Source organism: Aquabacter sediminis (assembly GCF_028863665.1).
In the GTDB taxonomy this organism is placed as follows: domain Bacteria; phylum Pseudomonadota; class Alphaproteobacteria; order Rhizobiales; family Xanthobacteraceae; genus L1I39.
In genome coordinates, this window is sequence record NZ_JARBFX010000001.1 from 453,258 (window position 1) to 507,714 (window position 54,457).

57 protein-coding genes and 1 tRNA gene (1 of these 58 running past the window's edge) are annotated in these 54,457 nt (G+C 67.6%); 33 read left to right on the forward strand and 25 right to left on the reverse strand.

Annotated features, from left to right (window positions below):
* Positions 1-253: 253 nt before the first annotated feature.
* The 9 genes from PV781_RS02055 (at position 254) to PV781_RS02095 (ending at position 8,632) form a co-directional block, all read left to right on the forward strand.
* Positions 254-1,165 carry a CDP-diacylglycerol diphosphatase gene (locus tag PV781_RS02055; protein WP_274773960.1) on the forward strand — a complete coding sequence of 304 codons (912 nt, stop codon included), beginning with the start codon at positions 254-256 and terminating at the stop codon, positions 1,163-1,165.
* A 123-nt stretch (positions 1,166-1,288) separates the two neighbouring features.
* Positions 1,289-1,771 (forward strand): 5-(carboxyamino)imidazole ribonucleotide mutase, encoded by a 483-nt coding sequence (gene purE / locus PV781_RS02060; protein ID WP_274773961.1) that lies wholly within the window; start codon positions 1,289-1,291, stop codon positions 1,769-1,771.
* Positions 1,772-1,776: 5 nt separating this feature from the next.
* Positions 1,777-2,871 (forward strand): 5-(carboxyamino)imidazole ribonucleotide synthase, encoded by a 1,095-nt coding sequence (locus PV781_RS02065; RefSeq protein WP_274773962.1) that lies wholly within the window; start codon positions 1,777-1,779, stop codon positions 2,869-2,871.
* Between the two features lie 271 nt (positions 2,872-3,142).
* Entirely contained in the window at positions 3,143-4,078 is a 936-nt protein-coding gene (locus PV781_RS02070) for a sialic acid TRAP transporter substrate-binding protein SiaP (protein WP_425532350.1), read from the forward strand.
* 114 nt (positions 4,079-4,192) lie between these two features.
* Complete coding sequence (locus tag PV781_RS02075) at positions 4,193-4,777, forward strand: TRAP transporter small permease (RefSeq protein ID WP_274773964.1); 585 nt, start codon at positions 4,193-4,195, stop codon at positions 4,775-4,777.
* A 1-nt stretch (position 4,778) separates the two neighbouring features.
* The gene (locus tag PV781_RS02080; RefSeq protein ID WP_274773965.1) at positions 4,779-6,185 is read left to right on the forward strand and encodes a TRAP transporter large permease; all 1,407 of its coding nucleotides are present in this window, start codon (positions 4,779-4,781) and stop codon (positions 6,183-6,185) included.
* Between the two features lie 177 nt (positions 6,186-6,362).
* Positions 6,363-6,779 carry a DUF5330 domain-containing protein gene (locus PV781_RS02085; protein WP_274773966.1) on the forward strand — a complete coding sequence of 139 codons (417 nt, stop codon included), beginning with the start codon at positions 6,363-6,365 and terminating at the stop codon, positions 6,777-6,779.
* Between the two features lie 104 nt (positions 6,780-6,883).
* Positions 6,884-7,303, forward strand: coding sequence for a SufE family protein (locus PV781_RS02090; protein ID WP_274773967.1), 420 nt, complete (start codon positions 6,884-6,886; stop codon positions 7,301-7,303).
* Positions 7,304-7,615: 312 nt separating this feature from the next.
* Entirely contained in the window at positions 7,616-8,632 is a 1,017-nt protein-coding gene (locus PV781_RS02095; protein ID WP_342455435.1) for an NAD-dependent epimerase/dehydratase family protein, read from the forward strand.
* 4 nt (positions 8,633-8,636) lie between these two features.
* On the opposite strand, the gene pdxR is transcribed toward PV781_RS02095, so the two are convergent.
* The gene (pdxR, locus tag PV781_RS02100) at positions 8,637-10,061 is read right to left on the reverse strand and encodes a MocR-like pyridoxine biosynthesis transcription factor PdxR (protein WP_274773968.1); all 1,425 of its coding nucleotides are present in this window, start codon (positions 10,059-10,061) and stop codon (positions 8,637-8,639) included.
* 90 nt (positions 10,062-10,151) lie between these two features.
* Between pdxR and PV781_RS02105 the strand changes: the two genes are divergently transcribed.
* The 4 genes from PV781_RS02105 to ku (PV781_RS02120) all read left to right on the forward strand — a co-directional run bounded on the left by PV781_RS02105 (position 10,152) and on the right by ku (PV781_RS02120) (position 13,251).
* Positions 10,152-10,856 carry a glutamine amidotransferase gene (locus tag PV781_RS02105; RefSeq protein WP_274773969.1) on the forward strand — a complete coding sequence of 235 codons (705 nt, stop codon included), beginning with the start codon at positions 10,152-10,154 and terminating at the stop codon, positions 10,854-10,856.
* Complete coding sequence (locus PV781_RS02110; RefSeq protein WP_274773970.1) at positions 10,853-11,554, forward strand: MOSC domain-containing protein; 702 nt, start codon at positions 10,853-10,855, stop codon at positions 11,552-11,554. Before PV781_RS02105 ends, PV781_RS02110 begins: the two co-directional genes overlap by 4 nt.
* Before the next feature lie 105 nt (positions 11,555-11,659).
* The gene (locus PV781_RS02115) at positions 11,660-12,373 is read left to right on the forward strand and encodes a GntR family transcriptional regulator (RefSeq protein ID WP_274773971.1); all 714 of its coding nucleotides are present in this window, start codon (positions 11,660-11,662) and stop codon (positions 12,371-12,373) included.
* Positions 12,374-12,435: 62 nt separating this feature from the next.
* Positions 12,436-13,251, forward strand: a complete 816-nt coding sequence (gene ku / locus PV781_RS02120) for a non-homologous end joining protein Ku (protein WP_274773972.1) — start codon at positions 12,436-12,438, stop codon at positions 13,249-13,251.
* Between the two features lie 6 nt (positions 13,252-13,257).
* Here the strand turns inward: ku (PV781_RS02120) and ligD are convergent, their stop codons facing one another.
* Complete coding sequence (gene ligD, locus PV781_RS02125; protein WP_274773973.1) at positions 13,258-15,807, reverse strand: DNA ligase D; 2,550 nt, start codon at positions 15,805-15,807, stop codon at positions 13,258-13,260.
* 18 nt (positions 15,808-15,825) lie between these two features.
* Complete coding sequence (gene ku / locus PV781_RS02130; RefSeq protein WP_274773974.1) at positions 15,826-16,761, reverse strand: non-homologous end joining protein Ku; 936 nt, start codon at positions 16,759-16,761, stop codon at positions 15,826-15,828.
* A 147-nt stretch (positions 16,762-16,908) separates the two neighbouring features.
* Here ku (PV781_RS02130) and PV781_RS02135 point away from each other — a divergent pair, with 147 nt between their 5' ends.
* From PV781_RS02135 to PV781_RS02165, 7 genes are all read left to right on the forward strand, one after another.
* The gene (locus tag PV781_RS02135; protein ID WP_274773975.1) at positions 16,909-17,244 is read left to right on the forward strand and encodes a hypothetical protein; all 336 of its coding nucleotides are present in this window, start codon (positions 16,909-16,911) and stop codon (positions 17,242-17,244) included.
* Between the two features lie 193 nt (positions 17,245-17,437).
* Entirely contained in the window at positions 17,438-17,680 is a 243-nt protein-coding gene (locus PV781_RS02140) for a hypothetical protein (protein WP_274773976.1), read from the forward strand.
* A gap of 124 nt (positions 17,681-17,804) precedes the next feature.
* On the forward strand, positions 17,805-18,686 hold the full coding sequence (locus PV781_RS02145; RefSeq protein WP_274773977.1) for a DMT family transporter: 882 nt from the start codon (positions 17,805-17,807) through the stop codon (positions 18,684-18,686).
* 89 nt (positions 18,687-18,775) lie between these two features.
* Positions 18,776-19,888, forward strand: a complete 1,113-nt coding sequence (locus PV781_RS02150; RefSeq protein ID WP_274773978.1) for an S-(hydroxymethyl)glutathione dehydrogenase/class III alcohol dehydrogenase — start codon at positions 18,776-18,778, stop codon at positions 19,886-19,888.
* An 8-nt stretch (positions 19,889-19,896) separates the two neighbouring features.
* Positions 19,897-20,733, forward strand: a complete 837-nt coding sequence (gene fghA / locus PV781_RS02155; RefSeq protein ID WP_274773979.1) for an S-formylglutathione hydrolase — start codon at positions 19,897-19,899, stop codon at positions 20,731-20,733.
* 106 nt (positions 20,734-20,839) lie between these two features.
* Entirely contained in the window at positions 20,840-21,427 is a 588-nt protein-coding gene (locus tag PV781_RS02160) for a TetR/AcrR family transcriptional regulator (RefSeq protein ID WP_274773980.1), read from the forward strand.
* A gap of 11 nt (positions 21,428-21,438) precedes the next feature.
* The gene (locus PV781_RS02165) at positions 21,439-21,723 is read left to right on the forward strand and encodes a YciI family protein (protein WP_274773981.1); all 285 of its coding nucleotides are present in this window, start codon (positions 21,439-21,441) and stop codon (positions 21,721-21,723) included.
* 3 nt (positions 21,724-21,726) lie between these two features.
* On the opposite strand, the gene PV781_RS02170 is transcribed toward PV781_RS02165, so the two are convergent.
* Positions 21,727-22,587, reverse strand: coding sequence for a LysR substrate-binding domain-containing protein (locus PV781_RS02170; RefSeq protein ID WP_274773982.1), 861 nt, complete (start codon positions 22,585-22,587; stop codon positions 21,727-21,729).
* Positions 22,588-22,703: 116 nt separating this feature from the next.
* Here PV781_RS02170 and PV781_RS02175 point away from each other — a divergent pair, with 116 nt between their 5' ends.
* A complete protein-coding gene (locus PV781_RS02175; RefSeq protein WP_274773983.1) occupies positions 22,704-23,177 on the forward strand; it encodes a cupin domain-containing protein in 474 nt (157 codons plus the stop codon).
* A complete protein-coding gene (locus PV781_RS02180) occupies positions 23,171-23,584 on the forward strand; it encodes a nuclear transport factor 2 family protein (protein WP_274773984.1) in 414 nt (137 codons plus the stop codon). The genes PV781_RS02175 and PV781_RS02180 overlap by 7 nt, the downstream gene beginning before the upstream one ends.
* Before the next feature lie 38 nt (positions 23,585-23,622).
* On the opposite strand, the gene PV781_RS02185 is transcribed toward PV781_RS02180, so the two are convergent.
* Complete coding sequence (locus PV781_RS02185) at positions 23,623-23,997, reverse strand: tautomerase family protein (protein WP_274773985.1); 375 nt, start codon at positions 23,995-23,997, stop codon at positions 23,623-23,625.
* 93 nt (positions 23,998-24,090) lie between these two features.
* Here PV781_RS02185 and PV781_RS02190 point away from each other — a divergent pair, with 93 nt between their 5' ends.
* Positions 24,091-24,945, forward strand: coding sequence for a LysR family transcriptional regulator (locus tag PV781_RS02190; protein ID WP_274773986.1), 855 nt, complete (start codon positions 24,091-24,093; stop codon positions 24,943-24,945).
* A 5-nt stretch (positions 24,946-24,950) separates the two neighbouring features.
* Here PV781_RS02190 and PV781_RS02195 read toward each other — a convergent pair whose 3' ends face one another.
* Complete coding sequence (locus PV781_RS02195; RefSeq protein ID WP_274773987.1) at positions 24,951-25,637, reverse strand: L,D-transpeptidase; 687 nt, start codon at positions 25,635-25,637, stop codon at positions 24,951-24,953.
* 247 nt (positions 25,638-25,884) lie between these two features.
* On the opposite strand from PV781_RS02195, the gene PV781_RS02200 reads away from it, so the two are divergent.
* From PV781_RS02200 to PV781_RS02210, 3 genes are all read left to right on the forward strand, one after another.
* Entirely contained in the window at positions 25,885-26,547 is a 663-nt protein-coding gene (locus tag PV781_RS02200; protein ID WP_274773988.1) for a response regulator transcription factor, read from the forward strand.
* Positions 26,544-27,866: an ATP-binding protein gene (locus PV781_RS02205; protein WP_274773989.1), complete on the forward strand. Its 1,323-nt coding sequence runs from the start codon at positions 26,544-26,546 to the stop codon at positions 27,864-27,866. The genes PV781_RS02200 and PV781_RS02205 overlap by 4 nt, the downstream gene beginning before the upstream one ends.
* A 74-nt stretch (positions 27,867-27,940) precedes the next feature.
* The gene (locus PV781_RS02210; RefSeq protein WP_274773990.1) at positions 27,941-28,864 is read left to right on the forward strand and encodes an NAD(P)-dependent oxidoreductase; all 924 of its coding nucleotides are present in this window, start codon (positions 27,941-27,943) and stop codon (positions 28,862-28,864) included.
* Between the two features lie 27 nt (positions 28,865-28,891).
* On the opposite strand, the gene PV781_RS02215 is transcribed toward PV781_RS02210, so the two are convergent.
* From PV781_RS02215 to PV781_RS02235, 5 genes are all read right to left on the reverse strand, one after another.
* A tRNA-Arg gene (locus tag PV781_RS02215) sits at positions 28,892-28,968 on the reverse strand.
* 253 nt (positions 28,969-29,221) lie between these two features.
* Entirely contained in the window at positions 29,222-29,527 is a 306-nt protein-coding gene (locus tag PV781_RS02220) for an ETC complex I subunit (protein ID WP_274774153.1), read from the reverse strand.
* Positions 29,528-29,683: 156 nt separating this feature from the next.
* Entirely contained in the window at positions 29,684-30,100 is a 417-nt protein-coding gene (gene dksA, locus PV781_RS02225) for an RNA polymerase-binding protein DksA (RefSeq protein ID WP_274773991.1), read from the reverse strand.
* Positions 30,101-30,400: 300 nt separating this feature from the next.
* Positions 30,401-31,267, reverse strand: coding sequence for a MipA/OmpV family protein (locus tag PV781_RS02230; RefSeq protein ID WP_274773992.1), 867 nt, complete (start codon positions 31,265-31,267; stop codon positions 30,401-30,403).
* A 99-nt stretch (positions 31,268-31,366) separates the two neighbouring features.
* A complete protein-coding gene (locus tag PV781_RS02235) occupies positions 31,367-32,683 on the reverse strand; it encodes an FAD-dependent oxidoreductase (RefSeq protein ID WP_274773993.1) in 1,317 nt (438 codons plus the stop codon).
* A 243-nt stretch (positions 32,684-32,926) separates the two neighbouring features.
* Between PV781_RS02235 and PV781_RS02240 the strand changes: the two genes are divergently transcribed.
* From PV781_RS02240 to PV781_RS02250, 3 genes are read left to right on the forward strand one after another with little or no spacing between them, the layout of a single operon-like run.
* A complete protein-coding gene (locus tag PV781_RS02240; protein ID WP_274773994.1) occupies positions 32,927-33,448 on the forward strand; it encodes a SixA phosphatase family protein in 522 nt (173 codons plus the stop codon).
* A gap of 4 nt (positions 33,449-33,452) precedes the next feature.
* Positions 33,453-34,910 (forward strand): YcjX family GTP-binding protein, encoded by a 1,458-nt coding sequence (locus tag PV781_RS02245; protein WP_274773995.1) that lies wholly within the window; start codon positions 33,453-33,455, stop codon positions 34,908-34,910.
* 24 nt (positions 34,911-34,934) lie between these two features.
* On the forward strand, positions 34,935-35,972 hold the full coding sequence (locus PV781_RS02250) for a YcjF family protein (protein WP_274773996.1): 1,038 nt from the start codon (positions 34,935-34,937) through the stop codon (positions 35,970-35,972).
* On the opposite strand, the gene PV781_RS02255 is transcribed toward PV781_RS02250, so the two are convergent.
* Positions 35,930-36,520 carry a hypothetical protein gene (locus PV781_RS02255; RefSeq protein WP_274773997.1) on the reverse strand — a complete coding sequence of 197 codons (591 nt, stop codon included), beginning with the start codon at positions 36,518-36,520 and terminating at the stop codon, positions 35,930-35,932. The genes PV781_RS02250 and PV781_RS02255 overlap by 43 nt on opposite strands.
* Before the next feature lie 75 nt (positions 36,521-36,595).
* Entirely contained in the window at positions 36,596-37,081 is a 486-nt protein-coding gene (locus PV781_RS02260; protein WP_274773998.1) for an SAM-dependent methyltransferase, read from the reverse strand.
* Between the two features lie 85 nt (positions 37,082-37,166).
* Here PV781_RS02260 and mazG point away from each other — a divergent pair, with 85 nt between their 5' ends.
* On the forward strand, positions 37,167-37,994 hold the full coding sequence (gene mazG, locus PV781_RS02265; RefSeq protein WP_274773999.1) for a nucleoside triphosphate pyrophosphohydrolase: 828 nt from the start codon (positions 37,167-37,169) through the stop codon (positions 37,992-37,994).
* A gap of 101 nt (positions 37,995-38,095) precedes the next feature.
* The gene (locus PV781_RS02270) at positions 38,096-38,518 is read left to right on the forward strand and encodes a YciI family protein (RefSeq protein WP_274774000.1); all 423 of its coding nucleotides are present in this window, start codon (positions 38,096-38,098) and stop codon (positions 38,516-38,518) included.
* Positions 38,519-38,557: 39 nt separating this feature from the next.
* On the opposite strand, the gene hflX is transcribed toward PV781_RS02270, so the two are convergent.
* From hflX to dusB, 10 genes are all read right to left on the reverse strand, one after another.
* Complete coding sequence (hflX, locus tag PV781_RS02275) at positions 38,558-39,934, reverse strand: GTPase HflX (protein ID WP_274774001.1); 1,377 nt, start codon at positions 39,932-39,934, stop codon at positions 38,558-38,560.
* Positions 39,935-39,940: 6 nt separating this feature from the next.
* A complete protein-coding gene (hfq, locus tag PV781_RS02280) occupies positions 39,941-40,192 on the reverse strand; it encodes an RNA chaperone Hfq (protein WP_209105373.1) in 252 nt (83 codons plus the stop codon).
* A 147-nt stretch (positions 40,193-40,339) separates the two neighbouring features.
* Complete coding sequence (locus PV781_RS02285) at positions 40,340-41,200, reverse strand: D-amino-acid transaminase (protein WP_274774002.1); 861 nt, start codon at positions 41,198-41,200, stop codon at positions 40,340-40,342.
* A gap of 11 nt (positions 41,201-41,211) precedes the next feature.
* Complete coding sequence (locus PV781_RS02290; protein ID WP_274774003.1) at positions 41,212-42,630, reverse strand: hypothetical protein; 1,419 nt, start codon at positions 42,628-42,630, stop codon at positions 41,212-41,214.
* A gap of 12 nt (positions 42,631-42,642) precedes the next feature.
* A complete protein-coding gene (trkA, locus tag PV781_RS02295; protein ID WP_274774004.1) occupies positions 42,643-44,019 on the reverse strand; it encodes a Trk system potassium transporter TrkA in 1,377 nt (458 codons plus the stop codon).
* Between the two features lie 102 nt (positions 44,020-44,121).
* The gene (gene ntrX, locus PV781_RS02300) at positions 44,122-45,486 is read right to left on the reverse strand and encodes a nitrogen assimilation response regulator NtrX (RefSeq protein WP_274774005.1); all 1,365 of its coding nucleotides are present in this window, start codon (positions 45,484-45,486) and stop codon (positions 44,122-44,124) included.
* A gap of 3 nt (positions 45,487-45,489) precedes the next feature.
* Entirely contained in the window at positions 45,490-47,925 is a 2,436-nt protein-coding gene (locus PV781_RS02305; RefSeq protein WP_425532341.1) for a sensor histidine kinase NtrY-like, read from the reverse strand.
* A 270-nt stretch (positions 47,926-48,195) separates the two neighbouring features.
* Entirely contained in the window at positions 48,196-49,638 is a 1,443-nt protein-coding gene (gene ntrC / locus PV781_RS02310) for a nitrogen regulation protein NR(I) (RefSeq protein WP_274774006.1), read from the reverse strand.
* A 7-nt stretch (positions 49,639-49,645) separates the two neighbouring features.
* Positions 49,646-50,773, reverse strand: a complete 1,128-nt coding sequence (locus tag PV781_RS02315; RefSeq protein ID WP_274774007.1) for a two-component system sensor histidine kinase NtrB — start codon at positions 50,771-50,773, stop codon at positions 49,646-49,648.
* Complete coding sequence (gene dusB, locus PV781_RS02320) at positions 50,770-51,771, reverse strand: tRNA dihydrouridine synthase DusB (protein ID WP_274774008.1); 1,002 nt, start codon at positions 51,769-51,771, stop codon at positions 50,770-50,772. Before dusB ends, PV781_RS02315 begins: the two co-directional genes overlap by 4 nt.
* Before the next feature lie 229 nt (positions 51,772-52,000).
* Here dusB and PV781_RS02325 point away from each other — a divergent pair, with 229 nt between their 5' ends.
* A complete protein-coding gene (locus PV781_RS02325; RefSeq protein WP_274774009.1) occupies positions 52,001-53,170 on the forward strand; it encodes a bifunctional 2-C-methyl-D-erythritol 4-phosphate cytidylyltransferase/2-C-methyl-D-erythritol 2,4-cyclodiphosphate synthase in 1,170 nt (389 codons plus the stop codon).
* Positions 53,167-53,658, forward strand: a complete 492-nt coding sequence (locus PV781_RS02330; RefSeq protein WP_274774010.1) for a CinA family protein — start codon at positions 53,167-53,169, stop codon at positions 53,656-53,658. Before PV781_RS02325 ends, PV781_RS02330 begins: the two co-directional genes overlap by 4 nt.
* Positions 53,659-53,662: 4 nt before the next feature.
* On the opposite strand, the gene PV781_RS02335 is transcribed toward PV781_RS02330, so the two are convergent.
* Positions 53,663-54,376: a GntR family transcriptional regulator gene (locus tag PV781_RS02335; protein ID WP_274774011.1), complete on the reverse strand. Its 714-nt coding sequence runs from the start codon at positions 54,374-54,376 to the stop codon at positions 53,663-53,665.
* A 74-nt stretch (positions 54,377-54,450) separates the two neighbouring features.
* On the reverse strand, positions 54,451-54,457 hold the final stretch of the coding sequence (gene hpxZ, locus PV781_RS02340; RefSeq protein ID WP_274774012.1) for an oxalurate catabolism protein HpxZ. Its footprint extends 380 nt past the window's final position; the window shows 7 of its 387 coding nt (coding positions 381-387); its start codon lies beyond the right edge, outside the window; the stop codon is at positions 54,451-54,453.

The window sequence follows — 54,457 nt, forward strand, 5'->3', positions numbered from 1 at the left end:
GTGATGCCGGGGCAGCGGCGCCGGTCAAAGACCGCTTCGGCGGTCAAATCGCGCCCTGCGCCGCGCTCTCCCGTGGCGATGAGAATCCAGGTACGGTGGTGCCGCGCCACTGACGCTCGTCTGGCATCTTGGGCCTGAAGCGAGGAGAAGCGGCCGCTTGTGCGAAGACGCCGCTTTCGAGGGGAGCATGACTGTGCAGCGCGCTGGACTGCGACAAAGGCCCCGTCTCCGGGACGCTCTAAGGCACCTGCCGATGCGCACCCTGGCAAGTGTGCTTCTCCTCGTCATGGCGACCCCGGTCCTGGCGCAACAGAGCCGCACGCAGGAGACGGGCGAGCGTTCGCAGGCAATTTTGTGTCCGGCCAACCCCGCAGGCCAGCCAGGCGCCGAACATTGGGCCTCCCCTGCCCAGGCCAATGCCCACGACAAGGCGCCCGAGCCCTGCCGTTCCTGCGACGACCCGCGCAACGCGAGCGCGGACACGTGCAAGGTCCGTCGTTTCATCACCTCCCCTGCCTGCGCGGGCGGCCGCTGCGCTGATGGCCAGGGCGCCTTCATGGCCAATCGGCGGCCAGAGGGAGGCTTTGTGCTCCAGTACGATACCCGCTTCCAGAGCCCCGACACGTATCCCAGTGCGAGGGGGGAGAATTGCCGGTTCATTCTCTGGGCCCTGGCTCCCGTGATTGGGATCGAGGACACCACTGGCCTTTCGGTGCGCAATTACTGGTCAGACGCCTATTTCGCCTCCCAGTCCCTTGTGACGCCGGCCTTTGGACGGGACGGGCTGGCATTCCTTGCCCAGTCCGCGCGGAACCGCAGCCAGCATCAGCTGCATATTCATATCGGCACCCTGACGCCGCCTTATCGGGCCGCGCTCGCGCGGCTGGACCGGGGAGCGGGTGACGTCGTCGCGCAGTTTCATGTCAATGGCTATGACGCCCGCGCCCGCATATTCCCGGTTGCGTCCGGGAGCGATCCCTTCGCCGGCCGGGACGTTGGCGCCATCGCCCGAGCCATGCTGCCGCAGGGGGCTGCAGATCTCACCACCCATGGCGTGCTCGCGGCCCTAGTGGACGATGGAAACATGCTGGTCATCCTCGTGGCGCCTCAGCTCGACCGGGTCGAACTGAACTACAAGGCGCCTCATGCCTGCCGGTTGCGCTGAAGCTGGCACCGAGGTCCTCGAGCAGACGGCTCAAAAGGAAGTTGCCCCGCGGGCCTTGCCGCACTTGCTCCTCCCGTCCCTTTCCGATAAAGCCGCGCTTTCCGTTTTTCAGGGATGGAAGCGATGAGTTCGCGGCCCGTGGCCGTCATCATGGGCAGCCAGTCCGATTGGGACACCATGCGCCATGCGGTCGAGACGCTGGAGGCACTGGGCATCGGCTGCGATCCGCGCATCGTCTCGGCCCACCGCACGCCTGATCGCATGGTCGCCTTCGCCAAGTCCGCCCGCGCGGAAGGCTTCAAGGTGATCATCGCCGGGGCCGGTGGCGCGGCGCACCTGCCGGGCATGGTTGCGGCGATGACCACCCTCCCGGTGTTCGGCGTGCCGGTGGAATCGCGCACCATGTCGGGCCTCGACAGCCTCTATTCCATCGTCCAGATGCCGGCGGGCATTCCGGTGGGCACGCTTGCCATCGGCAAGGCCGGCGCCACCAATGCGGCCCTGCTGGCCGCCTCCGTCCTTGCCTTGTCTGATCCCGAGCTCGCCACCCGCCTTGAGGCTTGGCGCGCCGCACGCACCGAGGCCGTGGCCGAACGGCCGGTTTGATCTTCATGCTGAAACCCGGTTCCACCATCGGCATTCTCGGCGGCGGCCAGCTCGGGCGCATGATCGCCCTGAAAGCTGCCCAGCTTGGCCTGCGCACGCAGATCCTGTGTCCCGACCCGGACAGCCCCGCCTTCCGCGTGGCGGACGGCCATATCTGCGCGGATTATGAGGACGAGGCGGCACTGGCCGAACTCGCGACCCGTTGCGACGTGGTGACCTACGAGTTCGAGAATGTGCCCCTTGAAACCGCCGAGTTCCTGGCGGCGCGGGTGCCGCTGCGCCCCGGGGCGCGGGCGCTCGCGGTGACGCAGGACCGACTGGCGGAAAAGAGCTTCGTGCGCGACCTCGGCATCGAGACCGCGCCCTTCGCCCCCGTCGAGAACCTTGCGGACCTGCAAGCGGCGGTCGCCGCCATCGGCCTGCCTGCGGTGCTGAAAACCCGCCGCTTCGGCTATGACGGCAAGGGCCAGGTCACCATCCGCCCCGGCGACGACCTAGCGGCCGCCTGGACCGCCATCGGCGCCCAGAGCGCCATCCTGGAAGGCTTCATCGCCTTTTCCCGCGAGGTGTCGGTCATCGGCGCCCGCTGCTCGGATGATGCGTTCGCCGCCTTCGACGTGACGGAGAACGAGCACCGCAACCACATTCTGCACCGGTCCACCGTGCCGGCGCGGATCGGCGCCGAGGCGGCCAAGCAGGCGCGCGGCATTGCCTGCCGCATTTCCAGCGCCCTGGACTATGTGGGGGTGTTTGCGGTGGAGCTGTTCGTGTCCGGCGAAGGCCCCAGCGAGCGGGTGATCGTCAATGAGATCGCGCCGCGCGTGCACAATTCCGGCCACTGGACCATGGACGGTGCCGTCACCTGCCAGTTCGAGCAGCATGTGCGCGCCATTGCCGGCTGGCCCCTGGGCGACCCCGCCCGCCTCGGCCATGCGGAGATGATCAACCTTATCGGCGATGATGTGGATGCCTGGTCGCACATTCTGGCCGAGCCGGGCGCGCACCTGCACCTCTACGGCAAGGACGAGGCGCGGCCAGGCCGAAAGATGGGACACGTCAACCGCCTGCGCCTGGACGGTCCGGTCGAGGGTGGCTGCTGAGCCGCCGCAGTAGGGCCCCGCTATCAAAATACCGTCGATTGGCACGCCGGGCCGACCGGATGGACCGTGCGGGTGCGCCCGCGCGATCGCCCCTTGCCGCGGCGGGCTTCCATAGTACCATGGCAGCGAGATGAGGACGGGGACAACAGATCCGCGACTCAAATCGATTTAACCGGCACGCCAAACCTCAAAGCCGGGCCATTGGTGGAGGAAACAGATGTCCGTTCTTCGTTGCGGGCTCACGGCCGCGCTTGCCCTCGGGTCCGCCCTCATGCTTGCCGGGCCGGCCAGCGCCCAGACCAAGCTGAAATGGGCCCATGTCTATGAGACCTCGGAGCCCTTCCACACCACCTCTGTCTGGGCGGCGGAGGAGATCAACAAGCGCACCAACGGGCGCTATGTGATTGAGGTCTATCCGGCCTCCCAGCTCGGCAAGGAAAGCGACATCAACCAGGGCCTGACGCTGGGCACCGTGGACATGATCATTTCCGGCTCGTCCTTCGCCGGAAAGGCCTATCCGCCCATCGGCGTGACCTATTATCCCTACACCTTCCGCGACGCGGATCACCTCATCGCCTATTCCAAGAGCGACGTCTTCAAGGAACTCGCCAAGGGCTATGAGGACAAGACCGGCAACCACATTGTGGCGGTCACCTATTATGGCGTCCGGCAGGCCACCTCCAACAAGCCGTTCAAGACCTGCGCCGAGATGAAGGGCCTGAAGATCCGCGTGCCGGACGCCCCCGCCTACCTCGCCATGCCCAAGGCGTGCGGCGCCAACATCGCGCCGATCGCCTTCGCCGAGGTCTATCTCGCCCTCCAGAACGGCACCGTGGATGCGCAGGAAAACCCGCTGACCACCATCGAGGCGAAGAAATTCTACGAGGTGCAGAAGAGCATCATCCTCACCGGGCACATCGTGGACCACCTCAACACCATCGTCTCCAAGGGGCTGTGGGCGAAGCTGAGCCCTGAGGACCAGAAGATCTTTACCGAGGTGACACAAGAGGCCGCCGCGAAGGCCTCCAAGCAGGTGCAGGCCCGCGAGAAGGAACTGCTTGAGGTGTTCAAGCAGAAGGGCCTGACCATCGTCGAGGTGGATACGAACGACTTCCGCGACCAGGTGATGAAAACCATCACCTTCGAGAGCTTCGGCTATCGCAAGGCCGACTGGGACCGCATCCAGGCCATCAAGTCCGGCTCGTGAGCACCCTGCCGGGCGCCAACCGCGCCCGGCCCGCCTCTCCCTCGCATGATCGCCGCTCCGGCGGGCCTGTGCCGCCTGCCGGATGCCCTCCCTTTTGCGTCGCCCGGAATCGCCATGGCAGAACAGGCTTTCACCCGCGAGGTCCACACGCAGGTCACCGGCGAAGAGCTGGCCCACACCTTCGAGGAAACCGCGCCCGTCGACCTCTCCCCCTACGCACCGGAGGACTGGATCACCCTGATTGTCTTCTGGGGCATGGCGGGCCTGGTCTTCACGCAGTTCTTCACGCGCTATGTGCTGAATGACAGCTTCGCCTGGACCGAGGAATTGGCCACCTATTGCCTGGTGGCCGTGGTGTTCCTGGGGGCGGCCATGTGCGTGCGGCTCTCGCGGCACATCCAGGTGGACCTGCTCTACCGCTTCCTGCCCGCGCCAGTGGGGCGGGCGATGGCCATTGCGGTGGACCTCTTTCGCACCGGTTTCTTCGCTTATGCCTGCTGGCTGATGGTGCGCTACATCGATCTTGTGGGCGACGAGCCCATGGTGATGGTGAACGCGCCGAAGAGCGTCGTCTATTACGCGGTGCTGGCGGGCTTCGCCCTGATGCTGGTGCGCTCGGTGCAGGTGATGGTCGCCAATGTCCGGCGTGGCTATTCCATCCTGGAGCGCCCCGAGGCCTTCGACGGAACGGAGGCCTGACATGTGGATCCTGATCGGTGCCTTTCTCGGCCTCATGATCTGCGGCGTGCCGGTGGCCCTTGCCATGGCCGGCTCGTCTTTGCTCTACATCCTCGTTTCCGGCACCGTTCCGGACGTGGTGATCGCCCAGCGCATGATTGCGGGGGTGGAAAGCTTTCCCCTCCTCGCCGTGCCCTTCTTCATCCTGGCCGGCAACCTCATGAACATCGCCGGGGTGACCGGGCGGATCTACAGCTTCGCGGTGGCCCTGGTGGGCTGGATGCGGGGCGGCCTGGGCCAGGTGAACATCATCGGCTCGGTGGTGTTTTCCGGCATGTCGGGCACCGCCATCGCGGATGCCGCCGGCCTCGGCACCATCGAGATCAAGGCCATGAAGGACCATGGCTATTCCACGGAGTTCGCAGTCGGCGTGACGGCTGCCTCGGCGACGCTCGGCCCGATCATCCCGCCCTCCCTGCCGTTCGTGATCTACGGCATGATGGCCAATGTCTCCATCGGTGCGCTGTTCCTGGGCGGCATCCTGCCGGGCCTGTTCATGACGGTGCTGATGATGGTGACGGTGGCCTATTTCGCCCACCGCAACGGCTGGGGAAGCGACGCCAAATTCTCCCTGCGGCGCCTTGCCAGCGCGGGCCTCGAAGTGGTGGTGGTCGCCTGCTTTCCGCTTGGCGTCTACATCCTCATGGCGTTGGGGCTGACCACCAATCAGGCGGTCCTCATCGCGCTCGCCATTCTGCTGGCCGCCGACTGGTATTTCGACTTTTCCGCCGTGATGGCCCTCATGGCGCCAGTCATTCTCATCGGCGGTATGACGCTCGGCTGGTTCACGCCCACGGAGGCTGCCGTGGCGGCGGTGATCTGGTCCCTGTTCCTGGGCCTGGTGCGCTATCGCACCATGACCTTCAAGACGCTGGCCAAGGCCACCTTTGACACCATCGAAACCACGGCCTCCGTGCTGTTCATTGTCACCGCCGCCTCGATCTTCGCCTGGCTGCTCACCGCGAGCCAGGCCGCGCAGACCCTGTCGGACGCCATATTGGGCTTCACCCAGAACAAATGGGTGTTCCTGCTGCTGGCGAACCTCCTGATCCTGTTCGTGGGCTGCTTCATCGACACCATCGCGGCCATCACCATCCTGGTGCCGATCCTCTTGCCCATCGTCCTGAAGCTCGGCATCGACCCCGTCCATTTCGGACTGGTGATGACGCTGAACCTGATGATCGGCCTGCTGCATCCCCCGCTGGGCATGGTGCTGTTCGTGCTGGCGCGGGTGGCCAAGCTTTCGGTGGAGCGTACGACGGTCGCGATCCTGCCTTGGCTGGTGCCGCTTCTGATCGCGCTCATCGCCATCACCTACATCCCCGACCTGACGCTCTGGCTGCCGCGCACCATGGGGCTCGGCAAATAGGCCCAGGGCGGCGCCCCCGCCTTCGCGCGGGGGCGCGAAGCCCTTGGCGGGGCTCATTGCGTAACAGCGTTAACGATGTCTTGCGATGGGCAAGGCCGACCGGCTGCCCTCGCCCCTCCCCTTTGCTAGGATGAGGACACCTGGCATGGGACGCTCGCCAGGCGTGTCGAGGCGTCGATGTTCTTCCTGTTGCGCATGGCCTTCTGGCTGGCCCTCATTCTTCTGATCCTGCCCATCGGCACGTCCAGCGACGGCGGGCGGCAGATCGGGGCATGGCAGGCGCTCAGTGCCGCCCAGTCGGTGCTGGCGGATGCGCGCGGCTTCTGCCAGCGCCAGCCGGATGCGTGTGAGGTGGGCGGCGAAATGGTCTCCCACATCCTCGACAAGGCGCAGATGAGCGCCAAGTGGCTCTATGAGAATTTCGGCTCCCATACGGGCACCGAGGCGCCCCGTGCGCCCGACGCGGCCCATGGGGGCAATACGCTGACCCCGCAGGATCTGCTGCCGAACTGGGGCGGCGAGCCCGCCCCCGCCGGGGCGGCGCCCCAGGCGCCCAGCTTCAGCGTCCCCTTGCCCCAGCGCCGGCCGGCCTGAGCGCTTTCCCTTCGCACGCCCGGCTTCTATATGCTGGAAGCGGCCCGCATGGTGCGGCGCCGCAGGACCGTCCGCCGCGTGCGGGCGCGGCAGGGACAGGCGACATGGACGCGGAAGACCTCGTTGCGGACTTCGAGGTGCTGGACACCTGGGAAGACCGCTATCGCTATGTGATCGAGCTCGGCCGCAATCTTCCTCCCTTTCCGGAAGCTGAACGCACCGAAGCCAACAAGGTGCAGGGTTGCGCCAGCCAGGTCTGGCTGGTGAGCCACACGGAGGCGGGACCGAACGGCCCGATCCTGCGCTTCGAGGGCGATTCCGACGCCCATATCGTGCGCGGCCTGGTGGCGGTGCTGCTGACCCTTCTGTCCGGGCGCTCGGCGCAGGACATCCTCGACACCGATCCGCTGGCCGTGTTCCGCCGCATCGGCCTGGAGGGCCATCTCACGCCGCAGCGCTCCAACGGCTTGCGCTCCATGGTGGAACGCATCCGCCAGCACGCCCGAAGCGCCGTCGCGGCCTGAGCGGCGGCGGCAGCTTTCCAGGCAATGCGCGCTATAATACCTCCCGTTGCATAATCTTACACAGGCGATGGCGGCACTGGCTTACGACCGCCTTGAACGGGCCGCACAGCCGTGCTTGGGAAGCATCGGGGGCAAGACCCGTTCGCCGGTGGTTCAGTGACTGCCGGTGGAGGACCATAGAATAAGCGACCCGGCGCTCGGCCCGGCCAATTCTCTCACCCGCCGGCCGGAGCGGGCAGAGGGGATAGCCGGAGAACAGCCACCCGCAGCCATGCGGGACATGCGGCGCGCGCCGGGCGCCCTGAGGAGTGAATGATGGTGCGCGTTCTGGTGACCGGCACGGCGGGGTTCATTGGCTGTGCCGTTGCGCAGCGCCTGTTGCGGGACGGCGCCACGGTGCTGGGCATCGATTGCCTCACACCCTATTATGATCTCGGCCTCAAGGAGGAGCGGGTCAAGCTCCTGCGCGGCTCGCCCGCCTTCGCGGAGCGGCGTATCGACCTTGCGGACGGTCCGGCCACGCTCGCGGCGGTGCGGGACTTCCTGCCGGACGTGGTGGTTCACCTCGCGGCCCAGGCCGGCATCCGCTATTCGCTGGACGATCCCAGGAGCTACACCCACTCCAACGTGGAAGGCACGCTGTCGGTGCTGGAAGCGTGCCGGGCGGTGCCCGTGAAGCACCTCATCTATGCCTCCTCCTCGTCGGTCTATGGCGCCAATACACGCGTGCCGTTCCGCGAGACCGACCGCGTGGATGCGCCCGTCTCGCTTTATGCCGCCACCAAGCGCGCCAATGAGCTGATGGTCCAGACCTACAGCCACCTCTTCCGCATCCCCGCCTCGGGGCTGCGCTTCTTTACCGTCTATGGCCCGCTGGGGCGGCCGGACATGGCCTATTTCAAGTTCACCAAGGCCATTTTCGAGGGCGAGGAGATCGACGTCTACAATCACGGCCGGATGAAGCGTGACTTCACCTATATCGACGAGGTGGTGGAAGCCATCGAGCGGTTGATGCTGCTGCCGCCGGTGGATCGTCTCGCCGAGGGCGACATCGAGCCGGGCCGCATCCTGCCGGACGTGCCGCACCGCCTGTTCAATGTGGGCAACCATACCCCCATCCCGCTCGAGCGCTTCATCGACGTGCTCGAGGAGATTATCGGCCGCAAGGCGCGCCGTCGGCTCCTGCCCATGCAGCCGGGGGACGTGGTGAGCACCTTTGCCGATGTCAGCGCCCTCCAGCAGGCGGTGGGTTTCTCGCCCTCCACCCCCATCGAGGTGGGGCTGACCGAATTCGTGGACTGGTACCGCGCCTTCTACAACGTGTCCTGATCTCTCACGGCGCCGACAGCGCCAGAAGATCCACCGCCTCTAACATCTCCCTTTCGTCCAGGCCGGCAAAGCCCAGGCGAAAGGCTTGGGGTGCGTTCGCCGCGTCCAGGCAGAAGGCCCGCGCCGGCGTGACACTAAGTCCACGCTCGCCCGCAGCCGCGCTCCAGCGTCCCGCATCGTTCCCCTCCGTCAACCGCGCCCAGAGCGCCAGCCCGCCCTCCGGCGGCGCAAAGGCCAGGCGATCCCCCAACCTGTTCGCCAGCAGGTCGCACAGGACGTTGCGGCGCGCCTCATAGATGCGGCGGCTCTTGCGCAGATGGCGCCAGAGGTCCCCGTCCCGCATGAGGGCGGCGACGGCCAGTTCCAACGGCACGTCACCCTGCCGCTCGATGGCACCGCGCAGGTCCGCCATGCGGTCCAGCACATCGGCGGGGGCGGCCGCGTATCCAAGGCGAAGGCCCGGCGCCAGCAGCTTGGAGAGCGAGCCCACATAGACCAGTTGCACCTCCCCGCCCGCCCGCGCGGCCAGCGGCAAGACGGGGCGACCGTCGAAGCGATAGTCGTGGTCGTAGTCATCCTCGATGAGGGCAAGGCCGGTGCGACGCGCCAGGTCCAGCAGCGCCACCCGGCGGGCCGCCCCAAGCGTCACCGTGGTCGGATAGTGGTGATGGGGCGTGACATGGAGCGCGCGGAGCGCAGGCTCGGCCTCCAACGCCCGCTCCAGCGCGGGGATGGACAGCCCGCCCCCATCCACCGGCACCCCCACCACCCGCAGCCCCGCCGCCCGGAAGGCGTCCGCAGCAAGGGGATAGCCCGGTTCCTCCACCGCAATGGCCTCGCCCGGCGCGGCGAGGGCACGGGCGGCGAGGAAAAGCGCCATCTGGCTGCCGCGGGTCACCAGCACGTCCTGCGCGCCGATGGGCAGTCCACGATGGGCCGCCAGATGCTGGGCCAGTTGCTCCCGCAGCGCCTCGGCCCCGCGCGGATCGCCATAAGAGCCGGCGGCGCGCAGGTCCGGTCCGCGCAGCACCCTGCGCAGAGCGCGCGCGATCTCCGCCACCGGGAGCAGGCGCACGTCGGGCGCGCCGTCCGAAAAGGACAGGCGGGGCTTGCCCGCTGTCGCCGTTCCCGAAGAGACACGATTGGCGGGGCGCGGTGCGGCCGGGGTGGCGTGACCCGGCAGGTCACGGGCCACGTAGGTCCCGCTGGAGGCGCGCGCCTCCAGCCAGCCCTGGAGCACAGCCTCCTGGTAGGCGGCATCCACCGTGTTGCGGTTGAGTCCCAGACTCCGCGCCAGGGCGCGTGTGCCCGGCAGACGCTGCCCCGGCCGCAGGCGGCCGGCAGTGATGGCGGCGATCAACGCCTCGCTCAATTGAAGAAAGACCGGTCGGGCGCCCGCTGGCTCCAGGGTGAAGACGATCTCGTCCATCAACCGGCCTACCTCATTTCTAGAAACTGGCTCTTTTTGCCCATCCGGCTGGCTCCTATCAAGCGGCCCGCAGCCATAGGAGGAAGGACCATGCTGAAGACCGCCGTCGCGCTCCGGCACGTCCAGTTCGAGGATCTCGGCACCTTCGCGCCCGTGCTGGAGGCCGCAGGCTATCGGATCCACTATTATGACGTGGGCCTCGATCCCCTCTGGACCCTCGATCCGGTGCGGACCGATCTCATCATCGCGCTTGGCGGGCCCATCGGCGTCTACGAGACCAAGGCCTATCCGGTCCTCCTCGACGAACTGGACCTGCTGCGCACGCGCCTTGCCGCCGGCCGTCCCACTTTGGGCCTGTGCCTGGGCGCCCAGCTGATGGCAGCGGCGCTTGGTGCGAAGGTCGGCGCCACGGGAGCGAAGGAGATTGGATTTTCCCCCCTCGCGCTGACGCGGGAGGGCGAGGCAAGCCCCCTGCGTCCTCTGCGCGGCGTGCCTGTGCTGCACTGGCACGGCGACATGTTCGACCTGCCGCCGGGCGCCCGGCACCTGGCCGCAACGCCGCTCTGCCGCAACCAGGCTTTTGACGTGGGGGCAAACATTCTGGGGCTGCAATTCCACCCAGAGGCCGACCTTGCCACCGGTTTCGAGCGCTGGCTCATCGGCCATGCGGTGGAACTTGCGGGCGCCGGCATCGACCCCGGAACGCTGCGCCACGCGGCCGCCCGCAACAGCGAGGGTCTTCGCGCAGCTGGCTCGGCCATGCTGCGCGACTGGCTGGCGGGCCTTGAGCCATGACGGTGGCTTTGGAGGCCCTCCTTGTCGGGCAGGTCGCGCCCTTCGGCCGGCGTGGTGACCCGAGCGGCATCGCCAAGCGGCCGGTGGCCGAACCTGTCCACCTGACGCGCCTCGGCTTTACCGGCGACGGCCAAGGCGACGTGCGCCATCATGGCGGGCGGGACAAGGCCGTGCATCATTATGCCATCGAGCATTACGCGTCATGGCGGGCGGAGATCGGCCACCGCGAGGTGCTGGATGGCGCGGGGGCCTTCGGGGAGAATCTCTCCACGCGCGGGGTCACGGAAGCGGACGTCTGCCTGGGCGACGTGTTCGCCCTGGGCGGGGCCGTGCTGGAAGTCAGCCAGGGCCGCCAGCCCTGCTGGAAACTCAACCACCGCTTCGGCCAACGGGACATGGCGGTGCGTGTACAGCGCAGCGGGCGGACGGGCTGGTATTACCGCGTGCGGCAGGAGGGACAGGTGGCGCCGGGCGATGCACTCGTGCTGCTGGATCGCCCCTTGCCGCACTGGCCGCTGACCCGGCTCTGGCGCCTGCTTTACGTGGATATGGGCAACCGGGAGGGACTGAGCGAAATGTCTGGCCTCGCTGCGCTCCCGGAGAGCTGGCGCACCCTCGCCCGGCGCCGGCTGGAGAGCGGCCAGGTGGAAGATTGGCGCCGCCGGCTGGAAGGGCCCGATGCGGCGCAGGAAGGATAAGGGCCGGACTTTGTATGCAATGACATACACAAATTCCTGCCCTCTTCCGCTCCGGCTGTTATAAGGGGCCGAGCCCGCGCCGCGGCTCCCTGGACGGATGGAGACATGGCCGGAACGCCCCTTTGCGATGACGATGCCGCGCCGGACAGGACCCCAGCGGCCGAGGCCCAGCCCTTTGCCCATCTCTCCCGAGGCGAGGCGGCATATCGGGCGATACTCGACCAGATCCGCGAGGGCGTGCTGAAGGCGGGGGACCGGTTGCGCGAGCAGGATGTGGCCGCGCGCTTCGGCATGAGCCGCACCCCGGTGCGCGAGGCGCTCGGACGGCTCCTGGAGAAGCGGCTCCTGGAATCGTCCGGCGGGCGCGGTCTCACGGTGCGGGCGCTGTCCCCCTCCGAGGTCATCGAGCTTTATTCCATGCGCGAAATCCTGGAAGGCGCCGCTGCGCGCCTCGCCGCGCAGCACGCCTCGCCCCCGGAGCTCGCGGCGCTGGCCGACCTTGAGGCCGCATTTGGCCGGGAGGGGGCCGATTATGCCGAGCTGGCGCGCCTCAATCGCGATTTCCACACGGCCATCCACCGCGCCGCCCGCAACGCCTATCTGGACGAAGCCACGCGGGTGCTCGACGACAATATCGCCCTGTTGGGCATCAGCACCTTCTCCGCGTCCGGCCGGCCGGAAGCCGCCCGCGCCGAGCATAGGGCCATCCTGGAGGCCATTACCGCGCGCGATGCGGATGGCGCCGAGCAGGCCGCTCGCGCCCATATGCGGGCGGCCTTGCGCACCCGCCTGTCGCTGGTCCCCTCCCATCGCCCCTGAGCCGAGAGGGGAACCCTTGGGCGCCTGCCGGGTTCGCGTCACGCACGCATAGGAAACCGGCCATGGCACCGCGCACCTTCTGGAAGGGCTATCTGAAGCTCTCGCTCGTCACCTGCCCGGTGGCCATGACCCCGGCCACCACAGAGAGCGCCAAGGTGCGCTTCCACACCTTGAACCGGGCCACCGGCAACCGGGTGGTGAGCGAATATGTCGATGCCGTCTCGGGCAAGGCGGTGGAGGATGACGACCTCGCCCGTGGCTATCCCACCGGCGAGGCCAGCCATGTGATCGTCGAGGACGAGGAACTGGAGGCGGTCGCGCTGGAGAACCGGCGGACCCTCGACATCGAAATGTTCGTGCCGGCCGACAGCATCGGCTGGATCTTCCTCGACCGGCCCCATTTCCTGACCCCCGACGACAAGGTGGGCGAGGAAGCCTATTGCGTCATTCGCGATGCCATGGCCGCGACCGGCCAGGTGGGCATCTCCCGCCTCATCCTCCAGGGTCGGGAGCATGCGGTGATGCTCGCCCCTCGCGACGGCGGGATCGTGGTGTGGACCTTGCGCTATGGCGACGAGGTGCGCGATCCGCAGAAGGTGTTCGAGGCAATCGGCAAGTCAGCCCCCGACGCCAAGGCCATGAAGCTGATGACGGCGCTGATCGACGAGCGCAGCCGGGACTGGAACCCGGACTTCGTCTCCGATCCCGTGCAGGCCAAGCTCCTGGACATCATCGCCGGCAAGAAGACGAAAAAGCCCCGCAAATCCTCCAAGGCCGCTCCCGCGCCGAAGGAGACCGGCGGCGACAATGTCGTCGACATCATGGAGGCCCTGCGCCGCAGCATCGCCGGCGACGCATCGGCAAAGCGCAAAAGGTGAGGGCCTCTATTTGCGCGACTTCACCTTGGGCAAAGGTTCCGCAGCGGCCCGGAAACCGTCCCATGGCCGCCGGGAGAGGGCGTTGAGGCGGCCAGGCGTGTTGAGAATGGTGAAAGCCGCCGGGCCAATGGCCGGCGACAACTCCTCCCACGCCAAGGGCATGGAGACGGCGGCCCCCACCCGCGCGCGGGTGGAGTAGGCCGCCACCGCCGTGGCGCCGCGCTGATTGCGCAGATAATCCACCAGGATCCGCCCCACGCGCTTCGACTTGGTGATGGTGGCCGTGTAGAGGTCCGGGCTGTCGGCGGCCATGGACTGGGCGATGGCTTTGGTGAAAGCCTTGGCCTCGGCCCAGCTGGCGCGGGGCTTCAATGGCGTCACCACATGCAGGCCCTTGCCGCCGGAGGTCTTCACGAAGGCCGCCAGCCCCACCGCCTTCATTCGCGCCTTGATCTCCTCGGCGGCGGCGATCACGCGGGTCCAGGGCACGTCATCACCGGGGTCGAGGTCCATCACCAGCGTGTCAGGGCGCTCCCAGTCCTCGATGGTGGAGCCCCAGGGGTGGATCTCCAGCACCGCCGCCTGGACGAGCCCGATCAGCCCATCGAGATCGGCGATCGCGATGAGCGGTTCGCCGGATTTGTCCTTGGGGTCGGAGACCTGGACGATGCGCGGATTGAGACCCTTCCAGGCATGCTTCTGGAAAAAGCGCGGGCCGTGGATGCCATCCGGGCAGCGCACGAGGGCCAGCGGGCGGCCGATGAGAAAAGGCGCGATGGCGGGCCAGACCTCACCGTAATAGTCGGCGAGGCCTTCCTTGGTGATCCCCTCCTCCGGCCAATAGATGCGGTCGGGATGGGTGAGCTTCACGGTGCGCCGTGGCACGGTGTCTTCCTTCGCCTTGGACTTCCCAGTGGCGCGTCCCGCCGGCCGCTCCGCCAAAACGTCGCCGGCCGCCTTGTCTTCCCGCAGCCCTCTGAACGAGGCGTGGCGCAGATGGCCGTCACCGGTCCAGGCCCGGAACTCCACCTCGGCCACCAGTTCGGGACGCACGAAAGTCACCCCCCGTCGCGCCTCCGCGGACAAGGGCGCGGCAAAGGGAGAGCGCTCCACCTTAAGGGCGGCAAAGCGCGTGTGAAGATCGCGCGCCACCGCAGCGCTGAAGCCGGTGCCCACGCGCCCCACATAACGCAGCTTGCCATCCTCGTTCACTCCCAAGGCGAGGGAGCCGATGAGATCCGCGCCGGTGGTGGAGGGCACGAAGCCGCCGATGACGAATTCCTGCCGCGCGGTGCATTTGGACTTCACCCAGGCCCGCCCCCGGCCTGAGCGATAGGGCGCGTCCCGCTCCTTGGAGACGACCCCTTCCAGGCCCAGCCGGCACGCATGGCGCAGCACGGTGGCGCCGCTCTCGTCGAAATGGCTCGAGAAGCGCAGCGGGCCGGTCTGACCTTCAAGCAAGGCGGCAAGGCGCGCCTTGCGTTCGATGAGGGGCAAGGGGCGCAGATCCTCGCCGTCGAGATGCAGCAGGTCGAACGCATAGAAGACGAAACGGTCGCTTCGGCCCTCGGAGAGATCTGCCTGCAAGGCTGAAAAATCGGACGCGCCTGCCCCATTCTCGACGATGACTTCGCCATCCATGAGCAAATTCTTCAAAGGGAGGGCGGCGAGGCCCTTCGGGATCGCCGTGCCGAAGCGCGCGGTCCAGTCCAGGGCGCTTCGGGTCAGCAGCCTGACGGCACCATCCTCGATCCGGGCAAGAAGTCTATAGCCGTCGAACTTAACCTCATGCAGCCACCCCTCTCCCGTGGGCGCTTTATCCACGAGACGAGCGAGCATGGGCTCGACGAAATCCGGCGGAGGCTTTGGCTGGGAGGGATTTTTCGCCCGAGCCTTGGCTCTCGTCACCGACTGACGACGAGATGCGTCAGGCGATTCGCCATCATTAGCCGGCTTCGTGATAGGTCCCGTTTTCGAAGACCAGCCGGGGGGCTCCCCCTCCACCTCGGCGATGACACGCCCCGTCTTCACCGATTGCGGTGCCTCCTCCAGGATGTCGCCGGCCCCTTCGGGGCGGGCGGCGTCGTCCTCGCTCTTGATCAGCAGCCAATTGTCGCGCGTCTCGCGCGGCTTGCGGTGCATACGCACCAGATGCCACCGGCCACCGAGCTTTTCCCCGTGCAATTGGAAATCCAGTTGGCCCGCTTTCAGCCCCTCATGGGGATCGCCAATGGGCTCCCAGGTCCCCTGATCCCAGAGCAACACCGTGCCCCCGCCATACTCGCCCTTCGGAATGGTGCCCTCGAAATCGCCATAGGCGAGCGGGTGGTCCTCCACCTCCACCGCCAGGCGCTTCTCCCCCGCCACCAGGCTCGGGCCGCGCGTGACGGCCCAGCTCTTGAGCACACCGTCCAGTTCCAGGCGCAGGTCATAATGCAAGCGCCGGGCGGCGTGCTTCTGGATCAGATAATGGGCCCCCTTCTGCGCGCCTTTTCGTCCTTTCGGCTCGGGCGTGACCTTGAAATTGCGCTTCTTGCGGTAGGTGGCGAGCGACATGGGAGGCCCTTCGGCAAGCTAGCTCGCCTTTCGGCGCGCAGGAGCGGACTCTGGGGAGGCCTTCTTGGTGGAAACCTTCTTAGGGGAAGCCTTCTTGGCAGAGGGCGTCTTGGAGGACGCGCTCTTGGGATCGGCGTTGCCGGGCCCCGTCTTCCTGCGCGCTGGCTTGTCTGTCCCCTGTCCGGCCAGCCGCGCGCTGTCGCGGAGCGCAGACATGAGGTCCACCACCTTCGCGCTCTTCGGCGCGGCGCGCGGCTTGATGGCCTTGCCGGAAAGCTTGGCCTTCACCAGTTCGGCCAAGGCGGCTTCGTGGGCGTTCTCATAAGCGGCGGGATCGAACCGCCCCGCCTTGGTGCGGATAATGTGCTCTGCCAGTTCGAGCATCTCGCCCCCGATCCGCTTGCGCGGCACGTCGGCAAAGGCCTCGGATGCGGACTTCACCTCGTAGTCGAAGTTCAGGGTGGTGGCGACGAAGCCCGGTCCGTTCGGGCGCAAGAGAAGGGTGCGCACCCGCCGGAACAGGACCGCTCGGGTCAGCGCCGCCACCTTGGCCTTGCGCATGCCCTCCCGCAGGAGCACGAAGACCTCCTCGCCGCTCGGATCGGCGGGTGCGAGGAAATAGGGCTGGTCGAAATAGACCGTGTCCACCTCAGCGCAGGGAATGAAGGCCTCGAGCGCCAAGCGCTTGTCGCTTTCGGGCACCGCCTGCGCCACTTCCTCGGGCTCCAGAACCACATAGGAGCCGGCGGACTTCTCATATCCCTTCACCTGCCCATCCCGTTCCACCTCCTCCCCCGTGTCAATGTCCACGAAATGGCGCTGCACGCGGTGGCCGGTCCTGCGATTGACGGTGTGGAAAGAAATGCGCTGCGAGGTGGCGGTCGCCGAATAAAGGCCCACCGGGCACGTCAGCGCCCCAAGATCCAGAACACCCTTCCACAGCGCGCGCGGCATGGCCTCATCTCCTGAGCGCAGAAATGCCGGAGCGGCGGCGCGCGTTCCCCTCACCCGCCAGCCTTTATTCGCGGCCAAGGTGAAACGGGGCGCTTGCGGGCGCGTTGGAAGGTCGGGGCTGACCAATGACAAGAAGAGGAAAGCCGCATGACCATGAACAAGGACCAGCGCGACCAGCTCCAGCAGGGCATGCAGCGCCACGAGGATCTCCCGCGCGAACCCATGTCCACCGAGCGGCAGGTGTCCACCGAGCGGCCGGACCCCACCCGTGCTCCCGCTGCCCCCCAGCAAGGCCAGGGCACGCCACACCGGGGGCCGGCGGGCCAGCAGCAGGGCGGCCAGCCCTCCAGGTCCCAGCCCGGCCAGCAGGGCCAGAGCGGGGGCGGCGGCGGCCAACAGGGCGGAACGAGCGCCCCGCAGGAGCCGGGGGTGAAGGATGACATTCGCACCGACCTGAGCCGCGACAACCCTTACAAAAGCTGAGGCGCGCCTGATCCCATAAGCGTCGACCCCTCAAGACCCTAAGGTGCGCCCCCCGCGGAGGGGGTCTGCATGAAATCCGAGGCGCCCCTGGAACTTCATGGGCGCCTCGGCGTTACGACCTCAACAGCGCGCCTCTGGGCACGACGCGCGCGCTTGTCCTGGACACATCAAAAAACAAGAAAGGAGACTGCCCATGCAAACGGTCAGCTCTGCACCCATGACGCTCCTGGTGGATGGATCCCGCGTGGTGTTCCGCTCCCTCGACGATGCTGTCGGGTTCATGAAGGGGCACCCGTCCTACGAGCATGCCGAAATGCTCATGGACCAGATGGAAGCCGCATCGCACCCCGAACTGGAACGCCGCGCCTGGATGGCCTTCGCCACTTTTACCGAGGCCATGGGCATTTCCTCCGGCGCGCCCGCGCGCCTGTCCTGATCCTTTTGCCCATCCTCTTGCCCATCCTCTTGCCGTGCGAGGCATGCCGTTTGCGCATGACCTCGCGCGATGGACGTGCACCCGCGTAAGAGCCCCTTTCGGGGCTCTTCGTCCATAAGGGGGCATGCCGCCCCGCAGACTTTCCCTCCCCGGACTCGCCTTTCTGCTCACCACTGCCACCGGCTGGGGCGTAGCCTGGGTGGTGTTCAAGATCATCCTTGCGGAATGGCCGCCCCTGTTTGCTCGTGGGGTGGCCGGTGTCACGGCGGCCGGCCTGCTGGCGATGTTCGCCTTGGCCATGGGGCAATCGCTCTCCGTTCCAAAGGGCGTGCGTCTGCGGCTCGCCGCCGCGGCCTTCGTGAACGTCTTCGTCTGGATGGGCTTTGCCTCGCTTTCGCTGCAGTGGCTGACCGTGACGGAGGCCACGCTCATCACTTTCACCATGCCGCTTTGGGCCTCCCTGATCGCCTGGCCGGTCTTGGGCGAACGTCCGAGCTGGATGAGCTCCGCAGCGCTGGTGATCGGCTTTTCGGGCATTGTCCTCCTGGTGGCGGGACCTGGCGTGAGCCATCACGGAGCTCAGGTGCCGGCCATGCTCCTTCCGCTCACCGCCGCCATTCTCTTCGCGCTCGGCAGCGTGATGGCGCGCACGCCCCTCCCCTTGCCTCCCATCGCCTCCGTCGCTTGGCAGACCGGACTTGGGTGCCTGCCCATGGTGCTGCTGGCGCTGGTGTTCGAGCGACCACAGATCGGACCACTCAGCCTTAGCGGCTTCTGGGCGATGGCCTATATGACGCTGATCCCCATGGCCGTGTGCTACCTGTCCTGGTTCGCGGCGCTCCGCCGCCTGCCCGCCTCCACCGCCGCGCTTGGCATGCTCCTGGTCCCCATCGTGGGAACAGCGGGTGCCGCCCTGGTTCTGGGCGAGCCGCTCGGACCGCGCCAGATCCTCGCCTTTGCCCTGGTGATCTCAGGGGTCGCGCTCGGCCTGCGCGCCCGCGCATGAGCGGCGGCAAAAGCGCGGCTGGAGGACGCGGATGTCATCCTTTATGTCTATGCTCACGCCAAAATTTCTGACGCAAGAAGGGACAGCCCATGAAGACCCGCGCCGCCGTCGCCTGGGAAGCCAAGAAGCCGCTCACCATCGAAACCATTGAGATTGGCGGCCCCAAGGCCGGAGAGGTGCTGGTGGAGATCATGGCGACGGGCGTGTGCCACACGGACGCCTACACGCTCGACGGCCTCGATTCGGAGGGCAAGTTCCCCGCCATTCTCGGCCATGAAGGCGCCGGCATCGTGCGCGAGGTGGGCACGGGCGTGACCTCGCTGAAGGTGGGCGACCATGTCATTCCGCTCTACACGCCCGAATGCCGCCAGTGCAAAACCTGCCTGTCGCAGCGCTCGAACCTGTGCACCTCCATCCGTGCCACCCAGGGCCAGGGCCTGATGCCCGACCGGACGTCGCGCTTCTCCTGCGATGGCGGGGAGATCTTCCACTATATGGGCTGCTCGACCTTCTCGAACTTCACCGTGCTGCCCGAGATCGCGCTGGCCAAGGTCCGCGAGGACGCCCCGTTCGACAAGATCTGCTACATTGGCTGCGGCGTGACCACCGGCATCGGCGCGGTCGTCTACACTGCCAAGGTGTGGCCGGGGGCAAACGTGGCCGTCTTCGGCCTCGGGGGCATTGGCCTCAACGTGATCCAGGGCGCCCGCATGGTGGGCGCGGACAAGATCATTGGCATCGACATCAATCCCGCCAAGGTAGAGATGGCGCGGAAGTTCGGCATGACGGATTTCATCAATCCGATGGAGGTGGGCGCCGACAAGGTGGTCTCCGCCATCCAGGACCTGACGGACGGCGGCGCGGACTTCACCTTCGACTGCACGGGCAATGTCACCGTCATGCGCCAGGCGCTGGAAGCCTGCCATCGCGGCTGGGGCACCTCCATCGTCATCGGCGTGGCGCCGGCAGGGGCGGAAATCTCCACCCGGCCGTTCCAGCTTGTCACGGGGCGCAACTGGCGCGGTTCCGCCTTCGGCGGCGCGCGCGGGCGCACGGACGTGCCGAAGATCGTCGACTGGTACATGGAGGGGAAGATCAACATCGATGATCTCATCACCCACACCATGCCGCTGGACGAGATCAACACCGCCTTCGACCTGATGCACGAGGGCAAGTCCATCCGCTCCGTCGTGATCTATTGAGGCGGGTGATGGAGACCGTTTCCACCGCCAAGTCCCATGGCGGGGTGCAGGGCGTCTATCGCCATGCCTCCGCCGCCACGGGCACGCCCATGACCTTTGCCGTCTTCGTCCCGCCCCAGGCGGCGGCGGGGCCGGTGCCGGTTCTGTGGTATCTGTCCGGCCTCACATGCACCCATGCCAATGTCATGGAGAAGGGGGAATACCGGGCGGCGGCCGCGGCCCTCGGCCTCATGGTGGTGTGTCCCGACACGTCGCCGCGTGGCCCCGGCGTGCCGGACGAGCCGGACAACTGGCAATTCGGCTCAGGCGCCGGCTTCTATGTGGACGCGACACAGGCGCCCTATGCCGCCAATTACCGCATGGCCTCCTACGTCCTCGACGAGCTCCCCCGCCTGGTGGCGGAGGCGTTTCCCGCGGACATGCAGCGGCAGGGTATCTTCGGCCATTCCATGGGCGGGCATGGCGCGCTCACGGCGGCGCTGAAGCATCCCGGGCGCTTCCGCTCCTGCTCGGCCTTCGCGCCCATCGTTGAGCCCTCCACGGCCGATTGGTCCCGGCCGGCGCTGGAGAAATATCTCGGCGCCGATCCGGCCGCATGGCGGGCCTATGACGCCGTCGCGCTAATCGAGGATGGTCACCGCGTGCCCGAACTGCTGGTGGACCAGGGCACGGCGGACCCGTTCCTGGAGACGGGGCTGCGGCCCCAGCTGCTGGCAGCCGCCTGCAAGAAGGCGGGCATCCCACTCACCCTGAACCTGCGGGAGGGGTACGACCACTCTTATTTCTTCATCTCCACCTTCATGGCGGACCATCTGGCCTGGCATGCGGAGCGGCTGAAAGCCTGAGGGTCTCGACCTCTTGATTACCTAGGACAAACGCCCTAGAAGTTTTTTAGGGCGTTTGTCCTAGGCCTGTCCTGCCCTTCGGAAGGCCGAGGCCCCGGAGGTTCCCATGGGCGCGAGCCACACCCGCCAGCAGATTGTCGCGGCCGCCGACCGGCTCTTTTATGAGCGCGGCTTTGAAGCCACCTCGTTCGCCGACATCGCCCAGGCGGTGGGCCTCTCGCGCGGCAATTTCTACTATCATTTCAAGACCAAGGACGAGATCCTCGCGGCAGTCATCGCGTTCCGCCTCGATGCGACGCGCGCCATGCTGGAGGCCTGGGAGGCGGCGGCACCCCTCCCTCTGGAGCGCATCCGCAGCTTCGTCCACATCCTCATCATGAACCGCGCGAAGATCATGGCGCATGGTTGCCCGGTGGGCACGCTCTGCAATGAGCTCTCCAAGCTCGACCATGCGGCCAGGGGCGATGCCGCCGCCATTTTCGGTCTCTTCCGGACCTGGCTCGCGCGGCAGTTCGCGGCTCTCGGCCGGACTGAGGACGCGGACGCCCTCGCTCTCCATGTGCTGATGCGCAGCCAGGGCGTGGCGACGCTGGTCACCGCCTTCCGGGATGAAGCGTTCCTGGACCGGGAGGTGGCGGAGATGGACTCCTGGCTCGCGACGCTTCCTCCCCCCGCCTCTCCCCTTACCGCCTGAAGGAGCCTGTCATGTTCGTCATCACCTTGCGCTTTGCCGACAAGAGCCGCGCCCCCGCTTTCATGGAGGGCCACAATGCCTGGCTCCGGCAGGGGTTCGAGGACGGCATTTTCCTCGCCGCCGGCAGCCTCCAGCCCACGGGCGGCGGCGCCATCCTGGCCCACCGGGCGGACCGGCCGGCCATCGAGGCGCGGGTTCAGGAGGACCCGTTCGTGCGGGAGGGCGTCGTCAGCGCGGACATTCTGGAATTCACCCCAGGCCGCACCGACGCCCGGCTCGACTTCCTGAGAGCCTAGACCTCACGCTCCCCCGTCGACCTGCGCCAGGAGCCATGCCTCCAGGCGATCCAGGTATCGCGGATTGCGCGGCCGGGACCGGCGGAGGAAGTGGTTGCCCTCCTCCAGTTCCACCACATCCCCCAGCAGCACCAATCGGCCGGAGGCCAGGTGCGCATCCAGGAAGCGCCTGTCGGTCAGCACAACTCCGGCCCCCGCCAGCGCCGCCTCCAGCGCTTGGGCGCGGTTTTCCACCACCATCCCGCCCTCGCGCAGTGTTCCCGCGGCCCCAGTGGCGGCCCACCATCGCGACCAGTCGCGGAACCGGACCCTTGCGCGGATGACCGGCCATGTGTGCGGCACACCCCCGGCGCAGGCGGGCGCGGCGGCCGGCACCAGCGTCTCGCGGAACAGGAGGCGCGACGGGAGCCCTGGCCACGGGCCGATCCCGTGGCGAATGGCGCAGTCCACATCCTCCTCCTCGAAATCCACCACCCGCTGGGTGCTGAGGATGGCCAACTCGATGTCCGGATGGGCGCGCTGGAAATCCGGCAGGCGCGGCAGCAGCCAGTTGGCGGCGAATGTGTTCACCGTCGATAGCCGCACCTGTCGCAAGCGCCTCTGCAGCGGCGCCACCGCCGCCTCGATCTTCTCCAGCGCATCCCCCATGGCCGCCAGCAGGGCGATGCCCTCGTCCGTGAGCGCGCACAGGCGACCCTCGGGCGCCACAAGGCATGCGCCCAGTTCCCGTTCCAGGTCGGCGATGCGGTGGGCCAGCGCCGATCGCGAGATGCCCAGTGCGGCCGCGGCCTCCGCCTGCCGGCCGTGTCGGGCCAAGGCAGACAAGGCGGACAGGCCGCGAAGAGAGGGAAGGTTCGACGCCATGGCTCAGGACCTGCACAGGGGCACGTGAGGCCAGCGCCCGCATCGGTGAGAAGTTCTCACCATTATTAGGCCATGAATGGGTTAGCCTCCAGGCTCTTCACGACGGAGCGCCTTCCATGACAAGCCCCGCGCGCACGCCCCTTGATGCCTTCCACGTGCCGCCCCGCAGCCGACCCTCGAACTACCCGCCCGTTTTCGCCGCACGCATGGCGGGCCGGCAGAAGCGCGCCCTGGGCGATGCCTTTGGCCTGTCCCGTTTCGGGGTCAACCTCACCATCCTCGCACCCGGCGGCCAATCCGCGCTGCTGCACCGGCACACAAGGCAAGAGGAGTTCGTCTTCATCCTCAAGGGACATCCCACCCTGCGCACCGACGCGGGCGAGCATGACTTGCGGCCCGGCATGTGCGTGGGATTTCCCGCCAACGGCCTCGCCCATCATCTGGTCAACCGAACGGAGGAGGACGTGCACTATCTGGAGGTGGGCGACCGGGACCCGCAGGATGCCGCCTCCTATCCGGAAGACGACCTCCAGGCCACGTACGCCCCTGAGGGCTGGACCTTCACCCATAAGGACGGCACGCCATGGTGAGCGGCCCCCTTTCCCGGCCCCTCTCCCGCGCGGAGATGATCCAGCATGCCCAGGATTGGATCGCTGCGTGGAACCGCCGCGACGTGGCGGCTGTTGCCAGCGCCTTCGCGCCCGACGCCCGCTTTCGCAGCCCGTTGGCACGGCAGGTGACCGGCCGGGCCGAACTTCACGGGCGCGAGGCCATTGCCCGCTACTGGACGGATGCCCTCGCTCGCATCGGCCATCTCAGCTTCCGCCTTCAGGATGTGGTCTGCGACGAGCCCGGACAGACCATGGTGGTTGTCTATGAGGCCACCCTCGATGGCCCGCCGCGCCGCGCCTGTGAGATCTTCCGGTTCGAGAACGGCCTGAAGCGCGAGGCCGAGGCACTGTATGGCGATGCCCCGCCCCACCCCGTTCCCGCATGAGACATCCGGTGCCGCCGAACCGGCACCGGTCGCCCCCCTCAGGCGACGGGCAGCCCGTTCCCAACCGACCAGTTCTCCTTCGGTTCATCGTGCACCACGATGAACACATCCTCCGGCCGCAGGCCCGGCTTCTCGCTCAGCACCTCCACGATGCGCCGGAACAGCGCCGCCTTCTGCGCCGCCGTGCGCGTGTTGAAGACGGTGATGTCGATATAGAGCACATCCTCGCTGCGCAGCACGCCATAGGCCGGACCGGTGCGGAAATTGGCGGCGGGATGCTCGGACAAGGTCATGAAGTGATCGCCTTCGGGCACGTCAAGTGCGTCGCGCAGGGCCACATAGAGCCCGTCCAGGATGGCCTGGCGATAGGCGGTGGGCTTTCCGGCCCGCATGGACACGTGGATGAGCGGCATGTGCTGTCCTTTCCGGTTGGAGGACAGGACCATAGGCGCGACGCGAACATTCGAATATGCTATCATTGCTGATATCAAAGATAGCATTTTGAAATGGATGAACCTCTTCCCCTCGACGCGGTACGCGCCTTCGTCGCCATCGCCGATTTGAGCTCCTTCACGCGCGCAGCCGAGGCATTGGGCACAACGCAGGCCGCCGTCAGCCTCAAGCTGAAGCGCCTGGAAGACCGGTTGGGCTGCCGGCTGGTGGAGCGCACGCCCCGCCACGTCCAGCTCTCTGCGCGCGGCGATGCCTTCCTCGATCACGCCCGCGCGCTGCTCGAGGCCCATGACCGTGCACTCGCCGCCTGGAGCACGCAGCGGCAGCGCCTTGCCATTGGCATCAGCGACCATGTGGCCGGGCCTGAACTGCCAGGCCTGATCGCGCGCATGAACGCGCAAGACCCTCAGTTGGTGATGGAAATCCGCATCGGCTCATCCGCCGACCTGCTGCGCAGCTTCGACCGGCGGGAGCTCGACACCGTGCTCGTGCGGTTCGAAGCCGGACGCGACGATGGCACACGGATCGCCGAGGAAAGGTTCGGCTGGTTCGCGGCGCCCCATTGGCAGCACCGCGCCGGCGCGCCCTTGCCGCTCGCCACCATGGCCGAGCCGTGCGGCGTGCGGGCGCTGGCGGGCCGGCTGCTGGACGAGGCGGGCCTCGCCTGGTGCGAGGTGTTCGTGGGCGGCGGGGTCTCCACCGTGGCGGCGGCGGTCATGGCGGGGCTGGGCATCGCCGCACTTTCCCCGCGCATGCTGCCACTGGGCGCCCTGGAGGTGGGGCGCCGACTTGGCCTTCCCGACCTGCCCCGCCTGCCCGTGATGCTTCATAGCCGCGTCGCCGATCCCCGCCCCCGCGCGGCGCTCGATGCCCTGGCGGCAGCGTTCCGCGCGTCGGTGCGGAGTTAGGGCCCTCAGCCCGGCAGCACCACCACCTTGGCGCCGTCCGGTACGCGGCCATAAAGATCGATGATGTCCTGGTTCATCAGGCGGATGCAGCCGGAGGACACGGCTTCGCCGATGGACCAGGGCTCGTTGGTGCCGTGGATGCGATAAAGCGTGTCCTGGCCGTTCTTGAACAGATAGAGGGCGCGGGCGCCCAGCGGGTTCTGCGGCCCACCCGGCATGCCATTCTTCCAGGGGCCGTTGCGCTCCGGCTCGCGGGCGATCATGGCGTCGGTGGGCCGCCAGCTGGGCCAGGTGCGCTTGTAGCCCACATTGGCTGTGCCGGAGAATTCCAACCCCTCTTTCCCCACGCCTACCCCGTAGCGCAGCGCCATCCCGTTTTCCTGCACCAGATAGAGGAAGCGGTTGGCGGGATCGACCACCAGGGTGCCCGTGCCGTAGGACGTGGGATTGGGCACCAATTGCCGAATGTAGCGCGGTTTCAGCTCCATGGGATCGACGCCGGGAATGTCGAAGCCGCCATCCACCCGCCCTCCATAGCGCGCGGCATCGGCGGGCGAAACCAGCGGCTGCGGCGCCGGTGCGGGGGGCGGCGAGCGGTCGGTCACACAGGCTGCAAGCACCAGGGGCGAGGCAAGGACGCACAGCAGCGTGCGGCGCGAAAACTGGCGCTGATCATCGGAGGGGGCAGTCATGCAGGAGGCGACCTCGCATCGCACCGGCCCGCAGGGCGGGCTCCGGGGTGGCATTCAGACGGAAAGGGGTGGCTGGCGCCGGACCCGCGTGGGGCGCGGATGCCAGCGGAAAGGGGCAAGAGGGGGGCGGACGTAGCGTCCGGGCCGCATAGGTGGTGTGTTCGACGTCATGACGCACTGCATCCACGGGCGACCTTAAGCCAGCCTTAAGCTGGGACCGGCAGGTGTTCACAGGTAGGAGAGAGGCATGCGCATCCTCGTGGTGGAGGACGATCCGGTCCTGATGAATGGGTTGAAGGTGGGCCTGTCCCTGTCGGGCGCGACCGTCGACGGCGTGACCAGCTGTGCGGACGCTGAAGCCGCCCTGGACGCTGGCGGTTTCGATGCGGTGGTGCTCGACGCCATGCTGCCGGACGGCTCGGGCTTCGACGTGCTGGCGCGCCTGCGCGCTAGCCATGACACCACCCCCGTTCTCATGCTGACCGCTCTCGACGAGACGCCCGACCGCGTGCGCGGGCTCGATGCGGGCGCGGATGATTATCTGGGTAAGCCGTTCGACCTGGATGAACTGGCCGCCCGCCTGCGCGCCATTTCGCGGCGTGGGCACGGCCGGGCGGCACCGGTGCTGCGGGCGGGGGGCCTCCTGCTTGATCCCGCCACCCTCACGGCCACGCTGGAGGGGGTGCCCGTCTCCCTGTCGCGGCGCGAATTCGCTGTCCTCTCCGCGCTCATGGAGCGCCCCGGCATCATCCGTTCGAAGGCCGAGATCGAGGAGCGGCTTTATGGCTGGCAGGAAGAGGTGGAGAGCAATGCCGTGGAGGTGCACATCCACAATCTGCGCGCCAAGATCGGCCGCGAGGCCATCGAGACGGTGCGCGGCCTCGGCTATCGCATGAGGGCCGGCGCGTGACCTCCCTGCGCCGCCGCCTCTTCCTGGTCCTGTTCGCGGCCACCGGCCTGATCTGGCTCTGCGCGGTCACCTGGATCTCCATATCCAGCCGGGCCGAGCTGGAGCATGTGCTGGACGCCCGCCTGCAAGAGGCGGCCCGCATGGTCCATTCTCTGGTGGCGGCCGGCGGTCTTGCCGCCGCGCAGCAAGGCACGTTCGAACCCGAGATCCACGAGCGCCAGCTCTCCTGCCAGATCTGGTCCCTGGACGGGCGGCTCCTCGCCCGGTCCGCTGGCGCCCCCGAGGAAGCCCTGTCGGCGCCCGTCCAGGGCTTCTCCTCGCGCGTTGTGAACGGCGAGGAATGGCGCGTCTTCACCATCACCGATGCGCAAAAGGGCGTGCGCGTGATGGTGGGCGATCGGGTGGGCCTGCGCGACCGGCTGGTCCGCGACCTCATCGCCGGCCTTCTGGCGCCAGCGGTGCTCATCGCGCCACTCCTGGCGCTGCTGATCTGGGCGAGCCTCACCCGCGGCCTTTCCCCGCTCTCGCGGCTCGCAGGTGAAATCGCGGCGCGCGATGGCGAAGACATGCGGCCCGTGGCCGTGGACCATGCCCCCTCGGAGGTGCGCCCGCTGCTTGAAGCCCTCAACAGCCTGTTCGCCAAGGTGGAGGCAGCGCGCCAGCATGAGCGCGACCTCACCGCCTTCGCCGCCCACGAATTGCGCACGCCCCTCGCGGGCCTGAAAACGCAGGCTCAGATCGCGCTTGCGGCCCCCGATGCGGCCATTCGCGACGATGCGCTACGCCAGATCCTCGTGTCGGTGGAGCGCTCCGCCCGCCTGGTGCGGCAGCTTCTCGCGCTGGCGCGCCTGGAGGCGATGCCGGCCCACAAGCCACCGGACGACACGGTCGCCGTGGCGCAGGCGCTGCGGGAGATCGTCCATCACGCCCCGGCACCCGCCGGCGTTCGCGTGGAGATCGACCCCGCCATGGATGATCTGGCGCGCCGGGTGGACCGGGAGGCGCTTCACCTGGTGCTGCGGAATTTGCACGAGAATGCGCTTCAGCACGTGTCGGACCACGGCACCATCTGCTGGAAACGCGTGCCCCACGGCCTGTGCGTGGAGGATGACGGGCCTGGCATTCCCCCGGACGAGCTGCCCCGCGTCACCGAACGCTTCTTCCGGGGGCGCAACAAGACGCTCTCCGGCAGCGGATTGGGGCTGACCATCGCCACCCTCGCGGCTGCCCGCATGGGCGCGCGGCTCGACCTTGCCAACCGGACGGGTCAAAGCGGGCTTCAGGTGCGCCTTGTGTGGCCGGACGCGTTGCCCAACTGAGCGCCCTCGGCACGGCAGGACCTGACCTCGCCAATGATCCGGGTATAAAGTGCCCTCCATCAGGGGAGTTGCTCATGCGTGCCGTGTTTGTCGATGCCAACCCGACCCTCGCAGCGGTGATGGAGCGCCTTCACCGCCCCGGCGATCCGGCCATGAGTGTGCACCGCAATCCGAACGTCACGCCCGCCGAACTTCCCGCCGTCCTGGATGGTGCCGAGATCGCCGTGATCGACCACACGGCCCTCCCCACCGACATCGCCCGCCAGTGCCCGGGACTCAAGCATGTGGTGTTCCTCGGCACCGGAGCGCGCAGCTATATGAGCCCGGAGGAACTGGCCGGGCTCGGCATCACCGTCCACACCATCAAAGGCTATGGCGACACGGCGGTGGCCGAGTGCGCCTTCGCCCTCATGTGGGCGGCGGCCAAGGGCTTCGCCTCTATGGATCGCGGCGTGCGCGCGGGCCGCTGGTTGCGCACCGATGGCGCCCAGCTCACCGGCAAGACCCTGGGACTGGTGGGCTTCGGCGGCATTGCGGCCGAGCTCGCCCGCCTCGCCTCGGGCGCGGGGATGCGCGTCATCGCATGGAACCGCTCGCCCAAGGCGTTTCCCGGCGTCACCTTTCTCCCCTTGGAGGACGTGCTTGCACACAGCCACGCGCTCTCGCTGCATCTCCTGCTGACCGACGAGACGCGCGGCTTCCTCTCCGCCGAACGCATTGCCCTGCTGCGCCCCGGCGTCCTGCTGGTGAACACGGCCCGCGGCGCCCTGATCGACGAACCCGCCTTGATCGCGGCGCTGGAGAGCGGCCATGTGGCCCATGCAGGCCTCGACGTCTTCACCACCGAGCCGCTGCCGGCGGACCACCCCTTCACGCGGCTGGAGAATGTCACCCTCTCCGCCCATTCCGCCTTCCGCACGCCCGAGGCCAGCGACAATTTGATCGAAGCCGCCCTCGCCCATTGTCGGCGCATCCGGGATGAAGGACGCCAGGACTGAGGTCTGCGAAACGTGTTGGGGATGAAGTGGCGACCCCGGCTGGGCTCGAACCAGCGACCTAGTGCTTAGAAGGCACTTGCTCTATCCAGCTGAGCTACGGGGCCATGGGAAGGCTTCTAGCGCCAGATGCGGCAGGATTGAAGCACCTGGCGGGGAATCAATCGCCCCGCCGTGAATAGGGCGGGGCCTTGGCGACTGCAACAGGAAGGCCAAGTCCAGAGAAACCTGGAAAGCCAAGTCTTCGCCTAATTCTTGGCCTAAATCTTGGCCGTCTGGCCACGCGCTTTCGCCGCAGCAACGAAAAAGGGCCGAAGACAGTGCTCCGGCCCTTTCCACTTTCGGCGCCGTCGGAGCGCCTCAGTGGGTCCACTGGCCGACGCGGCGGAAGGCGAAATTGTCGGAATAGGCCATGCGCTTGCGAGCCGGGTCGTGGGGCTCGAACACCTGGTACGGAATGCCCTCGCGCTCCGCGTAGGCGACCGCCTCTTCCTTCGTCTCGAAGCTGAGGCGGATCTGGCTGTGCATGTCGGTGGAGCTGGTATAGCCCATGAGCGGGTCGATGGAGCGCGGACGCTCCGGCTCATATTCCAGAACCCAATGCTTCGTCGTCGCAACCCCGGACTGCATCGCATTGCGCGCCGGCTTGAAGATGCGTGCCACCATTGCTTCGCCGTCCCCGATCCTGGCACGGCCCCGCCCTTCGGCGCGGCCGATCATACCGCTTTGAGTCATTCTATATTCAGGCGCCGTCCACCGCGCAACGCGCAAGGCACTCCCGCTTGATGGGGAGCGCCATGCCCGGTGCAGGACCACCTCTTGTCAATCGTCCCGATAGACGCGCTCGCGCCGCTCGTGCCGCTCCTGCGCCTCCACCGACAGCGTGGCGATGGGGCGGGCCTCAAGGCGCTTGAGGGAGATCGGCTCCCCCGTATCCTCGCAATAGCCGTAGCTGCCGTCCTCAATGCGCTGCAGGGCGGCATCGATCTTGGCGATCAGCTTGCGCTGCCGGTCCCGGGCGCGGAGCTCGATGGAGCGGTCCGTCTCGGAAGAGGCACGATCGGCCAGATCGGGATGGTTCTGATTCTCATCCTGAAGGTGCTGCAGCGTCTCACGCGCCTCGCGGAGGATGTCGTCCTTCCAGTTCAACAGCTTCTTGCGGAAATACTCCCGCTGCCTGTCGTTCATGAAGGGCTCGTCCTCGCGGGGGCGATAGTCCTCGTCGACTTGAACCGACATCAGCACTGTCCTCGATACACCGTTGCTGACCCCCGGCGGGTTGCCGCGCTTATATCCACCACCTCGCCGTGGGACAACACCCATGTGCAGGGCAGTACGCACGGAACCGCAACCCCTGAGGGCCGAACGGGCCAGCGGGCGGCCGGCACCGACCGAAAAGCGGTATTCAGGAAGGGTGCGGACGGGTTCGCCGGTGTCTGATGCCGGAAATGACGCTGGACGCGCGATGTGTGGCCGCAGGCGTTCCGCGGCGGATCACGCCTGCGGCATCACCACCAAGGCATCACCACCAAGGCGACATCACCACCAGGACTTGCCCATGTTGAACGTGTAGGCCACCGACAAGCCCACCGAGAACTGGTTGGCGTCCTCAACCAGCGGCGAATCCGCCGCGCTGCCGACGATGCGCCCATACGTGCCCCAGACACCGGCCAGGAAACCGTTGCCGAAATTGCGTTCCAGCTGGGCCGTGACACCCCAGCCATTGATGCCCGAGCCGGCATTGTAGACGGGCAGCGGGTTGCCGAGGAAATTGGCGCTGAGCGCCTGGAACGGCGTGACGCCGAAATAGGCTTCGTTGAAGGCCGACGACGCAAAGCTGAGGCGGGGGCCTATGGCAAACCGCCACTGGTCCATGGGAACGATGAGGTCGGCGGCGGCATTCCCGATCCACCCTTCATAGCCCCCAAAGCCGTAGCGCAGCTCGCCGCGCAGGCGCAGCCAACTGACAGGGAACCATTCGGTAAAGCCGCCGATTTCAAGCGAGGGATCCACATTGCCAAGACCGGTCAGGCGGTCATTGGCATCCTCATCCCGGCCCCAATCGATGCGCCCCACCGCGCCGACCCGGAACGTGCCGGTGTCGAACAGCGCCAGGGACGGGTTGTCATCCACCGAGCGAAACACGTTAAGACCGCTGGCCTTCGCCACCCGGAACACGAGGCCCGGGCGGACCGTGTAGTCGTCGCTGCCGGGATATTCGGGAACAATGCGGCCGGACACGCCAATCGTCAGGTACCAGTCTTCCTGCGTGGCAGGCGCGGGCATGGGCGGGGGAACAGCTGCCGTTCCCGATTGGGCAAGCGCAGGCGCCGCAAGGCTCGCCACCGCAGCAGCGCAGATGCCAAGGCCGAGGGCTGTGCGGCGTAGGCTGGCGATCGTGAGCATGATAGGGGGCACCCGAACTGACCGAACATTACGCTAGGTTAGCCCCTCACCCCTCAGGATTGGTGGCAGAAATGTCACGATTTGCAAACACTTGGAACGCTAACCGGAGGATCGCGCGCGCCGCCCCTCCGCCAGGTCGTTCTCCCGCGCCGTCCGCCGTTCGGCCGCATCGGAAAAGCGTCCCATCCAATAGGCGACGGGACGCGTCAGCGTGGGCAGGACGTGCCTTGAACGCTCGGCCGCAAAGGGGCGGAAGACCTGGAGGGCGTCGTCCCGATCCAGAATGGCCGCCGTCAGGAGATCTGCGGCCAGTGCCGCATTCACGACCGGCTGGCGCCCAAGCGCCACCGCGTACCACACCCCCGCCCTCGGCGAGCCGATGAGCGGCATGCCGTGGCGCGCCACCCCATGGCTCACCGCCCGGGCCTCGCCGGTGACCGCGTGACGCAAGGCCGGGAAGACGCGTCGGCCGTGGCGCCGCAGGATCACCGACGCCGCGCCCGGCCCACCGGCGCGAAACGCGGTCGGCGCACGCAGATGGAGCTTTCCTCCCTGCCAGGAAAAAGCGAGGCCAAGGGCGCCCCCTTCGTGGATCGCCTCGTCGGCGCCGCCTCGGCCCTGTCGCGGCGCAAAGGTGCCTTCCACGAAATTGGCGCGAGCAAGCGCGCGGCGCAGCCAGGGCGCCGGCGCGGCGAGGCCCTTTTCGCCACAGAAGGCCACATGATCGGCCCGAACCCGCACGGTCGGGCAGGTCAGATATTTGCGCACCCCGTTCACATCGGCGCCCAGGAGCGGCGTGCGGGAGACGATCCGGGCGCCTGCGGCGCTGGCAGCCCCGGCAAGCCGGCGGGGCAGATCACTGAGGGCATAGGTCGAGGCCTGCGGGTCATGCAGCGCGCCGATGAAGGCATCGGTGCCGAGCAGAGCGGCCACGTGCGTGGCCCCCAGCTCCGCCATGCTGTCGAGCCCCAGCGTGTCGCGGGCCGCGGCCTCGTCGATGAGATCCAGCCGGCCGCGCGGGCCCGGCACATGGATGAACCCTTCGGCTTCCGGCTCAAACCCCAGCACGCCCAGGAGGCGAACGGCGCGCGCGTAAGCGGTGTCGGAGAGATGCTGCAGGCGGCGGGCCGTATCGCGATCCACGGTGGCGCAAAGCGCGGTGGCGGTCAGCCCCAAGCCGGAACGCAGCGTCTCCCGCCGCAGGCCAAGATCCGTCGTCGCCGGCTCGCCGGGATCCAGCAGCACCACGTCGCGGCCCCGCAAGGCGAGGCCCAGCGCCAGCCACAATCCCGCCAGCGACGCGCCGACGACACAAACCTCGCAATCGATCTCTGCCCGATCCAGCACGCCGGACCGCACCCTACCGTCCGCGGCAGGCGCGGCACGGCGGCCCGCCCGCTCGTCCACGAACGTCATGACCGCTCCCAGCCCCTGATGGCACCCCAGATGCCGCCGCGAAAGGATCCATCGGCCCAATGGGCACCCGATGGTCTCCCGCACCATGATCGTGACGCAATTTACCGTTGCTGTCGCCTGCCAAGGAGAGCAGGCACCCGAGTGCGCCTCTTTCCCCCGTTTCCGCTCCGGGCGACGATTCGTCCTGCTGTCGGAAACGGGCTCTAGAATGACGTTTCCCTGCCCTCTGTCCCGGAAAGCCCCATGCGCCGCCTGATCCTGCTTCGCCACGCCAAGTCCGACTGGCCGGATGGCACTCCGGACCATGAGCGTCCGCTGGCCGAGCGGGGGCGGGAGGCAGCGCCCGTCATCGGCGCCTATATGGCGCGAGAGGGTCTGGTGCCGGACCGGGTGCTTGTCTCCAGCGCCCGCCGCACCCAGGAGACGTGGGCCCTGGTGGCGCCGCAGTTGCGCAGCAGCCCGGAGGTGGAGCGCGAGCCCCGCATCTACGAGGCGAGCGTTTCGACCCTCTTCGCGGTGGTGCAAGGACAGCAGGTGGCGTGCCACACCCTCCTGATGGTAGGGCACAATCCAGGCTTCGAGGATCTCGCCGCGCGCCTGACGGACAGCGGCTCCGTGGAGGCCCGCCTCGCCATGTCCGCCAAATTTCCCACCGGCGCGCTGGCGGTGATCGATTTGCCCGTGGATCGCTGGGAGGATGTCACCCCCAAGTCCGGGCGGCTCGATCGCTTCATCACCCCCCGCGCCCTGAAGACGGACGGCTGACCCCTTGGCTCCCCCCCTGCCTTTCCTGGAAGAGGCCCGCATCGGCCTGCGCTCCCTAGCCGACCGGGTCGAGGACCTCGCCCGCCCCACCTTGCGTCTCGGCGTCACTGGCCTTGCCCGCTCCGGAAAGACCATTTTCACCACCGCCCTCATCCAGGCCCTGGTTCAAGGCGGCCGCCTGCCGGTGTTCGAGGCCATGGCGTCCGGCCGCATCGCCTCTGCGCGCCTGGAGCCCCAGCCGGACGATGCGGTGCCGCGCTTTCCCTTTGAGGACCATATGGGGCGGCTTGCGGCGCGCGACTGGCCATCGTCCACCACCCGCATCAGCGAATCGCGCCTGTCCATTCGGTATGCGCCCAAGAGGGGGGGCCTGCGCACCCTCACGCTGGACCTGGTCGACTATCCCGGCGAATGGCTGCTCGACCTGCCCTTGCTGGACAAGAGCTTCGGCGATTTCTGCCGCGAGAGCCTGGCCCTCGCCCGCGCCCCGGCCCGCCAGGCCCTGGCGCAGGAGATGCTGGCAGGGCTCGCCGCCACCAACCCCTATCTGCCGGCAGACGAAGCCAAGGCGCGGGAGTTGGCCTCCCGCTTCACGACCTATCTCTCCGCCTGTCGCAGCGAGCGGGTCGCCATGAGCCTTCTGCCGCCGGGCCGCTTCCTGATGCCGGGCGACCTGGAAGGCTCCCCCGCCTTGACCTTCGCGCCCCTCGACATCCCAGCCGGTGCCAGCCTGCCCTCCGGCTCGCTCGCCGCCATGATGGCCCGGCGCTATGAAGCCTATAAGAGCGCGGTGGTGCGCCCCTTCTTCCGCGACCACTTCGCCCGGCTCGACGCCCAGATCGTGCTGGTGGACCTGCTGGCGGCGCTGAATGCCGGCCCCGCCGCCTTGGCGGACCTGGAACGCGCGCTCGATTCCATCCTCGCGGCCTTCCGGGTGGGGCGCAACAGCCTGGTGTCGGCCCTGTTCCGCCCCCGCATCGACAAGGTGCTGTTCGCCGCCACCAAGGCGGATCATCTCCACCACACCAGCCATGACCGGCTTGAAGCCATTTTGCGGCGGCTGGTGGAGCGCGCCGGGGAGCGGGCGAAGGAGAGCGGCGCCACCCTCGACGTGGTGGCGCTCGCCGCCATCCGCGCCACGCGGGAGGCGCAGGTGTCGCGGGGCGGGCGGCAGATCCCCGCCATCATCGGCACGCCCGAGGCCGGGCAATCGGCCGGCGGGCAGGTGTTCGACGGCACCGAGGATGTGGCGCTCTTTCCCGGCGAACTGCCGGAGGCGCCGGACGCACTCTTTTCCGGCCGCGACGATGCATTTCGCGGGCTTTCCAGTGGCGATCACGGGGATGCGGACTTCCGCTTCCTGAAGTTCCGTCCGCCGCCCGGCCTTGGGATGGCCACGCCCGTTCCCCATATCCGGTTGGATCGGGCGCTTCAGTTCCTGGTGGGCGACCGGCTGGCGTGAGAACGCGCCGATACAGAGGTGGTGATGGCGGTAGCTGACGAAGACGGGCGGGCAAGGGCAGGATTGCGGCCGCAGGTTTTTCGCCTGGACGAGGCGGGCATTACCCTCGCCCCCGAGCCGGAGGTGCCTGAGGCGGCGCTTGTGCCGGTGCCGCCGCCCCGCACGAGGGGCATCAGCCTCGGCGGCCTGTTCTGGACCGCGCTGGGCGGCCTGGTCAGCCTGGGCGCCGGATTGGCGGTCACGCGGCTGGTGGAGGACCTGTTCTCCCATTCGGAGTGGCTCGGCTATACGGGCCTTGGCTTTGCCGCGCTGCTCGCCTTTGCGTTGATCGCCATCATCGTCCGCGAAGGCGCGGCGCTGATGCGCCTCTCCAGCCTTGACCGGCTGCGTGAGGCTGCCGTCAACGCCATCGCCGCCGATGACCGCAAGCAGGCGGAAGCCCTCACGCGCGATCTGCTCGCCTTGTCCGCCGACATGCCGGCACTGGCCCGTTCGCGGGCTGAACTCTCGTCCCATCTCGGCGCCATCATTGATGGCGCCGACCTTGTGCGCCTCACCGAGCGCAGTCTCATGGCGCCCCTGGACAGCCAGGCAAAGCAGATGGTGTCGGACGCGGCCAAGCGCGTGTCCGTGGTCACCGCCGTCTCGCCCCGCGCGGCGGTAGACCTGCTGTTCGTGCTCTATACGGCCCTCGGCCTCGTGCGGCGCCTGTCCCAGCTATATGGCGGGCGGCCGGGGACGCTCGGCATGCTGCGCCTCATCCGCCACGTGGTGAGCCATCTGGCGGTCACTGGAGGCATGGCGGCCGGCGACAGCCTGGTGCAGCAGGTTGTGGGCCATGGATTGGCCGCGCGCCTCTCCGCGCGGTTGGGCGAGGGCGTGGTGAATGGTCTTTTGACCGCCCGCCTCGGTCTTGCGGCCATTGCGGTCACGCGCCCCCTGCCCTTCGCCGCCCTGCCCGCCCCGCGCCTCGCGGATGTGGCGGCGGGCCTCCTGCGCAAGGCCGAGGAGGAGCAGGCTCAGGCGGGCAGCAAGCGGCTCGGCAAGGCAGAAGGCGCATAACGCACCGGCTGGTTCCGCCACAGCATCTCCGCCACCGGCCAGCCCAGCAGCAGGGACAGGATCACCACCACAGCCGCCACGGCCCATTGGCTCGCCAGGGCGACGGTGGCCAGCACGGCCAGAAGGCCCGCCATGGTGAAGGTGGTCAGACCCGCCATGAGCCACCAGCGCCACGGCGGCAGGCCGCCGAGGAACGTGATGCCGGCCGCATGGGGTTCCAGGCCCGCATGTACCGCCCGGATGAAAGGCAGAAATTGCGCCCGATGATCCTGCACCTGTGTCACCGAGGTGCGGCTGAGGGAACCGATGCGCAAGGTCTCCCCGGACCGGGCCGTGAGACGCATCTCATACATGGGGGACGCCAACTGGCCAGGACTGTAGACGAGGCGCACCTTGGTCACGTCGGCAAGGGCCAGCCTGCCCGAGCGCGCGCCCACATCCCATTCCAGCACGCCGTCCCGCAGCCGGAAGCGGGAACCCGGCCCGATCATCCTGCTGCGATAGGCATAGGTCAGCGCGCCCGCATCGTCCTCTTCGACCTTGCTCATCCGATGCGCCGGCTCCCTTCGCCACAGGCTCCTCCCTTAAGGGAGAGGCGCGCCGCTGACAAATCGCGGGCCACCTCAAGCGGAGGCGTGGGCACAAACATCCGGCTTCACGTCGACAAGAGGCGTCCCGTCGAGGCAGTCGAGGCCGCGCACCAGCAGATGCGTTCCCTCTACCCCGACCAGCTGCACCACGGACGAGGCGATGGGGTTCGGCCGTACCGGCGAGCGTAGCGAAAACGTGCCGGCCAGCTTGCCGCTATGGCCGGGACTCTGGAGCACCAGGTCGCGGCGGGCCTCGTGCATCCAATAGAGCACCTGGAGGCGCGGCTTGTCGGCGACGCCCTCCAGCGCCTCACCCCAGCGCGGATCGATCTCCAGACGGCAGACGGGGCCGGCGAGCGGATCGCCCCGGCGGGGACATTCCGAGCGGCGCGTCCAGGGCGTGCGGATGCGGCCGATGAAATAGAGGCCGGCATCGAAGGCCCGCGGCAGTTCCACCTTCACCTCGCCGGCGCGCATGCCCTCTTCCAGAATGTCCGTTTCCATCGCCGCGCCACTCATGCCTTGTCCTCCGTGCCGGGGGCATCATAAACCACAGCGCACGCCTGCCGAGGCCCCTCGCCGCGGCAAAACACCGGAGCTTGCCATGCAGCCGTCCCGCGACATCAGCCGTCTCATCGAGATCATGGCGCGGCTGCGCACGCCCGGCACGGGCTGCCCCTGGGACCTGGAGCAGGACTTCTCCACCATCGCCCCCTACACAATCGAGGAGGCCTATGAGGTGGCCGACGCCATCGCGCGCGGCGACAAGGCGGACCTCGCGGACGAACTGGGCGACCTGCTGCTTCAGGTGGTCTTCCATGCCCGGCTCGGCCAGGAGGAAGGCAGCTTCGAGTTCGGCGATGTGGTGGAGGCGATCACCACCAAGCTCATCCGCCGCCATCCCCATGTGTTCGGCGAGGCCCGTGACCTGCCGCCGGACGTGGTCAAGGCCATGTGGGGGCAGATCAAGGCGCAGGAGAAGGCCGAGAAGGCGCAGCGTCGCATCGCCGCCGGACTGCCCGCCGAGCCCCCCGCCCGCATCCTGGATGGCATCCCGGTGGGCATGACAGCCCTCACCCGCGCGCTGAAGCTGCAGGAGAAGGCGGGCAAGGTGGGCTTCGACTGGAACGATGTCCGCCAGGTGCTGGCCAAGATCCGAGAGGAGACCGAAGAGGTGGAGGAAGCGCTCGACGCCGAGGACCACCAGGGTCTTCAAGGAGAAGTGGGGGACCTGCTCTTCGCCGTGGTGAACCTTGCCCGCCACGCCGGGGTGGATCCCGAGGCCGCCTTGCGGGCCACCAATGAGAAGTTCACCCGCCGCTTCGGCCATGTGGAGGACAACCTCGCCGCGAAGGGGCGCCGCCCCGACGAGGCGAGCCTCGATGAGATGGAGGCCCTTTGGGTGGAGGCGAAGGGCCTGGAGCGGCCCTGAACGCTCCCGGCAAAAAGTGCAGGCCGCATGTCGGCGCAATGGCGTCTGCCGCGTTCTTGGGGCATGGCCGCTAAAGGCCCACCCCAAGAGGAGACGAGACGATGCGCGTGATGGTGATCGTGAAGGCGACGGGGGACAGCGAAGCCGGCCGCCTGCCCGCGCCCGAACTGCTTGAAGCCATGATGGCCTTCAACGAGGAACTCGTGAAGGCCGGCTTGATGCTGGCGGGCGAGGGCCTCAAGCCCTCCTCCGCCGGCAAGCGCGTCGCCTTCGACGGGGCGAGCCGCACGGTCCTGGATGGCCCCTTCGCCGAGACCAAGGAACTGATCGCCGGCTACTGGCTCTGGCAGGTGAAGGACATGGAGGAGGCCGTCGCCTGGGTGAAGCGCTGCCCCAACCCCATGCCGGGACCCAGCGAGATCGAGATTCGCCCGCTCTACGAGATGGACGACTTCGCCGAAGTGGCCACCCCCGAGGTGGCGGCAAGCGAAGCGCGTTTGCGGGAAAAGCTGGGCGGCGCCTGAACGCTTTTGGCGGCCGGTCGGCGGGGACCTGCCCCGCCCTCAGGCCTCATGCACCCGGTCTGGGCCAAAGCGGCGCGTGACCAGAGGCGCGCGTTCCGGCAGGATGCGCAGCGCCACCCGCATGACGCCATCTGCGTCGGTGTGACGTTCCAGCACCTCGCCATGGCGATAAAGCCAGCCAAGGCCCTCGCCATCCTCCGGCGCCAGCGTCACGTCCAAGGTGACACGGCCAGCGGTGATATGGCCCTCCACCAGGTCCAGAAGCGGACCGGTCCCCTCGCCGGTGAGGGCGGAGACCAGGACCGGCTGGTGGCCCTCCTCGGCGCGGACAGCGACATTGAAGATGCGCTCGCGCTCCTCGTCCGGCAAAGCGTCGATCTTGTTCCAGACCTCGATCACCCGTCCGCCGCTCTCCGCATCGATGCCGAGATCGGCGAGCACATCCTTCACATCCTCCGCCTGGGCGTCGGTGTCGGGATGGGAGATGTCGCGCACATGCAGCACCACGTCGGCCTCGATCACCTCTTCCAGCGTGGCGCGGAAGGCGGCAACGAGCTGGGTGGGCAGCTCCGAGATGAAGCCCACGGTGTCGGACAGAATGATGCGCGTGCCGTGCGGCAGGTCCACGGCGCGCAAGGTGGGGTCGAGGGTGGCAAAGAGCAGGTCCTGCGCCATCACCTCCGCCTTGGTGAGGCGGTTGAAGAGCGTGGACTTTCCGGCGTTCGTGTAGCCCACCAGAGCCACCACCGGATAAGGCACGCGCTTGCGGCTGGTGCGATGCAAGGCGCGGGTGCGCTTGACCTGCTCCAGGTCCTTCTCGATGCGGATGATGCGCTCGCCGATCTGGCGGCGGTCGGCCTCGATCTGCGTCTCGCCCGGTCCACCCAGGAAGCCGAAGCCGCCGCGCTGGCGTTCCAGATGGGTCCAGGAGCGCACGAGGCGTGAGCGCTGGTAATTCAGGTGCGCCAGTTCCACCTGGAGCGCGCCCTCCTTGGTCCGCGCCCGGCGGCCGAAGATTTCCAGAATCAGCGCCGTGCGATCCACAACCTTGGTGGACCAGGCCTTTTCCAGATTGCGCTGCTGCACCGGAGACAAGGCCGCATCGAAGAAGACGAGGCCGATGTCCTCGGCCGCGACGATGCCGGCGATCTCTTCCACCTTTCCAGAGCCCAGATAGGTGGCGGGCTTCACCTCGGCCAGCGGCACGAGTCCCCGGTAGACCACCTCAAGCTCGATGGCGAGGGCGAGGCCCACGGCCTCTTCGAGACGCGCTTCCGGAGTGCGCCGCTCGGCCAGGCCGCGCGGCGCTCGCTTGCTGAAATAGGGCGTTACGACGGCGCACCGGGTAGGCGGGGCCTGTCGATCGACACCTTTTCCGCCGACGCCCGGAGCGCCTTTAGCGGTTCCAAATTCCAATGCGTGTTACGCCTTCTCCGTGTCGTCCGTCGGGTCGAACAACTGAACCGGGTGTCCGGGCATGATGGTGGAGATGGCGTGCTTGTAAACAAGCTGCGAGTGGCCATCGCGCCGCAGCAACACGCAGAAATTGTCGAACCAGGTCACGACACCCTGAAGCTTGACGCCATTCACCAGGAAGATGGTGAGGGGTGTCTTGTTCTTGCGGACGTGGTTGAGAAACGTGTCCTGAAGATTTTGTGTGCGTTCCGCCGCCATTTTCGTGTCCGTTTCTTCGGCGTTGCCCCACCCTGCCCGAGGCCGGGAGCCGGCTTCGAAGCGAGCGGGAATTGATAAGCTAAAATGGCACAGGGAAAATTGCACGCAACAGTATTTTGCTTCGCAGCATGCCCATGATGCAGCGCATCAGGCGGAAGTCTCTGCAAAACGGTAGAATTCCTCCCGCAACCGCCGCGCCACGGGACCCGGCTTGCCATCCCCCACCAAGGCACCATCCAGCTTCACGACCGGCACGACGATATTGGAGGCCGAGGTGAAGAAGGCTTCCCGTGCTGCACGCGCCTCCTCAAGCGTGAAGGCCCGCTCGTCCAGCTTGAGCCCGGCCGCGGCCAGAATGTCCAGGATCACCGCGCGGGTGATCCCGCGCAGAATGCCGTGCTCCGCCGGCCGGGTGACCACCGTGCCATCGGCTGTGACGATCCAGGCATTGGTGGAGGAGCCTTCGGTCACATGGCCCGTGGCATCCACAAACCAAGCCTCTTTCGCGCCCGCTTCCTTGGCGGCCTGCTTGGCGAGTACGTTCGGCAAGAGGCCCACCGTCTTGATGTCCACCCGCTCCCAGCGATTGTCAGGCACGGTGATGACGCTCACCCCGGACTCTGCCGCCTTGTCGCGCTTAGCCGGGTCCGCGGAGCGTGACGTCACCACCAGCGAAGCCGGGATGGGCGTGTCGGGAAAGCCGTGGTCGCGGCGCGCGATACCGCGCGTGACCTGGAGATAGACAATGCCATCGCGAACGCGATTGCGCCGCACCGTCTCGCGCAACACCACCGACAGGGCGGCGCGCGTCATGGGAGGCGTGATGCGCAATTCGGAGAGCGAGCGATCCAGCCGGTCGAGGTGGCGGCGCTCGTCGATCAACCGACCGGCGCGGACCTCGCAGACCTCATAGACGCCGTCCGCGAACTGAAAGCCGCGATCCTCCACATGAATGGTGGCGTCGCGATGGGGCACATACTGGCCGTTTACATAGGCAATGCGGGACATGGGGTGGGGACTCACTTGCGCCAGACGGCGAGATGAAGCAGCACGAAAAGACCGACGGTTTCGAGACGCCCGGCCACCATGGCGAAGGCCGCCGCCAGCATGGACCAGGCCGGCAAGGCGGCAATGGGCGGCCAGCCCGCGCCGGAGGCATCATAGAGGGGGCCGGTATTGGTGAGCGCCGCCACCGCGCCCGTCAATGCGGCTTCGAACGAAGGCATGGACGTGCTCATGAGGATGAGCACGCCCGCGAGCGCGCAGACCACTGCCAGAAGCGTCACCCAGATGCCCCGCATGGCCGATCCGACGCCGCCCTCCCCCGTGCGCACCGGCTGCACCAGGTTGGGCGACAAAAGCCGCAGGAGATCGCCTTGCGCGCGCAGCACGAGGGCGCGGATCCGGAAAATCTTGAGGCCCGCCGCCACGGACAACGCCCCGCCCCCGACCAGGGCCAGGATGAGCTGAAGCGAACGGGGAATCTCTTCATAGGTATCCGGCTCGGGCGGGATGCCGCTTGTGGAGATCAGGGAGGCCGCTGCGAAGAGACCGGAATTGATCGCCTCGCCGGCGGGGATAATGGACGGCAGGCGGTAGATGATCACGGCGAGAAGCGTGCCGGCCACCGCCCAGTAGCCCAGCAGCAGCAGGCTCTCGGACTGTTCGGGCGCCGCATGGATGCGCCGGCCGACCAGCGCCTTGTGCCAGCGCACCGAAGTGGCCGCCCACAGAAGGAAAGGCATCAGCACCCAGCGGGTGCCCGCTCCGCCCCGGATCGCCTCGACAGCCTCGGGCGGCAGGTGCGCGCCGGCCGAGGTGACCGCGCTGGCGAGGCAGAAGGCCACGTAGGGGCCGTGGCCGCTCAGCAACATGGCCAGGAAGGCGATGCCGGTGGCGCCGGCATAAAGGGGAGTGACCTCCTTCAGCGCCGCCAACGTCTCCACCGCCTGAACCGCATCGAGCGCATGGGCAGCCCGGTTGGGCAGGCCTCCGATGGAGGCGGGCGCGAGCACCGCGATGGCGCACACAATGGTCAGCAGGCCGCCACACCATTGCAAGAGCGCGAACCAGGCGAACAGGCTGCGCGGCCCCCGCTCCACCATGCTGAAGCCCGTCGTGGTGAAAGCGGAAAGCGCCTCGAACCAAGCCTGACCCAAAGGCAGGTCGGCGGCATAGGCGATGACGGGCGACGCCACCAGCGGGATCAGAACCCACAGGCTGGCGAGCGCCACGAAAACCTGGAAGCGCCGCAGCCGTCCGCCAAGGCCGGCGCTGGCAAAGCGCATGGCGCCCGCCAGGAAGATGCAGCCGAGCGCGGTGGCGAGGAAAGCGGGCGCCAGCCCTTCGCCCCAACGTGCCGAGACCAAAGCGGGCAAGAGGCTCGCGAGGCCGGTCCATGCCAGCGCCACGGCGAGGAGGCGGACAATGGAGGCCATGGGGGATCGCGCTCAGAAGAATTCGAGGCTGACGCGGAACAATTGCTCCACGCGCTTGATCTGGTTGGACAGGGCAAACAGGATCACCCGGTCTTGCGCCCGCACCACCAGGTCGCCAGTGGGCAGGATCACCTCGCCGTTGCGCACGATGGCCCCGACCCGCAGGCCTTCCAGCAGATCCAGGTCGCGCAGCGGCTTGCCGACCAGCGGCGAGGTCTCCAGCGCCTCCGCCTCGATCACCTCGCCCGCGCCTTCCAGAAGCGAGTGAACGCCGCGAATGCGCCCGCGCCGCACATGCTGCAGCACCTTGGAGACGGTGATCTGCCGCGGATTGACGTGGGCGTCGATGCCCAGGCCCCGGGCGAAGGCGGCATAGCCCTGCTCGTTCACCAGCGAGAGGATGCGCCGGGCGCCCAATTGCTTAGCCAGCAGGCAGGACAGGATGTTGATGCGGTCGTCATTGGTCAGCGAGATCATGGTGTCGGCGTCGGGCACGCCAGCCTCGTCCAGGATCTCGCGGGCGAGCGCGTCGCCGTTCAGCACCACGGCCCGGTGCAGCACCTCGGCGATGGCTTGGGCGCGCTCGCGGGAACTTTCGATGAGCTTGACCTTGGCGGCGCTGTTCCGGCGCTCCAGCTCCTGGGCCACGTAGAGGCCGATATTGCCACCGCCGGCGATGACGATGCGCTGGCCGGGGATCTCGTCATGGCCGAAAATGGAAAGCGTACGCTTCACCTGTCCCGCCGCCGCAACGAAATAGGCGACATCCCCCGCCTGGATCGAATCCGTGCTCTTGAGCACCACCGGTTTTCCAGCCCGCTGCACGGCCACGATGGTCGCCCGCAAGTCGGGAAAAAGCTGGGTCAGCTCGCGTAGCGGGGTGTCGAGGATGGGGCAGTCCTCGGCGCAATAGACACCCGCCACCACCACCGCGCCATCGGCGAAGTTCACCGTATCGATCGCGCCGGGCAGGGAGAGCCGCCGCAGCACCATCTCGCCCACTTCCACCTCGGGGGAGATGATGACGTCGATGGGCAGGTGGTCGCGGGAAAAGAGGTCCCGCCATTCGGGCTGGAGATAGGTCTGGGCGCGGACGCGGGCGACTTTCGTCGGCACGTTGAACAAGGCGTGCGCAACCTGGCAGGCCACCATGTTCACTTCGTCATGGAGCGTGACGGCGATGATCATGTCCGCCTGCTCCGCCCCCGCCTTGGCGAGGACATCGGGATGGGAGCCGTGGCCCACCACCCCGCGCACGTCCAGCTGCTCGGTGGCCAGCTGGATGCGACGCGGGCTCGCATCGATGATCGACACGTCGTTCTGCTCGCCTGCGAGGCGCTCGGCAATGCCGAACCCGACCTGCCCCGCTCCGCAGATGACGACCTTCATGAACGATTCCCCCAAGCCTCGAGCGAGATTAGCCGTTCGCCGCCGCCGCGCCTACAGGCCGTTCGGTCACGCCTGTATCCGCCTCGGGCGCACAAAGCGACCTCATCCCACCCCCAGCGCCTTCAGCTTGCGATGCAGGGCCGAGCGCTCCATGCCCACGAATTCGGCGGTGCGCGAGATGTTGCCGCCGAAGCGATTGATCTGCGCGGAAAGATATTCGCGCTCGAACACCTCCCGCGCTTCGCGAAGCGGCAGGCCCATCAGATGCTCGCCGCCGTTTCCATTGGGCAAGGTGGGCACGAGCGCGCCCACGTCGGGCGGCAGCATGGAGGCCGTGACGATGGCCTCCGGATCCCCGCCGGCCAGGATCAGCACCCGTTCCACATTGTTGCGCAACTGGCGCACATTGCCCGGCCAGTCGTGGGACTGGAGCACGGCCATTGCGTCCTCCGCGATGCGCCTGCGGGCAAGCCCCGTGGTCTGGGAAATGAGTTCGATGAAGAAATCGACGAGGTCGGGAATGTCCTCGCGGCGCTCCGCCAAGGGCGGAACGCGGATCGGCACCACCGAGAGGCGGTGATAAAGGTCCTCCCGGAACCGCCCGGCGGCGATTTCCTCCTCCAGGTTGCGCCCGGTCGAGGAGATGATGCGCACGTCCACATTCACCTTGGCGGTGCCGCCGATGCGGGTGAAGGTCTGTTCCACCAGAACGCGCAGCACCCGGTTCTGGGTCTCGCGCGGCATGTCGGCCACCTCGTCCAGGAAGAGGGTGCCGCCATGGGCCTCCTCCAGCGCGCCGCGCCGCGCCTCCCTGCCCTCGCCCGCCTCCACGCCGAACAACTCGAACTCCAGCCGCTCCGGAGTGATGGCGGCGGCATTGATGACCACGAACGGCCCCCGCGCGCGCGCCGAGGCCGCGTGGATGAGGCGCGCGGTCAGCTCCTTGCCTGAGCCGGAGGGACCGACGATGAGGATACGCGAATTGGTGGGCCCCACCCGGTCCACGGTCGCGCGCAATTGCTGAATGGAGCTGGAGCGCCCGACCATGGTGTGGGGCTGGGTCAGCTGTTTCAGTTCCTTCACCTCGCGGCGCAGGCGCAAGGTTTCGAGCGCCCGCTCGGTCACCACCACCAGGCGATCCGCATTGAAGGGCTTCTCGATGAAGTCGTAGGCGCCACGCTTGATGGCAGCCACGGCCGTCTCGATGTTGCCGTGGCCGGAGATCATCACCACCGGCACATCTGGATGATCGGCCTTGATGGTGTCCAGCAGTTCCAGCCCGTCCATCCGGCTGCCCTGAAGCCAGATGTCGAGGAAGATCAGGTTCGGGCGGCGGCTGGCGATGGCGGCGAGCGCGCTGTCCGCATCGCGGGCGGTCCGCGCCGTATAGCCCTCGTCCTCCAGGATGCCGGCCACGAGGCCGCAAATGTCGGCTTCGTCGTCGACGATGAGAATGTCGTGTGCCATGGGTCAGGCTCCCTTGGAGGGTGAGGAGGCGGCGCCGGAGGCGGTCGCGTCGCTCGGGCCGGCGTGCGTGGGAGCGGCCGGGGCGGGAGAGGAAACAGGGTCTGTGGTGTCGGCGGCAGCGGCCGTCGCCGGCTTGGTCGTCGCTTCCGCCAAGTGAGCCGTCTCGGCGGAGGCCGTCTCTGGAGCGGGTGCGGTTTTGGCAGCGGGCTTGGCCGTCGCCCTGGCGACAGGCTTGACCGCCTCGACGGGAATGCCGTCCGCCCGAAGCCGCAGGCGGATCCAGGCGCCCCGGCCCTCAGGCGCATCGTTCAGTTCGATGCCGCCGCCATGCTCCTCCATGATCTTGCCGACGATGGCGAGGCCAAGGCCCGTGCCTTTCTCGCGGGTGGTCACGTAGGGCTCCAGCAAGCGGTTGCGGCTCTCCTGGGGAAGGCCGGTCCCGTTGTCGATGACATCCACGATCAGGTCTTCTCCTGCGCGCACGGCGCTGACGCGCACCCGGCCCTTGCCGCGCTGGTCGGCTGGCACGGCCTCGATGGCCTCGGCGGCATTCTTGATGATGTTGGTAAGGGCCTGGGAAATGAGGCGCCGGTCGAAGCGGGCAGGAAGCTCCGGCGGCACCTCAGCCTCGAAGCTGACGTCCGGATGGCCCACGCGCATGAGGAAAATGGTCTGGCGAATGGTCTCGGCCAGGTCCTGGCTGTCCACCACGGGCTTGGGCATGCGGGCGAAGGAGGAGAACTCGTCCACCATGCGCCCGATGTCGCCCACCTGCCGGATGATGGTGTCCGTGCATTGGTCGAACACGTCCCGATCCTGGGTGATGTGCTTTCCGTACTTGCGCTTGAGGCGCTCGGCGGAGAGTTGGATGGGCGTGAGCGGGTTCTTGATCTCGTGGGCAATGCGGCGGGCCACGTCCGCCCAGGCAGAGGTGCGCTGCGCGGCGATGAGGGCCGTGATGTCATCGAGCGTCACCACCCAGCCATGGCTCCCCTCGCCCGATTGTTCGGTGGTGAGGCGGACGGTGAAGACGCGCTCACGGCCTTCGCGATTGACGGTGATGGTGCCCTGGACGGTGCGCTGGCGCTCGTCGGCCTTGGCCTCGGCAATCAGACCCTCGGCCTCCGGCACCACCTCCACCAGAAGCTGGCCAAGCACATCGGCCTCCTTGACGCCCAGGAGGCGCTCGGCGGGGCGATTAAGAATGGTGACCTTCAGCTCTGGATCGATGCCGATGACGCCCGCTCCCACGCCGGAAAGGACGGCCTCGGTGAAGCGGCGTCGGCTGTCCATCTGGTCGTTGGCGCGCAGCAAGGCATCGCGCTGCTGGCGCAACTCGGAGGTCATCTTGTTGAACGTTTCACCCAGCGCGGCCAGGTCGCCCTCCGCGCGATAGATGGGCACCTGCACATCCAGGTTGCCGGCCGCCACATGATCGGCCGCCGACATCAGCCGGCGGATGGGCGCCACCAGCCACTTCGAGAAGTTCAATCCCAGCCATACAGCGGAGAGCAGCACGATCAAGGTGATGACCGTGTACATGAGGGCGAAGGCCACCTGCACGCCGAAGCGGCGCTCTTCCAGGCTCTCATAGTCGGCCAGCGTGTCGCGCGTCGCCTTCAGGTAGCCGATCACCCTCGGATCGATGGGTCGGGCCACGTAGAGATAAAGGTCGTCATAGTCGCGCAGCTTCACCACAGCGCCCACATAGTCGGCGTCGGACGGCAGGTAGATGACCGGCTGCTCCACCGTCGCCTCGCCGATGGCGATGTTGCTGGGCACCAGGAATTCGCGTCCCGCATTGATCTGGGCGCGCTCGATGACCTTCAGGTCCTTGTCGATGATGACGGAGCCCGGCAGGTTCCGCAGCGCCGCCTGGGCGGTAAGGATCTGGCGGAAGCGCTCGCGGTCGGTGTCGAACAGGGGCTTGAGACGGGTGAGGTCGTTGCCCATGGCCAGAACGTCGCCGCGGATATTGAGCGCATGCTCACGCACATAGGTCTGCGCCACCTGGACGGCGCTCGCCACGATTTCCCGCGTGCGCACCGAGAACCAGCGGTCGAGCCCCCGGTCGAGGGTCAGGCTCGCCACCACCGCAACGAGGATGGCCGGCACCACTGCCACGATGGCGAAGAGGCTGACAATGCGCACATGGAGACGGGCGGCGGCCCGGCCCCTCCGGCGGGCGCGCATGATGCGCCACACTTCGCGCCCCACCATCACGGACAGCACGGCCACCGCCAGAGCGTTGCCCGCCAGCAGGCCGATGACCACCTCGTGGGTGGGCACAACCGGCGTCAGGCCCATCAGGATGAGGAATGTGGCAAGGGCGGAGATAAGCGCCAGCAGCACCATGAGCGGCGCGAAATAGCCGAACCCCATGCCCGAATTGACGCCAAAGGGGCTGCCTTCGGTGCGGTCCTGAGAGGTCAGGCTCATGTCTTCCTTCACCGCTGTCGCGCCGCGAGTCGCCGCGCCACTGATGCAGTGGAACGACACTGGTGCAAAAATGTGACAGCGATCGAGCCGGCAAGACCTATTTTGAAAACCGGCGAAAAAGTGCCAGGCCTGTGGATGACTTGGCCGTGGGCGCGCGCGACGCGAGGCCCAAGGTGCGGGGCGCGCGGGCGGGCCTCATGCTCAGGACGCCACGGGCACGCTCGCGCCCGTGGCTGAATGGCCGAAGGGAAGATGCGCTGGGCGCGCGTATCAACGGGACGTCCGGATCACCTGAATATCCAGGTCCCGGATTTTCTTGCGCAGCGTGTTGCGGTTGAGGCCCAACAGCTCCGCCGCCTTGATCTGGTTGCCCCGGGTGGCCGCCAGCGCCGCCGACAGGAGTGGATATTCCACGTCCCGCAGGATGCGGTGATAGAGGCCGGGCGGGGGCAGATCCTCCCCGAAGCCGCCGAAATAGGTGTTGAGGTGGCGCTCGACGGAGGCGCCCAGCGTGGCGTCGACCGGACCTTCCTCGGACAGGGCGCTGGGTTGGGGCTCGGAGAGTTCCGCCTCGATGATGGAGGTGGTGATGATCTCCTGCGGATAGAGCGCGGCGAGGCGCCGCACCAGGTTTTCCAGTTCGCGCACATTGCCCGGCCAGCGATAGCGCTTCAGGCGGTCGAGGGCCGCCACATCGATCTGCTTGGCCGGCAGGCCTTCCCGCTCGGCCTGGAGGAAGAAGTGGCGCACCAGGTCCGGCACGTCCTCGGAGCGCTCGCGCAGCGGCGGCAGGCGCAGAGGCACAACGTTGAGGCGGAAGAACAGGTCCTCGCGGAACAGGCCCTGCTGGATGAGGGTCCGCAAATCCTTGTTGGTGGCAGCGATGATCCGCACATCCGTCTTGATGGGCGTACGGCCGCCCACGGTCGTGTATTCGCCCTGCTGGAGAACGCGCAGGAGGCGGGTCTGCGCCTCCATGGGCATGTCGCCAATCTCGTCCAGGAACAGCGTGCCGCCTTCGGCCTGCTCGAAGCGGCCGGGATTGCGGGTGGTGGCCCCGGTGAACGAGCCCTTCTCGTGGCCGAACAGTTCGCTCTCGATCAGGTCGCGCGGGATGGCGGCCATGTTGATGGCGACAAAGGGTCCGGAACGCCGCTTGCCGTAATCGTGCAGCGCGCGCGCCACCAGCTCCTTGCCGGTGCCGCTTTCGCCCGCGATCATCACCGTGAGGTCGGTCTGCATGAGGCGGGCGAGCAGGCGATAGATTTCCTGCATGGCGGGCGAACGGCCCACCAGCGGGATATTCTCGTTCTCCTCCAGGCCATGCGCCCGGTGGTCCGCCTTCTTGGGCTCCGCCAAAGCGCGGCCGACGATGGAGATCAGCTCCTTCAGGTCGAAGGGCTTGGGCAGATATTCGTACGCGCCGCGCTCGGAGGCCCGGATGGCGGTCATGAACGTGTTCTGCGCGCTCATGACGATGACCGGCAGGTCCGGCCGTGCCTTCTTAATGCGCGGCAGCAGGTCGAAGGCATTCTCGTCCGGCATCACCACGTCGGTGATGACGAGATCGCCATCACCCTGGCTGACCCAGCGCCACAATGTGGCGGCGTTGCCGCAGCTGCGCACCTCGTAGCCGGCGCGCGATAGCGCTTGGTTGAGCACCGTGCGGATCGCGGCGTCGTCGTCGGCGACCAGGATGCTTCCGGTGGGCATGGATACCTCAGTTCTGGTCAGAGGCGGCGCTCTTGCCGCGATACATGGGCAGGAGCACGCGGAAGGTGGTGCGGCGGGGCTGGCTGTCACATTCGACGATACCGCCATGGTCGCCGATGATCTTCGCCACCAATGCAAGGCCGAGGCCACTGCCGGTGGGCTTGGTGGTCACGAACGGGTCGAACAGATGGGGCAGCAGGTCGTCCGGCACGCCCTTGCCATTGTCCCGGACGCAGAATTCCAGCGGCAGGCTGACCCGCGAGGAGGCGCCGGGAACAGTGAGCCGCACGCCGGGGCGGAAAGCGGTGGTCAGCTGGATTTCGCCGTCCGTGTCCGGCTCGATGGCCTCGGCGGCATTCTTCACCAGGTTCAGGAACACCTGGATCAGTTGGTCGCGATTGGCCAGCACCGGCGGCAAGGAGGGGTCGTATTCCTCGACGAAGCGGATGTGGCGGGCAAAGCCGGACGAGGCCAGCGTGCGCACATGCTCCAGCACCGCATGGATGTTGACCGGTTCCCGCTCAATGGGTCGCTCGTCGGAGAAGACCTCCATGCGGTCCACCAGCTTCACGATGCGATCCGCCTCGTCGCAGATGAGGCGGGTGAGCGCCCGGTCCTCGTCGCCCGCCGACTGTTCCAGAAGCTGAGCCGCGCCGCGAATGCCGGAAAGCGGGTTCTTGATCTCGTGCGCCAGCATGGAAGCGAGCGCGCTCACCGAGCGGGCGGCGCCGCGATGGGTGAGCTGGCGGTCCATCTTGTCGGCGATGGTGCGCTCCTGAAGCATCACCACCACATGGCCGGGTCGCTCGGCGACCGGAGCCACATGAATGTCCACCACCCGCTCGGTGCCATTGCGCGGCGTGCCCAGGTCCACGCGATATTCGTTCACCGGGGCGCCGCGTGCCCGCACCTGATCTATCAGCCCCAGAAGGGGCGTGCCAAAGGGCAGGAACTCGGCGAAGGCCCGCCGGCGCAGCACCGGAAGGCTGACCTCGAAAAAGGCTTCGGCCGCCACATTGGCATCCACGATCTGCCCGGTCTCGGAGAGCGTGACCACCGGATGGGGCACCGAATCCAGGATGGCGCGGGTAAATCCCGCATCGGGCTCGGGGCGGCGCTTCATCTCGGCTTTCATGCGGCAGCCCTCCAGCTGAGATCGTCATAGGCATCCACGATGCCAGCCTTGACCATGTTCGGATCCTCCATGGTCAGAAGGCGGGCACGCCACGCCTTCACCCATTCCGCCGGACGGCAAGCACTGTGCGCACCGGCCTCAAGCGCCCAACCCACATGTTTGCGTGCCTGCCGCACGCCGAGCGCGGTGCCATAGAGGGACAGCCAACCGTCGAACAGCTCCAGCAGGACGTCCCGCTGCTCAGCCAGGGGCGGCTCGGCGGGCTCCACGCCGGTGGCGAGGAAGGATGCCACCCGGCCCGGAAACCAGGGCCGTCCCTGTGCGCCGCGCCCGATCATCACTCCATCCGCGCCGGAGGCGTCGAGCATGGCGGTGGCGTGGGCGCAGCAGGTCAGGTCGCCATTGGCAATCACGGGAATGGCCACCGCATCCTTCACCGCCCGGATCGCGGCCCAATCGGCCGCTCCCGTATAGAATTGGCAGCGGGTGCGGCCATGAATGGTGACGAGGCTGATCCCGATCTCCTGTGCGAGGCGCGCCAGACGCGGTGCGACAGTTTCGCTGCCGTCCCATCCAAGCCGAGTCTTCAGCGTGACCGGCACCCCGACCGCCGACCGCACGGCTTCAAGGATCGCCACCGCCAGCGGCACGTCCCGCAGCAGGGCCGACCCCGCCGCGCCCGTGGTCACGCGCTTGGCGGGGCAACCCATATTGATGTCGATGATGTCGGCGCCCTGTCCGGCCGCGAATCGCGCCGCCTCGGCCATCCAGCGGGGATCATTTCCGGCGAGTTGAACCGCATGGAGCGCGTCGCCTGAGCGGGCGGTCTTCAGGTTCATCTCCGCATGGCCGTCGAGCAAGGCTTCGCTTGCCACCATCTCGGACACGACGAGGCCCGCCCCATAGCGCAGGGCCATCTCGCGCACGGGGGCGTCGGTGATGCCGGCCATAGGGGCGAGCAGGACCGGGTTCGGCAGCGCATGCGGGCCGATTCGCACGGGAGAAGAAGAAAGACGCGCTTTTGCTTGCACAGAAATTAGGCCACCTAACGAGTGCCTACATTCTAGACATTCATTCTGCCCATGCAAGGGCATGCTGAACGAATGGGCGAATGGGAGTTCCGGCGGGGCGCATTCGACGGCTGGAAGCCTCCGTCTTTCCCCTTGCGCGGAGCGTGTGGCGGCTGTTCAAGGGGCGGACTTTTGTGCCGGGAATGGACCATCGGTTATGCAATGTGCCGTCATCATCGTGGCCGCCGGACGCGGCTCCCGGATGGGCGGGGACGTGCCGAAGCAATACCGCACGCTGAACGGCGAGAGCGTCATGCGCCGCGTGCTGCGGCTTTTTTGCGACCATTCGGCCATTGCCAAGGTCCAGGTGGTGATTCACCCGGACGATGCAGCCCTCTTCGCCGAAGCCGGCGACGGCCTGCCCAAGCTGCTTCCACCCGTGCCCGGCGGCGCCCAGCGGCAGGATTCGGTGCGGGCAGGCCTTCAGGCGCTGGCGCTCCATGCCCCGGACGTGGTGCTCGTCCACGATGCCGCTCGCCCCTTTACGTCGACTGCCCTCATCCATCGGGCGGTGGAGGCCGGCGCGCGCTTCGGCGCTGCCGTCCCCGGCGTTCCCGTGACCGACACCATCAAGATCGTCGACGACAAGAACCAGGTTACAGCCACGCCGCCCCGCGGACACCTGCGCGCCGTCCAGACCCCCCAGGCCTTCCAGTATGGAGCCCTGCGCGCCGCACATCTGCGGGCCGAGGCCGAAAAGGTCGGCGGCCTGACCGACGATGCGGCGGTCATGGAATGGGCGGGTCACGCCGTAACCGTCTTTGAAGGGGAGACCAGCAACGTGAAGCTCACCCATCCCGAGGATCTCGCCCGCACGGGCGGTTCGCGTGCCCTCACCGATGTGCGCACCGGCACCGGCTTCGACGTCCACGCTTTCGGCCCCGGCGACCATGTGATGCTGGGCGGCATTGCCCTGCCCTTCGACAAGGGCCTGGACGGGCATTCAGACGCAGACGTCGGGCTCCACGCCCTGACCGATGCGATCCTGGGCGCCTTGTGCGATGGCGATATCGGCGCCCATTTCCCACCCTCCGACCCTCAATGGAAGGGCGCCACCTCCGATCGCTTCCTCGCCTTCGCGGCTGAGAAGGTAAGGGCGCGGGGCGGGCGCATCGCCCATCTCGACCTCACCCTGATCTGCGAGGCACCCAAGATCGGCCCGCACCGCGAACCCATGCGGGCGCGGATCGCGCAGATTGCCGGGGTGCGCGTGGAGCGGGTGAGCGTGAAGGCCACCACCACGGAGAAACTTGGCTTCGCCGGCCGCCGGGAAGGCATCGCCGCCATGGCCGCCGCCACCATCCGCCTGCCGGAGGACGAGGCATGATCGACGCCGACATCTATGCCGCTGCCGAGCGGGTTCTGAGCGCCTGTCGCGCCGGCGGCCTCACCCTCGCCACCGCCGAATCCTGCACGGGCGGGCTCGTGGCCGGCGCCCTCACTGCCGTGCCGGGCTCGTCCGACGTGGTGGATCGGGGGTTCGTGACCTATTCCAACGCCGCCAAGATGCAGATGATCGACGTGCCCGAGGCGACGCTGGCCGCTCATGGTGCGGTGAGCGAGGAGACCGCTCGCGCCATGGCGGAAGGTGCCCTCGCTGCCGCCGGCGTCGGCGTCAGCGTCGCCATTACGGGCGTCGCGGGGCCGGGTGGAGGATCGGCGGAGAAGCCGGTGGGCCTCGTCCATTTCGCCAGCGCCCGCAAAGGCGGCGTCACGCGCCACCGGGAGATGCGCTTCGGCCCGCTCAGCCGCGACGAGATTCGCCGGCGTTCGGTGCTGGTTGCCCTCGAGATGCTGGCGGAGGCCGCGGCCTGACGGCTCAAACGCTCTCGGCGTAGCGCTCGTAGGCCACTTCGACTGTGAGGATGTGGGCGCGCATGGCGGTGGCGGCCTCGACCTTGTCACCGCGCAGGATGGCGGTGACCACCTTGTCATGCTCCGCATAGGACAAAGCGAGGCGGCCGAGATTGCGAAACTGCGCTCGGCGGAAGGGCTGGAGGCGGGCGCGGGTGGCCAGCGTCAACTCGCAAAGATAGTCGTTATGGGCACCACTATATAAAAACGTGTGGAAGCGGTCGTTCAGGAAGGTGTAGTGGGTCTCGTCGCCGCGCCGGGTGAGATCGGCCAGATCCGCATGGATCGCCTGGAGTTGCCCGCGCTCGGAGGGGGTCATGTGAACGGCGCACAGGCCCGCGCACAGGGCCTCCAGTTCCGCCATCACCTCGAACATGCCGCGCAGCCGGTCGAGGGTGGGCTTGGCCACCAAGGCGCTGCGATGGGGCCGTGTTTCCACCAGGCCGGATGCCGCAAGATCGCGGATCACCTCACGCACCGGCGTGCGCGAGACGCCATAGCGCTTGGCGATGTCCATCTCTTCCAGCGGGGTGCCCGGCGCGATGCGACCGCGCACGATGTCGTCGGCAATCTGGAGCCGCAATTCCTCCGTGCGGGTCACCGCGCGGACCGCAGCGCGGCGGCGACGGGTGCGGGACGGCCGCTCAGCAGCAACAGGGGATGGGGCGAGGACGGTCATGATACGCCAAACGTAATGGGATTCTTCGAGGAGGCGAAGCGCGGGCCATAACGGAGCCGCGCGTCGCAGCACATTCAGATG

Coding starts and splice junctions, on each gene's coding strand:
- PV781_RS02055 (WP_274773960.1), top strand. CDS start 254: ATGCGCACCCTGGCAAGTGTGCTTCTCCTCGTCATGGCGACCCCGGTC.
- purE (WP_274773961.1), top strand. CDS start 1,289: ATGAGTTCGCGGCCCGTGGCCGTCATCATGGGCAGCCAGTCCGATTGG.
- PV781_RS02065 (WP_274773962.1), top strand. CDS start 1,777: ATGCTGAAACCCGGTTCCACCATCGGCATTCTCGGCGGCGGCCAGCTC.
- PV781_RS02070 (WP_425532350.1), top strand. CDS start 3,143: ATGCTTGCCGGGCCGGCCAGCGCCCAGACCAAGCTGAAATGGGCCCAT.
- PV781_RS02075 (WP_274773964.1), top strand. CDS start 4,193: ATGGCAGAACAGGCTTTCACCCGCGAGGTCCACACGCAGGTCACCGGC.
- PV781_RS02080 (WP_274773965.1), top strand. CDS start 4,779: ATGTGGATCCTGATCGGTGCCTTTCTCGGCCTCATGATCTGCGGCGTG.
- PV781_RS02085 (WP_274773966.1), top strand. CDS start 6,363: ATGTTCTTCCTGTTGCGCATGGCCTTCTGGCTGGCCCTCATTCTTCTG.
- PV781_RS02090 (WP_274773967.1), top strand. CDS start 6,884: ATGGACGCGGAAGACCTCGTTGCGGACTTCGAGGTGCTGGACACCTGG.
- PV781_RS02095 (WP_342455435.1), top strand. CDS start 7,616: ATGATGGTGCGCGTTCTGGTGACCGGCACGGCGGGGTTCATTGGCTGT.
- pdxR (WP_274773968.1), bottom strand. CDS start 10,061: ATGGACGAGATCGTCTTCACCCTGGAGCCAGCGGGCGCCCGACCGGTC.
- PV781_RS02105 (WP_274773969.1), top strand. CDS start 10,152: ATGCTGAAGACCGCCGTCGCGCTCCGGCACGTCCAGTTCGAGGATCTC.
- PV781_RS02110 (WP_274773970.1), top strand. CDS start 10,853: ATGACGGTGGCTTTGGAGGCCCTCCTTGTCGGGCAGGTCGCGCCCTTC.
- PV781_RS02115 (WP_274773971.1), top strand. CDS start 11,660: ATGGCCGGAACGCCCCTTTGCGATGACGATGCCGCGCCGGACAGGACC.
- ku (WP_274773972.1), top strand. CDS start 12,436: ATGGCACCGCGCACCTTCTGGAAGGGCTATCTGAAGCTCTCGCTCGTC.
- ligD (WP_274773973.1), bottom strand. CDS start 15,807: ATGTCGCTCGCCACCTACCGCAAGAAGCGCAATTTCAAGGTCACGCCC.
- ku (WP_274773974.1), bottom strand. CDS start 16,761: ATGCCGCGCGCGCTGTGGAAGGGTGTTCTGGATCTTGGGGCGCTGACG.
- PV781_RS02135 (WP_274773975.1), top strand. CDS start 16,909: ATGACCATGAACAAGGACCAGCGCGACCAGCTCCAGCAGGGCATGCAG.
- PV781_RS02140 (WP_274773976.1), top strand. CDS start 17,438: ATGCAAACGGTCAGCTCTGCACCCATGACGCTCCTGGTGGATGGATCC.
- PV781_RS02145 (WP_274773977.1), top strand. CDS start 17,805: ATGCCGCCCCGCAGACTTTCCCTCCCCGGACTCGCCTTTCTGCTCACC.
- PV781_RS02150 (WP_274773978.1), top strand. CDS start 18,776: ATGAAGACCCGCGCCGCCGTCGCCTGGGAAGCCAAGAAGCCGCTCACC.
- fghA (WP_274773979.1), top strand. CDS start 19,897: ATGGAGACCGTTTCCACCGCCAAGTCCCATGGCGGGGTGCAGGGCGTC.
- PV781_RS02160 (WP_274773980.1), top strand. CDS start 20,840: ATGGGCGCGAGCCACACCCGCCAGCAGATTGTCGCGGCCGCCGACCGG.
- PV781_RS02165 (WP_274773981.1), top strand. CDS start 21,439: ATGTTCGTCATCACCTTGCGCTTTGCCGACAAGAGCCGCGCCCCCGCT.
- PV781_RS02170 (WP_274773982.1), bottom strand. CDS start 22,587: ATGGCGTCGAACCTTCCCTCTCTTCGCGGCCTGTCCGCCTTGTCTGCC.
- PV781_RS02175 (WP_274773983.1), top strand. CDS start 22,704: ATGACAAGCCCCGCGCGCACGCCCCTTGATGCCTTCCACGTGCCGCCC.
- PV781_RS02180 (WP_274773984.1), top strand. CDS start 23,171: ATGGTGAGCGGCCCCCTTTCCCGGCCCCTCTCCCGCGCGGAGATGATC.
- PV781_RS02185 (WP_274773985.1), bottom strand. CDS start 23,997: ATGCCGCTCATCCACGTGTCCATGCGGGCCGGAAAGCCCACCGCCTAT.
- PV781_RS02190 (WP_274773986.1), top strand. CDS start 24,091: ATGGATGAACCTCTTCCCCTCGACGCGGTACGCGCCTTCGTCGCCATC.
- PV781_RS02195 (WP_274773987.1), bottom strand. CDS start 25,637: ATGACTGCCCCCTCCGATGATCAGCGCCAGTTTTCGCGCCGCACGCTG.
- PV781_RS02200 (WP_274773988.1), top strand. CDS start 25,885: ATGCGCATCCTCGTGGTGGAGGACGATCCGGTCCTGATGAATGGGTTG.
- PV781_RS02210 (WP_274773990.1), top strand. CDS start 27,941: ATGCGTGCCGTGTTTGTCGATGCCAACCCGACCCTCGCAGCGGTGATG.
- PV781_RS02220 (WP_274774153.1), bottom strand. CDS start 29,527: ATGGTGGCACGCATCTTCAAGCCGGCGCGCAATGCGATGCAGTCCGGG.
- dksA (WP_274773991.1), bottom strand. CDS start 30,100: ATGTCGGTTCAAGTCGACGAGGACTATCGCCCCCGCGAGGACGAGCCC.
- PV781_RS02230 (WP_274773992.1), bottom strand. CDS start 31,267: ATGCTCACGATCGCCAGCCTACGCCGCACAGCCCTCGGCCTTGGCATC.
- PV781_RS02235 (WP_274773993.1), bottom strand. CDS start 32,683: ATGACGTTCGTGGACGAGCGGGCGGGCCGCCGTGCCGCGCCTGCCGCG.
- PV781_RS02240 (WP_274773994.1), top strand. CDS start 32,927: ATGCGCCGCCTGATCCTGCTTCGCCACGCCAAGTCCGACTGGCCGGAT.
- PV781_RS02250 (WP_274773996.1), top strand. CDS start 34,935: ATGGCGGTAGCTGACGAAGACGGGCGGGCAAGGGCAGGATTGCGGCCG.
- PV781_RS02255 (WP_274773997.1), bottom strand. CDS start 36,520: ATGAGCAAGGTCGAAGAGGACGATGCGGGCGCGCTGACCTATGCCTAT.
- PV781_RS02260 (WP_274773998.1), bottom strand. CDS start 37,081: ATGAGTGGCGCGGCGATGGAAACGGACATTCTGGAAGAGGGCATGCGC.
- mazG (WP_274773999.1), top strand. CDS start 37,167: ATGCAGCCGTCCCGCGACATCAGCCGTCTCATCGAGATCATGGCGCGG.
- PV781_RS02270 (WP_274774000.1), top strand. CDS start 38,096: ATGCGCGTGATGGTGATCGTGAAGGCGACGGGGGACAGCGAAGCCGGC.
- hfq (WP_209105373.1), bottom strand. CDS start 40,192: ATGGCGGCGGAACGCACACAAAATCTTCAGGACACGTTTCTCAACCAC.
- PV781_RS02285 (WP_274774002.1), bottom strand. CDS start 41,200: ATGTCCCGCATTGCCTATGTAAACGGCCAGTATGTGCCCCATCGCGAC.
- PV781_RS02290 (WP_274774003.1), bottom strand. CDS start 42,630: ATGGCCTCCATTGTCCGCCTCCTCGCCGTGGCGCTGGCATGGACCGGC.
- trkA (WP_274774004.1), bottom strand. CDS start 44,019: ATGAAGGTCGTCATCTGCGGAGCGGGGCAGGTCGGGTTCGGCATTGCC.
- ntrX (WP_274774005.1), bottom strand. CDS start 45,486: ATGGCACACGACATTCTCATCGTCGACGACGAAGCCGACATTTGCGGC.
- PV781_RS02305 (WP_425532341.1), bottom strand. CDS start 47,925: ATGAGCCTGACCTCTCAGGACCGCACCGAAGGCAGCCCCTTTGGCGTC.
- ntrC (WP_274774006.1), bottom strand. CDS start 49,638: ATGCCCACCGGAAGCATCCTGGTCGCCGACGACGACGCCGCGATCCGC.
- PV781_RS02315 (WP_274774007.1), bottom strand. CDS start 50,773: ATGAAAGCCGAGATGAAGCGCCGCCCCGAGCCCGATGCGGGATTTACC.
- PV781_RS02325 (WP_274774009.1), top strand. CDS start 52,001: ATGCAATGTGCCGTCATCATCGTGGCCGCCGGACGCGGCTCCCGGATG.
- PV781_RS02330 (WP_274774010.1), top strand. CDS start 53,167: ATGATCGACGCCGACATCTATGCCGCTGCCGAGCGGGTTCTGAGCGCC.
- PV781_RS02335 (WP_274774011.1), bottom strand. CDS start 54,376: ATGACCGTCCTCGCCCCATCCCCTGTTGCTGCTGAGCGGCCGTCCCGC.